54 protein-coding genes and 1 tRNA gene (1 of these 55 running past the window's edge) are annotated in these 57,671 nt (G+C 69.9%); 21 read left to right on the top strand and 34 right to left on the bottom strand.

The window, feature by feature from the left end:
• Together VMD91_13930 and VMD91_13925 are read right to left on the bottom strand one after the other, a co-directional pair.
• On the bottom strand, positions 1-681 hold the beginning of the coding sequence (locus VMD91_13930; protein HTW85163.1) for a glycosyltransferase family 39 protein. The gene continues 948 nt to the left of window position 1, outside the view; the window shows 681 of its 1,629 coding nt (coding positions 1-681); it begins with the start codon at positions 679-681; the stop codon falls past the left edge of the window.
• On the bottom strand, positions 678-1,427 hold the full coding sequence (locus tag VMD91_13925) for an SDR family oxidoreductase (protein ID HTW85162.1): 750 nt from the start codon (positions 1,425-1,427) through the stop codon (positions 678-680). The genes VMD91_13930 and VMD91_13925 overlap by 4 nt, the downstream gene beginning before the upstream one ends.
• A gap of 56 nt (positions 1,428-1,483) precedes the next feature.
• On the opposite strand from VMD91_13925, the gene VMD91_13920 reads away from it, so the two are divergent.
• Positions 1,484-2,143, top strand: coding sequence for a hypothetical protein (locus VMD91_13920; GenBank protein HTW85161.1), 660 nt, complete (start codon positions 1,484-1,486; stop codon positions 2,141-2,143).
• A gap of 3 nt (positions 2,144-2,146) precedes the next feature.
• Here VMD91_13920 and VMD91_13915 read toward each other — a convergent pair whose 3' ends face one another.
• Both VMD91_13915 and VMD91_13910 read right to left on the bottom strand, forming a co-directional pair.
• Positions 2,147-3,295 carry a stalk domain-containing protein gene (locus VMD91_13915; protein ID HTW85160.1) on the bottom strand — a complete coding sequence of 383 codons (1,149 nt, stop codon included), beginning with the start codon at positions 3,293-3,295 and terminating at the stop codon, positions 2,147-2,149.
• A gap of 92 nt (positions 3,296-3,387) precedes the next feature.
• Entirely contained in the window at positions 3,388-6,942 is a 3,555-nt protein-coding gene (locus VMD91_13910; protein ID HTW85159.1) for an efflux RND transporter permease subunit, read from the bottom strand.
• 227 nt (positions 6,943-7,169) lie between these two features.
• On the opposite strand from VMD91_13910, the gene VMD91_13905 reads away from it, so the two are divergent.
• Positions 7,170-8,768: an NHL repeat-containing protein gene (locus VMD91_13905; protein HTW85158.1), complete on the top strand. Its 1,599-nt coding sequence runs from the start codon at positions 7,170-7,172 to the stop codon at positions 8,766-8,768.
• Between the two features lie 15 nt (positions 8,769-8,783).
• Here VMD91_13905 and VMD91_13900 read toward each other — a convergent pair whose 3' ends face one another.
• The 6 genes from VMD91_13900 to VMD91_13875 form a co-directional block, all read right to left on the bottom strand.
• Positions 8,784-10,943 (bottom strand): EAL domain-containing protein, encoded by a 2,160-nt coding sequence (locus VMD91_13900; GenBank protein ID HTW85157.1) that lies wholly within the window; start codon positions 10,941-10,943, stop codon positions 8,784-8,786.
• Positions 10,944-10,945: 2 nt separating this feature from the next.
• Positions 10,946-12,439 (bottom strand): hypothetical protein, encoded by a 1,494-nt coding sequence (locus VMD91_13895; GenBank protein ID HTW85156.1) that lies wholly within the window; start codon positions 12,437-12,439, stop codon positions 10,946-10,948.
• Positions 12,440-12,512: 73 nt separating this feature from the next.
• A complete protein-coding gene (locus VMD91_13890; protein ID HTW85155.1) occupies positions 12,513-13,331 on the bottom strand; it encodes a DUF4382 domain-containing protein in 819 nt (272 codons plus the stop codon).
• 440 nt (positions 13,332-13,771) lie between these two features.
• Positions 13,772-13,858 (bottom strand) — tRNA-Leu (locus VMD91_13885).
• Positions 13,859-13,944: 86 nt separating this feature from the next.
• Positions 13,945-14,412, bottom strand: coding sequence for a TlpA disulfide reductase family protein (locus VMD91_13880; protein ID HTW85154.1), 468 nt, complete (start codon positions 14,410-14,412; stop codon positions 13,945-13,947).
• A gap of 5 nt (positions 14,413-14,417) precedes the next feature.
• Positions 14,418-14,972 (bottom strand): peroxiredoxin, encoded by a 555-nt coding sequence (locus VMD91_13875; GenBank protein HTW85153.1) that lies wholly within the window; start codon positions 14,970-14,972, stop codon positions 14,418-14,420.
• Positions 14,973-15,069: 97 nt separating this feature from the next.
• Here VMD91_13875 and VMD91_13870 point away from each other — a divergent pair, with 97 nt between their 5' ends.
• The 3 genes from VMD91_13870 to VMD91_13860 are packed head-to-tail and all read left to right on the top strand — an operon-like array spanning position 15,070 to position 16,089.
• Positions 15,070-15,480, top strand: coding sequence for a transcriptional repressor (locus VMD91_13870; GenBank protein HTW85152.1), 411 nt, complete (start codon positions 15,070-15,072; stop codon positions 15,478-15,480).
• 18 nt (positions 15,481-15,498) lie between these two features.
• Entirely contained in the window at positions 15,499-15,900 is a 402-nt protein-coding gene (gene msrB, locus VMD91_13865) for a peptide-methionine (R)-S-oxide reductase MsrB (GenBank protein HTW85151.1), read from the top strand.
• Positions 15,901-15,942: 42 nt separating this feature from the next.
• On the top strand, positions 15,943-16,089 hold the full coding sequence (locus VMD91_13860) for a hypothetical protein (GenBank protein ID HTW85150.1): 147 nt from the start codon (positions 15,943-15,945) through the stop codon (positions 16,087-16,089).
• 314 nt (positions 16,090-16,403) lie between these two features.
• On the opposite strand, the gene VMD91_13855 is transcribed toward VMD91_13860, so the two are convergent.
• From VMD91_13855 to VMD91_13840, 4 genes are all read right to left on the bottom strand, one after another.
• Entirely contained in the window at positions 16,404-18,017 is a 1,614-nt protein-coding gene (locus tag VMD91_13855) for a hypothetical protein (protein HTW85149.1), read from the bottom strand.
• 21 nt (positions 18,018-18,038) lie between these two features.
• Positions 18,039-18,953, bottom strand: coding sequence for an oligopeptide ABC transporter permease (opp4C, locus tag VMD91_13850; protein HTW85148.1), 915 nt, complete (start codon positions 18,951-18,953; stop codon positions 18,039-18,041).
• Entirely contained in the window at positions 18,953-19,927 is a 975-nt protein-coding gene (locus VMD91_13845; protein HTW85147.1) for an ABC transporter permease, read from the bottom strand. Before VMD91_13845 ends, opp4C begins: the two co-directional genes overlap by 1 nt.
• A 65-nt stretch (positions 19,928-19,992) precedes the next feature.
• Positions 19,993-20,817, bottom strand: coding sequence for a 3-keto-5-aminohexanoate cleavage protein (locus VMD91_13840; protein ID HTW85146.1), 825 nt, complete (start codon positions 20,815-20,817; stop codon positions 19,993-19,995).
• A gap of 42 nt (positions 20,818-20,859) precedes the next feature.
• Here VMD91_13840 and VMD91_13835 point away from each other — a divergent pair, with 42 nt between their 5' ends.
• Positions 20,860-22,473: a gamma-glutamyltransferase family protein gene (locus VMD91_13835; GenBank protein HTW85145.1), complete on the top strand. Its 1,614-nt coding sequence runs from the start codon at positions 20,860-20,862 to the stop codon at positions 22,471-22,473.
• Here the strand turns inward: VMD91_13835 and VMD91_13830 are convergent.
• The 4 genes from VMD91_13830 to VMD91_13815 are packed head-to-tail and all read right to left on the bottom strand — an operon-like array spanning position 22,470 to position 25,896.
• The gene (locus VMD91_13830; protein ID HTW85144.1) at positions 22,470-24,032 is read right to left on the bottom strand and encodes a hypothetical protein; all 1,563 of its coding nucleotides are present in this window, start codon (positions 24,030-24,032) and stop codon (positions 22,470-22,472) included. The genes VMD91_13835 and VMD91_13830 overlap by 4 nt on opposite strands.
• A complete protein-coding gene (locus VMD91_13825; GenBank protein HTW85143.1) occupies positions 24,029-24,940 on the bottom strand; it encodes a hypothetical protein in 912 nt (303 codons plus the stop codon). The genes VMD91_13830 and VMD91_13825 overlap by 4 nt, the downstream gene beginning before the upstream one ends.
• Positions 24,909-25,481, bottom strand: coding sequence for a manganese efflux pump (locus VMD91_13820; protein ID HTW85142.1), 573 nt, complete (start codon positions 25,479-25,481; stop codon positions 24,909-24,911). The genes VMD91_13825 and VMD91_13820 overlap by 32 nt, the downstream gene beginning before the upstream one ends.
• A 19-nt stretch (positions 25,482-25,500) precedes the next feature.
• A complete protein-coding gene (locus tag VMD91_13815) occupies positions 25,501-25,896 on the bottom strand; it encodes a response regulator (protein HTW85141.1) in 396 nt (131 codons plus the stop codon).
• A 133-nt stretch (positions 25,897-26,029) separates the two neighbouring features.
• Here VMD91_13815 and VMD91_13810 point away from each other — a divergent pair, with 133 nt between their 5' ends.
• Positions 26,030-26,917 carry a proline dehydrogenase family protein gene (locus VMD91_13810; GenBank protein HTW85140.1) on the top strand — a complete coding sequence of 296 codons (888 nt, stop codon included), beginning with the start codon at positions 26,030-26,032 and terminating at the stop codon, positions 26,915-26,917.
• Here VMD91_13810 and VMD91_13805 read toward each other — a convergent pair.
• The gene (locus VMD91_13805) at positions 26,914-27,735 is read right to left on the bottom strand and encodes a peptidylprolyl isomerase (protein ID HTW85139.1); all 822 of its coding nucleotides are present in this window, start codon (positions 27,733-27,735) and stop codon (positions 26,914-26,916) included. The genes VMD91_13810 and VMD91_13805 overlap by 4 nt on opposite strands.
• 81 nt (positions 27,736-27,816) lie before the next feature.
• Here VMD91_13805 and VMD91_13800 point away from each other — a divergent pair, with 81 nt between their 5' ends.
• The 6 genes from VMD91_13800 (at position 27,817) to VMD91_13775 (ending at position 31,786) form a co-directional block, all read left to right on the top strand.
• Complete coding sequence (locus tag VMD91_13800; GenBank protein HTW85138.1) at positions 27,817-28,089, top strand: hypothetical protein; 273 nt, start codon at positions 27,817-27,819, stop codon at positions 28,087-28,089.
• 391 nt (positions 28,090-28,480) lie between these two features.
• On the top strand, positions 28,481-28,819 hold the full coding sequence (locus VMD91_13795) for a hypothetical protein (GenBank protein ID HTW85137.1): 339 nt from the start codon (positions 28,481-28,483) through the stop codon (positions 28,817-28,819).
• 14 nt (positions 28,820-28,833) lie between these two features.
• On the top strand, positions 28,834-29,496 hold the full coding sequence (locus VMD91_13790; protein ID HTW85136.1) for a hypothetical protein: 663 nt from the start codon (positions 28,834-28,836) through the stop codon (positions 29,494-29,496).
• 30 nt (positions 29,497-29,526) lie between these two features.
• Positions 29,527-30,219, top strand: a complete 693-nt coding sequence (locus VMD91_13785) for a hypothetical protein (GenBank protein ID HTW85135.1) — start codon at positions 29,527-29,529, stop codon at positions 30,217-30,219.
• Positions 30,216-31,004, top strand: a complete 789-nt coding sequence (locus VMD91_13780) for a hypothetical protein (GenBank protein HTW85134.1) — start codon at positions 30,216-30,218, stop codon at positions 31,002-31,004. Before VMD91_13785 ends, VMD91_13780 begins: the two co-directional genes overlap by 4 nt.
• Positions 31,004-31,786 carry a ribonuclease E inhibitor RraB gene (locus VMD91_13775; GenBank protein ID HTW85133.1) on the top strand — a complete coding sequence of 261 codons (783 nt, stop codon included), beginning with the start codon at positions 31,004-31,006 and terminating at the stop codon, positions 31,784-31,786. The genes VMD91_13780 and VMD91_13775 overlap by 1 nt, the downstream gene beginning before the upstream one ends.
• Positions 31,787-31,819: 33 nt before the next feature.
• Here VMD91_13775 and rpoD read toward each other — a convergent pair whose 3' ends face one another.
• Entirely contained in the window at positions 31,820-32,998 is a 1,179-nt protein-coding gene (gene rpoD / locus VMD91_13770; protein HTW85132.1) for an RNA polymerase sigma factor RpoD, read from the bottom strand.
• A gap of 50 nt (positions 32,999-33,048) precedes the next feature.
• Entirely contained in the window at positions 33,049-34,815 is a 1,767-nt protein-coding gene (gene dnaG / locus VMD91_13765; protein ID HTW85131.1) for a DNA primase, read from the bottom strand.
• A gap of 67 nt (positions 34,816-34,882) precedes the next feature.
• On the opposite strand from dnaG, the gene VMD91_13760 reads away from it, so the two are divergent.
• Positions 34,883-36,112 (top strand): HD domain-containing protein, encoded by a 1,230-nt coding sequence (locus tag VMD91_13760; GenBank protein HTW85130.1) that lies wholly within the window; start codon positions 34,883-34,885, stop codon positions 36,110-36,112.
• A gap of 124 nt (positions 36,113-36,236) precedes the next feature.
• Here VMD91_13760 and msrA read toward each other — a convergent pair whose 3' ends face one another.
• The gene (gene msrA / locus VMD91_13755; protein HTW85129.1) at positions 36,237-36,908 is read right to left on the bottom strand and encodes a peptide-methionine (S)-S-oxide reductase MsrA; all 672 of its coding nucleotides are present in this window, start codon (positions 36,906-36,908) and stop codon (positions 36,237-36,239) included.
• Between the two features lie 275 nt (positions 36,909-37,183).
• Here msrA and aroF point away from each other — a divergent pair, with 275 nt between their 5' ends.
• From aroF to VMD91_13730, 5 genes are all read left to right on the top strand, one after another.
• Entirely contained in the window at positions 37,184-38,986 is a 1,803-nt protein-coding gene (aroF, locus tag VMD91_13750) for a 3-deoxy-7-phosphoheptulonate synthase (protein ID HTW85128.1), read from the top strand.
• Positions 38,987-39,025: 39 nt separating this feature from the next.
• The gene (locus tag VMD91_13745; protein HTW85127.1) at positions 39,026-39,811 is read left to right on the top strand and encodes a class II aldolase/adducin family protein; all 786 of its coding nucleotides are present in this window, start codon (positions 39,026-39,028) and stop codon (positions 39,809-39,811) included.
• Between the two features lie 113 nt (positions 39,812-39,924).
• Positions 39,925-40,212 (top strand): hypothetical protein, encoded by a 288-nt coding sequence (locus tag VMD91_13740; GenBank protein HTW85126.1) that lies wholly within the window; start codon positions 39,925-39,927, stop codon positions 40,210-40,212.
• Between the two features lie 90 nt (positions 40,213-40,302).
• Positions 40,303-41,271 carry a glutathione S-transferase family protein gene (locus VMD91_13735; protein ID HTW85125.1) on the top strand — a complete coding sequence of 323 codons (969 nt, stop codon included), beginning with the start codon at positions 40,303-40,305 and terminating at the stop codon, positions 41,269-41,271.
• A complete protein-coding gene (locus VMD91_13730) occupies positions 41,268-41,558 on the top strand; it encodes a putative quinol monooxygenase (protein HTW85124.1) in 291 nt (96 codons plus the stop codon). The genes VMD91_13735 and VMD91_13730 overlap by 4 nt, the downstream gene beginning before the upstream one ends.
• 4 nt (positions 41,559-41,562) lie before the next feature.
• Here VMD91_13730 and VMD91_13725 read toward each other — a convergent pair whose 3' ends face one another.
• Genes VMD91_13725 through VMD91_13715 form a run of 3 tightly spaced genes read right to left on the bottom strand, consistent with a single transcriptional unit; the run spans position 41,563 to position 44,991 of the window.
• Entirely contained in the window at positions 41,563-41,931 is a 369-nt protein-coding gene (locus VMD91_13725) for an MmcQ/YjbR family DNA-binding protein (GenBank protein ID HTW85123.1), read from the bottom strand.
• Positions 41,932-41,933: 2 nt separating this feature from the next.
• The gene (gene mdlC, locus VMD91_13720) at positions 41,934-43,514 is read right to left on the bottom strand and encodes a benzoylformate decarboxylase (protein HTW85122.1); all 1,581 of its coding nucleotides are present in this window, start codon (positions 43,512-43,514) and stop codon (positions 41,934-41,936) included.
• Position 43,515: 1 nt separating this feature from the next.
• Complete coding sequence (locus VMD91_13715) at positions 43,516-44,991, bottom strand: benzaldehyde dehydrogenase (GenBank protein HTW85121.1); 1,476 nt, start codon at positions 44,989-44,991, stop codon at positions 43,516-43,518.
• A 91-nt stretch (positions 44,992-45,082) separates the two neighbouring features.
• Between VMD91_13715 and VMD91_13710 the strand changes: the two genes are divergently transcribed.
• Entirely contained in the window at positions 45,083-46,480 is a 1,398-nt protein-coding gene (locus tag VMD91_13710) for a PLP-dependent aminotransferase family protein (GenBank protein HTW85120.1), read from the top strand.
• Here VMD91_13710 and lptC read toward each other — a convergent pair.
• Genes lptC through VMD91_13680 form a run of 6 tightly spaced genes read right to left on the bottom strand, consistent with a single transcriptional unit; the run spans position 46,472 to position 52,724 of the window.
• Complete coding sequence (gene lptC, locus VMD91_13705) at positions 46,472-47,215, bottom strand: LPS export ABC transporter periplasmic protein LptC (protein ID HTW85119.1); 744 nt, start codon at positions 47,213-47,215, stop codon at positions 46,472-46,474. The genes VMD91_13710 and lptC overlap by 9 nt on opposite strands.
• Complete coding sequence (locus tag VMD91_13700; GenBank protein HTW85118.1) at positions 47,212-48,162, bottom strand: NAD(P)-dependent oxidoreductase; 951 nt, start codon at positions 48,160-48,162, stop codon at positions 47,212-47,214. Before VMD91_13700 ends, lptC begins: the two co-directional genes overlap by 4 nt.
• A complete protein-coding gene (locus tag VMD91_13695) occupies positions 48,159-50,051 on the bottom strand; it encodes a TRAP transporter large permease subunit (protein HTW85117.1) in 1,893 nt (630 codons plus the stop codon). Before VMD91_13695 ends, VMD91_13700 begins: the two co-directional genes overlap by 4 nt.
• A gap of 4 nt (positions 50,052-50,055) precedes the next feature.
• On the bottom strand, positions 50,056-51,066 hold the full coding sequence (locus VMD91_13690; protein HTW85116.1) for a TRAP transporter substrate-binding protein: 1,011 nt from the start codon (positions 51,064-51,066) through the stop codon (positions 50,056-50,058).
• A gap of 45 nt (positions 51,067-51,111) precedes the next feature.
• Positions 51,112-52,356: a CoA transferase gene (locus VMD91_13685; GenBank protein HTW85115.1), complete on the bottom strand. Its 1,245-nt coding sequence runs from the start codon at positions 52,354-52,356 to the stop codon at positions 51,112-51,114.
• A 44-nt stretch (positions 52,357-52,400) separates the two neighbouring features.
• Positions 52,401-52,724, bottom strand: coding sequence for a hypothetical protein (locus VMD91_13680; protein HTW85114.1), 324 nt, complete (start codon positions 52,722-52,724; stop codon positions 52,401-52,403).
• 49 nt (positions 52,725-52,773) lie between these two features.
• Here VMD91_13680 and VMD91_13675 point away from each other — a divergent pair, with 49 nt between their 5' ends.
• Positions 52,774-54,519: an amidohydrolase gene (locus VMD91_13675; protein HTW85113.1), complete on the top strand. Its 1,746-nt coding sequence runs from the start codon at positions 52,774-52,776 to the stop codon at positions 54,517-54,519.
• An 11-nt stretch (positions 54,520-54,530) separates the two neighbouring features.
• Here VMD91_13675 and VMD91_13670 read toward each other — a convergent pair whose 3' ends face one another.
• The 3 genes from VMD91_13670 to VMD91_13660 form a co-directional block, all read right to left on the bottom strand.
• The gene (locus tag VMD91_13670) at positions 54,531-54,890 is read right to left on the bottom strand and encodes a hypothetical protein (protein HTW85112.1); all 360 of its coding nucleotides are present in this window, start codon (positions 54,888-54,890) and stop codon (positions 54,531-54,533) included.
• A gap of 2 nt (positions 54,891-54,892) precedes the next feature.
• Positions 54,893-55,177 carry a hypothetical protein gene (locus tag VMD91_13665; GenBank protein HTW85111.1) on the bottom strand — a complete coding sequence of 95 codons (285 nt, stop codon included), beginning with the start codon at positions 55,175-55,177 and terminating at the stop codon, positions 54,893-54,895.
• A gap of 119 nt (positions 55,178-55,296) precedes the next feature.
• On the bottom strand, positions 55,297-57,671 hold a 2,375-nt coding region (locus tag VMD91_13660; GenBank protein ID HTW85110.1), incomplete at its 5' end, for an efflux RND transporter permease subunit.

Here is a 57,671-nt window from a genome sequence, read left to right as displayed (position 1 = left end):
CGAGGGCTGCGGAACGTGGCGCTGCTGGAACGCGAAGGCGAAGGTGACCCAGTGGTGCGTCGCGTTCCAGGCCAGAAACGGCACCAGCAGCACGAACGCGATCCCGAACGAGATGCCCAGGCCCTGCCGCCACAGCGGCCGCCGTGCGGGCGCGAGCGACCACGCGACGATGCCGGCGACCAGCGCCCAGGCGAACATCTTCGAGAGCAGCGCGAACGCGATCGCCAACCCCAGCAGCGCGAAGTCGCGACGCGCGCGCGTCTGGTCGGCGCGCACGGTGAAATACAAGCACGTCGCCCAACCGGCCATCAGCGGACCGTCCGGCGTCGCCATCACCGAAAGCACCGAGCACATCGGCGCCAGCGTCATCGCCAGCGCCGTCACCAGGCCCGCGCGTTCGTCGCCGGCCAGCCGGCGCGCGGTCGCCGCCGCCGCCAGCGTCGCGACGACGCCGCAGACCAGGAACAAGAAGCGGATCCAGAACGGGTTCGCGGTCGACCACACGAACGGCAAGATCAAGTAGGCGACCATCGGCGGATGGTCGGCGTAGCCGAGCGCGAGGTGCTTGCTCCACTCCCAGTAGTAGGCCTCGTCGCCGGTCAGCGGCACCTTGGCCGCCGCGATCGCGCGCAGCACGGTGACCAACGCGACGATGATCCACGTCGCGTACTTGAGCTTCACTCGTGGGCCTCCGTGAGCCCACCGTTGACGCCGATGACCATGCCGTTGAGAAATCCGTTCGCCTCGTCGGTCGCGAAACGCACGGCGGCCGCGACGTCTTCCCACGAGCCCGCATGCCCGGTCGGATTGGTCGCCGCGATCGCTCGCGCCGCCGCGCGATCCGCATGCTTGTCCCGGATATCACCGGGCTCGATGACGTTGACCGTGATGCCGAACGCCGCCTCTTCCAACGCCAGCGTACGTGCAAACGTCACCACCGCGGCCTTCGCCGCGGCGTAGAGCGCCATGTTCTTGGCCGGTTGCGTGACCTGCGAACCATTCATTCCGAAGAAAATCAGTCGCCCGAAGCGCCGCTCGCGCATCCCGGGAAGGACGGCGAACGCCAGCGCGACGGCCGAACCGAGGTTTCCGGCCAGCATTGCCTCGTAGTCGCGGGGCGTCGAGCGCGCGAACGGTTTGACGACGATCGGCCCGACCGCGTGGACGAGCACGTCGATCGGCCCGCGCGCGGCTTCCACCGCGGCGACGACCCGCGCCGCGGTGGCGGGATCGAGGTGATCGGCGGGCAGCGCGAGCACGTTCGGGTCGAACGGCCGCGCCGACGCGAGCGTCGCGTCGGGCGGCGTGCCGCCCGGCCGATGGGTGAACGCGACGCGGTCGCCGGCTTGCGCCGCCGCGACGACGAGTCCGCGTCCCAACCCGCCCGCTCCGCCGGTTACCAAGACGACCCGAGGAGGCCGCTGCACGCCTGCGCCGGAACTCACGCGGTATGACGCACGGGCCGTTGCACGTGGGACGTTCCGTGACTTTCCTCACCGAAGACAGCGTGCACATTCGCGGCACGTACGTCGAAAGTCACGCCGAGAGCGGGTTGACGGCGATCCTCGTGCACGACGCGGACGGCGACCGGCACGGCTGGGATCCGTACCTGCCGCTGTTCCGTACCCGCGGCTGGAACGTGTTGAGCTTCGATCTGCGCGGCCACGGCGAATCGGTGAGACAAGACATGCGCCACGCCCTGCTCAAAGCCGACCCGTTCGACTTGACCTCCTCGCACGTGCATCCCGCCGACGTTCGCGCCGCCGTCGCGTTCGCCGCTCGCCAGCCCAAACACGAAGCCGGGCGGGTCGCGCTGATCGGGGCGGGATTCGGCGCCGATTTGGCCTATGCGGGCGCCGGCCGCGGCTGGGGCGGGGTCACCACGGTCTGCATCTCGCTCGACGAGGCCCGCGCGCGGGCGCTCGGCGGCGCCGGCGCCTTCGCGCCGCGCTCGTGCTACCTGCTCTACGGCGGCGACGACGCGGTCTCGGCGGAGTCAGCCGGCGCGTTCACCAGCGTCGCCGGACCCCCGTCCGAGGTCTTCGTCTATGCGGCGACCTCGAGCGCGGGGCTCGCGCTGTGGGCAGAGCGCCAACCGGAGATCCTCGCGCGCGCGATCGCGTGGGTCGAGAAAACCGCCTGAGTCCTAGTGGACGTGGACCACGTAGCGGACCGGGTCGGCGTGGCCACCGGTGGCCGGATCGATCGCACTGATCTGAATCCCCAGGAGGCTGCCGGGCGGTGCGCCGGAGTCGACCGGTGAGTCGAAGACGCCGTCCGGACCGGCGGTGACGGTGTTCTGGACGTTGTCGTTGCCGGCTTCGTCGCCGTGCGCGGCCAGGAAATCCGCCTCACGCGGGGTGAGCCCGACCTGAATCGTCACGGTCGCGCCGGGAGCCGTCCGGCCCCGGACGCGAAACGCGCCCGGGACGGACTGGTCGGGAGCCGGCGAGACGCCGACGATGGCGATCGGCCGGGGGGCGACTTCGCCCACCGTCCGGTCACCGATCTGGAAGTGCCACGAGCGCTCGAAGCGCGCTCCGGCGCGGTCGACGCCGACGACGCGCACTTCGTGCGAGCCCGACGGCACCGGCGAGGCCGGCGTGTAGGTGATGCCGTGGCCCGAAACGTACGCGGTGCTCGTCACGTCACGCCCGTCGAAGAACACCTTGACGGCGTTCGGATCGACGTTGCCGTCGACGAAGGTCGCCTGCACGGTCGGACGCTCGGCGCGCACCGTCGTGTCTGGGCGCGGCAGCTGATCGGTCAGGCGCACCGGGCTGACGTTGGCGTTCTGGTCGGGGTTGGGACGCACGACTTCGGGCGGCGGTCCGTTGGGACCCGGGCCCGGTCCGGCCATCGCGATCGCGACGACGCGGTTCGAGTTATCCCAATTCACGCGCGCGCCGAGCGCTTGCGAGATAAAGCGCAGCGGCACGTAGGTCGACGCGCCGATGATGAACGGCGCGACGTCGAGCGTCTGCTGCTGACCGTCGACGACGGCGTCGGTCGAACCGACGTGCAACGAGATGGTATGACGGTGATCGCTCGCGTTGATCTGACCGTTCGCGTAGACGACCGTCGCGCCGAGGTTCTCGAACACGCCGCGCAGTGGCACGAAAACGCGGCCGGCGCGTTCGGTCGGCGGCGGGGTCAGTTGGACGGGATTTCCGTTGACCGTGACGCTGACCGGACCGCCGTCGTCTTGCGCGAAGGCCGGCAGCACGAGGCCCGTGGCGAGCACGGCGGCCGTCGCGACCGCAGTCAGCCGCGCAGCTGTGGTGGGAAATGGCATCGGGGAAGGCTCCTCCGTCAGATGATGACGGAAGGGCGTTTACCCGTAGGGCCGGATTCGATGCGCGTGCGCTTCGTCGTTTCTATCTGTTTTTAATCGTTGAACGCACCGGCCGGCACACGCGGAAGCGAGGGGCCGTCGTCTCGCGCCGGACGTTCGTCCGCTTGCGTGTCTTCCGCGTGACGGCCGGAGCGCAGCCATTCCGCCAAGCGATTGGCGGTGACGTAGGTCGCCGGCACGAGGAACAGCGTGAGGAAGAGCGAGGAGAGCAACCCTCCGATCAGCACGACGCCCATCGATTGGCGAAACTCCGCTCCTTCGGTGCGACCGAGCGCCAGCGGCAGCATGCCGAACACCATGGCGGAGGTGGTCATCATGATCGGCCGCAAGCGAGTGCCGCCCGAGGCGACGATCGCTTCCGCGAAGGTCAAGCCGCGTTTGATCAGCGTGTTGGCGTAGTCGACCAGCAGGATGCCGTTCTTCGCCACCAGCCCGAACAGCATCACCATGCCGATCGACGAGAAGATGTTGAACGTCTGGTGGGTGATCGCGAGGGCGAGCAGCGCACCGATGATGGCGACCGGGATCGAGAACATGATCACGAACGGCGTCAAGAACGAACCGTACAAGATCACCATCAAGCAGTAGATCAGCAAGATCGAGGTGATCAGCGCGAACGTCATCGAGTCGGTGAACTCTTTGAAGAACTTGGTGTCGCCCTCGAGGCCGGTCGTCACGCCGGTCGGCAGGAAGCCCGGTACCTTGAGCTGCGCGTCGATCTTGCTGGTCACCGCGCCGAGCGTGGTCTTGTCGTGATCGATGTCACCGTTGACGCGCACGATGACCTGTTTGTCGACGTGCTCGATCTTGGTGGGCGCACGGTCCCAGGTGAAGGTCGCGACGCGGCTGAGCGGGACCATGGTCGTGCCGTCGTTCGAGCGCACCGGGATGCGCTCGATCTCGGCGATCGAGTTGCGATCCTTGATCGGGTACTGCAAGAGGACGTTGACCAGCCCGTTCCAGGTGCGCACTTTGGTGGCCACGACGCCGCCGACGGCCGCGCGCGCCACCGCGGCCGCCGCACCCGGCGAGACGCCCAGGACCGCGGCCCGCGCCGGATCGACGCGAACGGTCAGGTGCGGTGCGTCGAGCTCGGCACCGGTCTGCACGTTGACGGTGCCCGGCAGCGAGCGGATGTAGGCCGCGAGCTTGTCGGCCGCCACGCCGATCTGGTCGGGCGGCCCCGAGAGCGTATACGAGATCGGCAAACCGCTGCCGCCGCCGCCGCGGCCGGAGACCGTCACTTCGGCCCCCGGCGCCAGCGCGGGCAGGATCTGGCGCAGCTTCGCGACCACGACGTCTTGATCGCGGCGCTTGTCCTTGCGCAGCGTGATGTTGAAGTTGCCGGTGAAACCGCCGTCGGTCTCGCCCCAGCCGTCCGGCTTGCTGCCCGCGTAGGTGCGCACGGTGTCGATCTCGCCCGGCTCGTCGGCCAGCACCGCGCGTTCGATCCGCACCAGCGCGCGCTCGGTGATCGCCAGCGGCGTGCCGACGGGATACGTCAGGTCACCGTGGATTTGCCCGGTCTTCGCGTCGGGAACGAACTCGGATTGCACCGAGCTCTGGGTCATCGAGAGCACGAACAGCACGGCCGCGATGCCGACCAAGCCCGCGACGCTCGCGTTCGAGCCGCCCTGGTGGAAGGCGACGTGGATTCCGCCGCTGATCCGGCGGCGACCCGAGCCGACCAGAAACGCGAGAGCAGCGAACGCGAGCGTGAGGAGTCCGCTGACGACCACCAGCGGCATGGCGTGCTGCGCGAGGCCGCCCAGCGTCAACGCGAGCGTGACGAGCGCGGCCAAGCCGGCAACGATCGCAAGCAACACGCGCGAGGAGATCAGCCGGCCGTCGAAGACGCGCCCGACGATCATCCAGCCGCCGACGACGACCAGCGCGATCGCGAGATCGGCCACCGCGAAGACGGCCATCGCGGCCGGACCGGCCGGCAGGCTGAACGCGTTGAGGACCGCGACACCGCTCATCCAGAAGATCAGCCAGCGATGGCGCAGCGCCACCGGCAGCGCGCGCTCCTTGTACCAGGCCGTGAGGCGTTCGAAGCCGGCCTGGAACCAGATCAGGTACGGCGGCGGCGCGCTCGAGCGCTTGAGCACCGACCACTTGGCGGCCAGCACCGGCGTCAGCGTGAACGAGACGAACAGCGAGAACAGCGTCGCGACCGTGACGACGATGCCGAACTCGCGCAGGTACTGGCCGACGAAGCCCGACAGGAACGCCAGCGGCAGGAAGACGACGACGTCGACCAGCGTGATCGCGATCGCCGCGCCGCCGATCTCGGTGCGTCCGCTGATCGCGGCGTCGACCGGCGCCTGACCCAGGTCTCGATGTCGGGTGATGTTCTCGAGCACGACGATCGAGTCGTCGACCAGGATCCCGATGGTGAGCGAGAGCCCCATCAGCGAGATGTTGTCCAGCGTGAGGTTCAGCAGCCGCATCACGATGAAGGTCGCGAACAGCGAGGCGGGGATGGCGACCATCACCACCAGCGCGTTGCGCCAGGCGTGCAGGAAGAGCATCAGCACGATCGCGGTGAGGACGATCCCCTCGATCAGCGACTGGTTGACGCCGTTGAGCGAGGCTTGGGTGTAGTCGGCCGGCGCGAACAGCTCGTGGAACTCGACTTGCGGGTACTTCTTCTCGATCCCGATCATCCCGTCGCGCACGATCTTGGTGCTGCCGACCTCGTCGGAGCTGATGGTGCGGTTGACGTCCATGATCAGCCCGGGATGGCCGTTCATGTGCGAGATCAGGCGCTGCTCCTGGTGCGTGTCGGTGACGGTCGCGACGTCGCCGATCTTGAGCGTGCTGCCCTGGACGAGCAGCCCGGTCGTGATCGGCAGCGGCAGCGCGGCGATGTCGGCGGCCGAGTTGATCTCGGCGTGCACCGAGACCGCGGTCTCGACCGTCGGCGCGTCGACGCGCCCGCCCGGGAGGTTGCTGTTGTTCTGCTGGATCGCGTTGAAGACGTCGGAGAGGGTCGCGCCCGCGCCCATCAGACGCAGCGGGTCGGCGTCGACGTCGAACTCGCGCACCGCGGCGCCTTCGAGGTCGACGCTCTGCACGGTCGGGATGTGACGGATGTCGGACTCGACGCTGTTGTTCAGCAGGTCGGCCAGCGCCGACGCGTTGAGCGTCTTCGAGTCGACGGCGTAGGTCACCACCGGTGCGTCGGCACCGTTCTTCTGCACCACCGGCGGATCGAGGTCGGTCGGCATGTACACGCGCGCCGTGTCGACGCGGCGCTGCACGTCGATGGCCGCGAAATCGAGGTCGGTCCCGAGCTTGAACTGCACGACCACGACCGCGGAGCCTTCCTGGGCCGTCGCGGTCATCTCGTCGAGGTGCTCGATGCCGTCGATCTGGTCTTCGATCGGCTTGACCACCAGCCGCTCCATCTCGGCCGGCGACGCGCCCGGATAGTTGGCGATCACGACGACGACGGGGAAATTCACGTTCGGCTGCGAGTTCTTGCCGAGCGCGAAATACGACGCGATGCCGTACGCCGCGATCGCGATGAACAGCATGGCAACGATGATCGGGCGCTTGATGGAAAATCGCGTCAACCACATACGGAGAGACCGTCCTCTCGTCGGTCGCCCGAAGCTACGCCGGACCCGCGGCCCGAGTTTCGCCCCGACCAACGAAATTCGCCGTTGTAACTACGCATTCCTTAAGAGCTGCCGCATTCGTTCTTTTGCTAGCTTGCTCGGCGGACGGAATCGTGTTACAGACGGGATGACGCGTACAGATACCGGTATCGGTGTCGTGCTGCCGGTATAGAGGAACGGAGGCCACCATGTCCAGCCGGGCGTTGTCGGGCCGAGCGTTTTTCGCGCTCGCCCTTCTGACGTTGCTCGCCGCCTGCGGCGGCGGAGGTGGTGGCGGCGGCGGCAGCGTCAGCCCCAAGCTGCCCGGCACGCTCGCTACCCCGAGCCCCACCCCGACGCCGGAGACGGACGCTGCGACGGTGTCCGTCGGCCCCACGCCGAGCAGCGCCCAGCTTGCCAATCTGGCACTGAACAGCACCGTCGGGGGCTTGGTGCAGTTCCCCCAGACCACGGGCGGAAGTGCGACGCTCACCGTCACCCTCTCGGCGGCGCCGCTGCCGGGAACCCCGACGCTGCAGGCCCTCCACCGCAAGCCGGCGGCAATCGGTGGCCAGAACGTCGCCGGCCTGCTCTACTTCTCGGTCGCGACCTCGGCGACGGTCTCGTTCCCGGGCCCGCCGTCGTTCTCGATCGCGGATCCGGCGGACACGGCCCCGACGCTCTCCTACGTGGCCTTCTACGATCCGACCAACGCGAGCGCCGGCTGGACGACGATCAGCGGGCCGCCGCAGGTCATCTCGAACACGCTGACCTTCGATTCGTCGGCACGGCCCATCACCGTCACCGCGGGCCAGCCGCTGCTCTTCGCGGTCTTCACCGTCAGCGCCGCGCTGCCGACGCCGACGCCCACGCCCACGCCGACCCCCTCTCCCACGCCGCGAGCGGTGTACATCGCGAACCCGAACGCGAGCACGATCGTCCCGGCCGGCACGAACAGCGGCGCGGTCACCGTCTATTCGGTCTTCGAATCTCAACCGTACTTGCCGTTCGTGCCACAAGGCGTGCTGAGCTTCGCGCCGAGCGCGATGCTCCCCGAAGCGGTCGCGTTGGATGCCGCAGGCAACATCTACGTGCTCAACGTCAACGTGCAAGGCGCGAACAGCACGATCTCCGTCTTCGCGCCCTACGCGGGCGGATCGAGCACCGTGACGCCGCAAGCCGTCATCAGCGATGCGAACCTAAACCAGCCCTCGGCACTCGCCGTCGACGCGTCGGGCAAGATCTACGTCGCGAACTTCGGCGGCCACGACGTCCTCGTCTATCCCGCGCATCCGACCGGCAATCTGACCGAGGCGCCGCTGGCCGTCATCGGCGGTGGCAGCACGACCCTGCAAGAACCCACCGGCGTCGCCGTCGACGCGGCCGGCAAGGTCTACGTCTCTGACATCGAGACGAACGCGATCGACGTGTTCGCGGCGAGTCCGTCCGGCAGCGTGACCAGCGCGCCCATCGCGACGCTCGCCGGCTCGAACACCGGGATCACGGCGCCCGGCGGCGTCGCGCTGGACGGACAGGGACGTATCTACGTCACCAACACGCAGAACGCGCAGCGCGTAACGATGTACGCCGCAAACCCGAGCGGCGCGACCAACGTTGCGCCGCTCACCAGCTGGACCTTCGACCTGACCTCGGTCGGCGCGATCGCCGTCGACTCGGCCGGCTACGTCTTCGCGGCAAACTTCTTCGGCGGCATGATCGTCATCTATCCGCCGTATCCGCAAACGTCCGGAGGCGGACTGATCGTCGGCGCGGACGTCCCCGAGCCGGGAGGGATCGCCGTCCGGTAGCGGACGGCGAAGCGGCTAGATCGCGACTCGGGCGGCGGAGACGAGCGGCGTCGCCGCGCGCGGGCGCGGACGGCGCACGTCGCCCTGCTCGCGGGCCAGGAGCGCGACCAGCTCGGTGAGCGGGAGCGGCTTGGAGAAGCAGTAGCCCTGTGCGAAGTCGCACCCGATCGAGCGGACGAAGCGCAGCTCGTCGTCCGCTTCGACGCCCTCGGCGACGACCTGCAGCGCCAGGCCTTGCGCCATCTGCACGATCGAGCGTACCAGCAGCCGGCTGCGCGGGTTGTCGGTGATGCCGCTCAGGAACGAGCGGTCGAGCTTCATCACGCCGATCGGCAGCCGAGCGAGGTACGCCAGCGAGCTGTAGCCGACGCCGAAGTCGTCGATCGCCAGCGTGACGCCGGCCGCGGCCAATCCGTCGAGCAGCGGCACCGCCGACGCGTCGACCGCGATCTGCTCGGTGATCTCGAGCGTGAGCGCTTCGAGCGGAAAGCCGTGCCGGGCCGCGGTGTCGACGATCTCCTCGCCGAAGCCGGGAATACGCAGCGCGCGCGGCGAGGCGTTGACCGCCAGCGCGAAATCGGGGATGGCCGCGCGCAGCGCGCCGGCGTCGCGCATCGCCTCGGCGATCACCCAGCGGTCGATCTCGACGATCAGCCCGGTCTCCTCGGCGACGCCCAGGAAGTGCTCGGGCAAGAGCAGGCCGCGGTGCGGGTGCTGCCAGCGCACCAGCGCCTCGCAGCCGACCAGGCGCGTCGTCTCGGTTTCGACGATCGGCTGGTAATGCACGCGCAGCTCACCGCGCTCGAGGGCGCGCCGCAGCTCGGTCTCGACGGTGAGACGCTCGGCGGCCTCGGATTCCATCGCCGGCTCGAAGTGCGCGTGGACGTTGCCGCCGGCGCGCTTGGCGCGGTACATCGCCATGTCGGCGCGCGAGACGAGCGCGCGCGTGGTGCGCCCGTGCTCGGGGAAGAGCGCGACGCCGATGCTGGCGCCGACGACCATCTCGCGGCCGCCCAGCGCGATCGGCCGGCGCACGAGCCGGATGATGCGCTGCGCGACGATGTCGACGTCGGCGACGCTGGCGATGCGCGGCAACAACGCGATGAACTCATCGCCGCCCGGCCGCGCGACCACGTCGCCCTCGCGCACGGCCTGCGCGATGCGGTCGGCGACGATGCGCAGCACTTCGTCGCCGACGTCATGGCCGAGCGTGTCGTTGATCGCCTTGAAACGGTCGACGTCGACGAACAACAGCGCGAAGCGGCTTTCCTTGCCGTCGCGGCCTTCGCGCACCAGCAGCTCGCCGAGCGACTCTTCCAACGCGAGCCGGTTGGGCAAGCCCGTCAGCCGGTCGCGGTTGGCGGCCTCCCAGGCGCGCTGCTCAGCACGCTTGAGCTCGGTGATGTCGATCGAGACGCCGACGGCGCCGTTGACGTCGCCGTAGCGGTGGTCGATGATCGGTTCGAGATGATGGCGCAGCCAGCGCTCACCGTGCGGCGCTTCGGCGCGCACCGGAACGCCGGTGAACGCCTCGTCGAGGTAGCGCCGCGCGACCAGCAGGTCGACCGGCTCGTCCAACAGGTCCGAGCTGCGCAAGCCCAGCTCGTCGAGCGCGCCGCCGGTGACGGTGCTGAAGCGCGCGTCGCGACCGGCCGTCCACAGCACGGCGTCGACGTTCTGGGTGACCAGCTGCAGGCGCTGCTCGCTCTCCTCGAGCCGGGTAGCGGCGCGCGCGCGCGCCGAGACGTCGCGCAGGTAGACGAGCGTCTCGCGTGCGGCCGGTTTGATGCGCACTTCGACGGTGCGGTCTGCCGCCGAGAACTCGTAGCTGTGCTCGAGGACCTCGCCGGTCTTGCGCGCGATCGCGATGTCGGGGACGAGCTCGGAGGCCAACGGGTCGACCACCTCGTCGAGACGCGAGCCGACCAGCTCGATCGAGGTCGAGCGCAAGAGGCGCTCCGCCTCTTCGTTGACGTGGGTGATGACGAACGACTCGTCGATGATGTAGATGCCGTCGGCGACCGCTTCGAGGACGTTGAAGCGCCGCTCGACCGCGTCCGCCGCGAGTCGCTGCGCCGAGCGTTCGGCGACGCGCGCGCGACGAATCGCCAGCGCGCACACCACCGTGCCGGCCAGCCCGCCCGCGGCCACCAGGGCCAACACCACCACCAGCATCGCTACGCCATTCCGAGCGCGCGCGCCGAGGCGAGGAACTCCGAGCGCGTCTTGACCCCGAAGGCCTGGTAGACGGCGGCGATCTGTCGCTCGATGGTGTAAATGCTGCGGCTGAGCGAACGCGAGAGGTCCCCGACCTCGGCCCCGCCGGCCAGCGCGTGCGCGACCTGCTTCTGCAACGGCGAGAGCGTCGCCGGCATGGCCGGCTCGAGTCCGGCACCGGTCTTCGGCAGCTGCGCGAGCGGGCTGTTCGGATAGTGCGCCGCGTGAGCGGCGGCTTTTTCTCGCCAGCTCGGCTCGCCGGTGACTTCGGCGAGCGCGATGCTCGTCATGGCGGCCTGGAACTGATAGTCGATCGAGACGAAGATCTCGTAGGCGTCGCGGAAAGCCCGCTCCGCGGCCGCAAGATGCCCGAGTACTGCGTCGATTTGGCCTTGCGCGTAGCGGGCGAAGGCTCGAGCGCGACGATCGGCGTGCGAAATCGCGAACGTTGCCTGCACCGAGTCGGTGCCGAGCGCGGCGAAGGTCGCAGCGTAGCGTTGAGCGCGTGCCGCGTTACTCGGAGCAGTGAGCGTCGCCAGGGTCAGCAGCGCGAGGCGCTCTTCGTTGAAGGTCGATTCCCACTGTACGGCGTGGCTGAGCCGGACGGCTTCTGCAAGCTCTTCCAGTGCCCACGGCTCGTTGCGCGCAATCCTCGCTACGAAGGCGCGGTCCAGATGTGCCATGACTTCCCAGGCGGTGGACGGCGCACACTGCCGCGCTTCCTTGAAGGACCATTGCGCCGGCCCGGGACGACCGCACATGAACGAGTCCCAGCCGAAGATGCGCAGCGTTTGGAAGCGCTCGACCCGCACGCCCTCCGACCACTCGATCTGCTCGAAGCGGGCGCGGACGTCCGCCAGCGCAACCGCGTCGGAAGTCTCGAACGCGACCCGTGCGAGCGCGTGGCTGATCGTCGCAAGAACCCCGACGTCCAACGCGTCTTCGGTCTCGAGGTCGATCATAGCGAGCGCCAGCCGGAGGTCGGCGATCTGCGACTTGAGATCGCCGAGACCCGCGTGGTGCCACGCGCGGATCATGAGCGCGCACATTGCCGCCGTCGGATCGGGATGCGTGACCGAAGCGGCGACGTCCAGGTTGTGCGGATCGAACTCTTGCGCGAACCACGCCAGGCGCGAACGTTGGTAAGCCAGTGTGAGCGCACCGTGCGGGTCCGAGTCGACGAACTTTTCCGCCGTGGCAGCATGTGCACGAGCCGAATCGAGATCGCGGACGTTCGTGAACGCACGGCAGAGTGCGATCTCATAGCCGAATTTGCCGGCCGGGGTCGTCACCATATCGGCGACGCCGGTCAGCCACTCGAGCGCCGCCACGTAGCTGCCGCCCCGACCGAGTGCGTCGGCCTTCAGGGCGATCGCGTTGTCACGAACGTGTTCCGGCCACTCCTGACAGCCGTTGAGGATCTCGGCGGCCTCGCCGTACCGTGCAGCGCGCACGGCAAGGAGAGCACGTCGGAGACTGGACGCCGCTGGCTCAACGACGTCCTGATCCGTCGCAGAGGCCATGGGGCTAGTCCGTCAGCGAGCCGATATTGATCGTGTTGCCACCCGGGATCGCCAGTGGCAAGGGCGATGGCGCGGTCGCATCAGCGCCGTCGGCGGAGACGGACTCGCCGCTCGCCGAGACGTAAGCATTCTGGACCACCAGAGTGGCGCTGCCGGCTGAGAGCGCATGCAGCGTGAAGGTGCCGTCGTTCGCCGAGATCGTCGAGTTCAGGACGTTTCCGTTCGCGTCAAGCGCGAGCACCACCGCACTGGAAACCGGCAAGCCGGCGGCGTTGAGGATCGTACCCGAGACGTCCGAGGCATTTGTCGCAGTGACCAGCTGCGGGTCGATGTTCGCGATGGCGCCGTCGAGCGCGACGGATTCAAGCACGTTGAAGTCGGCGGTCAGCGTTATGTTCGCGCTCCCGTCGCTGCCGAACGTGGCCGGCGCATCGATGCCGACGTAACTGGTCGGATCGCTGGTGAGGCTTCCGAACTGGACCGGGTACGTCTGGCCCTGATACACCACGCTCGAGGTCGTCGGATCGACGACCAACTGGAGCGTATCGTAGCTTCCAGCCGGTAGGCTCGCGGCGTATTGCTCGGCCGTGCTCTGCAGGGCAAGCAAATTGACCACCTGCGGCGTCTGGTTCGCGACGATCGGCGTCGCCACGCCGTTGCTCAGCGCGTTGATCCCGACCAGGCCGATATTCACTTGCGCGTCGTTGCCGCCGTCCGCCAGCGGCGCGTCGAGCAGATCGACGATGATGCTGACCAGAAGGCCGCCGACACCGCCGACGGAGTTCTTCGGCATCCGCAAACCACGCTGCGTGGACTTCTTCACCTTGACGAGTTGCGTCTTGGTCTGCAGGTGATGCGTCGAGGACGAGGTGTTCTTGGGGGTGCTGGCCGTGGGGAGCGAGGTCGACGACCCGGCGCACCCGGCGAGGAGTGCGAGCGTCAGGGCGATCGGGAGTGCTTTCATCCTCAAACCCATCTCGGAAACGGTAGCGATCGCGGTCGCTAAGAGCCGCCTTCTCTGGCAACCCGCCGCCGGTTTTCACCGGCGAACGTCCGTATGTTCGCCCCGCACCCCCGACGAGACGGCCGGGCGCTGACCGTCTACGCTGAGTATCCACCAGAGCGTGTTCGCGGTCACCCCCATTTCGGTAAAGTGTTGGTTTAATTGTCTCTCTAGCAGCTCAAGCGAGCCTCTTGTGCGGTCCCGCGGCCGTACATTGCGCGAAAAAGCCCGACTCCGTACCGAGTCGGGCTCTTCGAACGTGGTGCGCGAGACTGGATTTGAACCAGCACGGGATCGCTCCCGCTAACCCCTCAAGCTAGTGCGTCTACCAATTCCGCCACTCGCGCACGGGGTCCCGGGAACGGCAAGCCGCCCCCGACAACCTCGATAGTCTACACGGCCGGGGGCGGTGCCACAAGAGGTACGGTTCCTCTCAGGCGGCCGTCGCGTCTTCCTTTAGCAGCGCGGCGATCTTCTCGTGCAGACGCTCGAACCCGCGGTCGCCCGCTTGGCGATGGACCAGCTTGTGGTCGCGGTCGAACAGGTAGTACGCCGGAACGAACTGGTTCTCGTAGCGCTGCACGATGGCGTGCTCGTTGTCGATCGCGGTGCGCCAGGTGATCCCCATCGGGCCCCGCGCGTCTTCGGTCACGGCGGCGACGTCGAGCTCCTCGGGGCCGCGCGGTTGGTGGACCGAGACGAACTCAAGGCCTTGGGGACCGTACTCGGCCTGCCAGGCGGCGACGTCCGCGGCGACGTTGTGGCAGATGTAGCAGCTCACCGACCAGAAGTGGACGAGGAGCGGCTTGCCGGCCAGCTCCTCGTCACTCGGTGCGCCGCCGTTGATCCAGGTCGAGACGCCGTCGAGCGACGGCATGTCGGATCCGGTCCGGAGCGGCATGGTCGTCAGCCGACCTTGAGCAGCTGCTTACCCGGCGTCCACTCGGCCGGGCACAGCCCGCCCGTCTGGAGCGCCTGGAGGACCCGCAGGGTCTCCTCGACCGAGCGGCCGACGTTGTCGTTGGTCACGACCGCGTAGCGCAGCACGCCCTCGGGATCGACGATGAACAGCCCGCGCTGGGCGGCACCGGTCGCCTCGTCGAGCACGCCGTACGCGCGGCTGACTTCCTTGGTGAAGTCGGCGACCAGGGGATAGGCCGTCCCGGCGATGCCGTTCTTCTCACGCGGCGTGTTCAGCCACGCGAAGTGCGAGTGGACGCTGTCCGTCGAGCAGCCCAGCACCTCGGCGTCGAGGTCCTTGATCTCCTCGTAGCGGTCCGAGAGCGCCGTGATCTCGGTCGGGCACACGAACGTGAAATCGAGCGGATAAAAGAAGAAGATCAACCACTTGCCCTGGTAGTCCGACAAGCTGATTTCCTGACCCAGGTCCTTGGCGCTGGTCGCGCCCTTGGTGGACGGCAGGGTGAACGCGGGCGCCGGCTGACCGACCTTCGCTAGCACAAAAAACCTCCGAAAAACTCTTGTGTTGGGAGCCGAACTCGCCTATAACTGACTGAGAACGGATTTCACTCCCGGAGGCTACCCCATCCCGCACTCGGTGTCAACCGCCGATCCGACAGACTTGGCCCCCAACTATCGGACGTTGTTGGAGGTGGTCGAGGAGGCCGGCCACGGCAACCACCTGACCGCCCAAGAGATCTGGCTGCGGGCCCGCGCCCGCCAGCCCCGGATCGGCTTTGCCACCGTTCACCGTGGCCTCGCCCGCCTGCACGAGCAGGGCGCAGTGATGAAGATCGACGTCCCCGGTGAGGCGTCCGCCGTCTACGAACCCGCCGCGCCGCCGCACGCCCACTTCCGCTGCGCGACCTGCGGCACGATCGCCGATCTCGACTTCGCCGTCCCCGCCGCCACCCGTCGCGCGTTGGCCGAGCGGTACGGGGTGGCCATCGAGGACGAAGCCGTGACCTTCACCGGGCGCTGCTCGACCTGCACCGCGGCGCACCCCTGACGGTGTTCTAGGAGGTGTATGGACCTCCAGAACAAGACCGACGCGCAGTGGCGCGCGGAGCTCTCCCCGGACCGTTTCGCGGTCCTCCGCGAGGGCGCCACGGAGCGAGCCTTCACCGGCGCGCTCTACCACAAGAAGGATGCGGGGACGTACAGCTGCGGCGCCTGCGGCGCCGAGCTCTTCGCCTCCGACGCCAAGTACGACAGCGGCTCGGGCTGGCCGAGCTTCTGGGAGCCGAAGGCCGGCGACCGGGTGACGCTGATCGAGGACACCTCCCACGGCATGCGCCGGACCGAGGTGCGCTGCGCGGCCTGCGACTCGCACCTGGGCCACGTCTTCCCCGACGGCCCGCGCCCGACCGGCGAGCGCTACTGCATCAACTCGCTGGCGCTCGACTTCACCCCGACCCGCGAAGGCTGAACCGTTGCCTGCCGGCCCTCGACCAAGCGGTATGAGGGCCGGATGAGCGACGCCGAGGACCGGGCGCTGCTCGAGCGCATCTCGGGTCGCGACCGGCTCGCGTTCGAAGCCTTCTTCACCGCGCACTGGCAGCCTACGAGGCTCGCGAAGCCGCGGCCGAGCGCGCCGCGCCGACCGCGGCGCCCATGACGGTCGTCTTCCGCGCCCCCGACGGCCGGCCGCCCTTGATCGCCCTGCGCGCACGGCTCACGCTGGAGGTCACGGCGCCGGCGGCCGCGGCGGCACGCGCGCTCCTGCACGCACGCGCATCCGGGGCCCTGCCCGTCACCCTGCGCTCCGGCGTGCCCGCCGCGCGTCTGGACGCTACGCTGAACGCGCTCGCGCGGCTCGGTACGACGCGCCGGCGCGAGGTGAGCGGAATCGACCTGCGGCCGACCGCCGACGCGCAGCTCCGGCAGATCGCCGCGCTGGGGACGCGGCCTGTACGCGCTCCCGCCGGACGCTCACGGCACGGCCGCGATCGCTTCCGGCGCGTCGAGGTTCGGAAACGTCCCGCTCAGCGTCTGCTGATTCCCCTGCGCGTCATACGCATTGATGCTGTACTCGTTCACCACGTAGATGAGCCCGTTCGCCGCGTCGTACGCGATCGAGATGGGATTGTAGAGGTTCGGGAAGCCGCCGCTGAGCGGCTGCTGATCGCCCTGCGCGTCGTACGCCGTCACCGTGTTGACGAACTGGCCGATGTTGCGCTGGTAGCCCTCGTTGCTCACGTACAGGAGGCGGTTTCCGGTATCGTACGTGATGCCGGTCGGCGCCGCGGTGAGATTCGGGAAGCCGCCGCTGGTCGATTGCGGGTTGCCGTTCTGATCGAACGCGAGGATCGCGCTATCTTGCGAGACGTACAGTAGGCCGTTGTCGGGATCGTACCCGATCGCCTCGGGGAACGAGAGCCCCGGAAACGTCCCGCTGAGCGTTTGTTGACTTCCTTGCTCGTTGTATGCGCGCACCGTGCCGGCGAGGTCGTCGACGACGTAGAGCAGGCCGTTACCGCTGTCGTACGCGATCCCTTGCGGGACGCTCAGGCCCGGGAAACCGCCGCTCAGCGGCTGCAACGCGCCGCCCGCCGCGCTGTACGCGTTCACGCTGGGTTGCACGGTCGACACGTAGACGAGCTGGTCGACCGGATCGTAGGCGATCCCTTCGGCCTCGCCGCAGCCGTTGCAGAAAAACTGCAGCGCCTGCTGATCCCCTTGCTGGTCGTAGGTGTAGACGGAGCTCCCCACGAGCTGGACGAGGTAGAGCGTCTTCGCCGGTGGGACGCTGACCACCACCGTTGCGCTCACGGCGTTCGCGCCGCTGGTCGCGGCGGGGGTGACCGTTGCGGTCAAGGTGACCGGCGCGCTCTGCCCGTTCGAGGCCAGCTCCACCAGGTTCGGCGACGCCGTTGCCGGCCCGCTCACGCCGACCTGCGCGCTGCCGCTGGTGACGCTCACCGCCGGCGCCCCGGCGCCCAGGATGACGTTGCCGTCGGCATCGACGCCGAAGACCGACAGGTTCGCGGCCGTCGCGCCGAACGCCAGTTGGTATCCGGCCTGGGCCGATCCCGTCAGCGCCGCGCTGCCCGAGAGGAACGCGACGCCGGCCGGAACGCCGCCGAGCGTTACCGCAACCGCGTTCGCCTGCCCCGCGAGCACGGTGAACGGCACGCTCTGCGCAGCCGAAAGCACGTTCCCGGTCGCATTCGCACCGTCGTACGTCGTCAGCGTGAGCGCGTAGCTTCCCGCACCGACGCTCAGCGTGAGGGTACAGACGGTGCTCGCGAGCGACGAGGTGCAGCCGGTCGAGCTCGGCGTGAGCCCGACCGTCTGCGGGTAGCCGCCGACGGGTGTCGTGCTGCCCTGCGGTGTGACGTCGACCGTCGCGCTCTGCGTCGCCGGCGAGACATATGCCGGCCGCCGCCCGACCTGGTTCGGCGCGCTCGCGTGCGGGATCGTGATGCGCAGCGCTACCCGCGTCTTCGACGCGGCGTCACGATGCGTCCCAGGGACGCTCTGCCCGGCACCGCATCCCGCCAGCGCCGTGACGGCGACCAGGACGATGAGGCGTGCCTGGGACATCGCGATCCCTCCGTCTAGCGGCTACCGCGTATTGGGGTCGAGCGCGTCGCGCAATCCATCACCAACATAGTTGATCGCCAGCGTCGTGATCAAGATGCACAACCCCGGAAAGATCGCGGCCCAGGGCGCCTGCGTGATGTTGCTCTGCGAGTTGGCCAGCATGTTGCCCCACGACGCCGTCGGCGGCTGGATGCCGAAGCCCAGGAACGATAGGGTCGACTCGAGGATGATGACGTTCGCGACGTCGAGCGTCGCCTGCACGATGATCGGCGCGACGGCATTGGGCAGCAGGTGGCGGAAGATGATCCGGCCGTCGCGGTTGCCGACCGCGCGCGCCGCCTCGGCGAACTCGCGCTCGCGCAGCGAGAGGAACGAGGCGCGCACCAGACGCGCGACCGAGGGCCACGAGAGGCCCCCGATGATCAGCACGATGACCAAGAAGCTCAGCGCGGCCTTGGTCGAGGTTGCTTCGACGATCGCGGTGATGACCAGCAGCAGCGGCAAGAGCGGGATCGAGAGCACGACGTCGGTGACGCGCATCAGCACGAAGTCGATCCACCCGCCGTAGTAGCCGGCGACGGCGCCGAGCACGGTACCGATCACGATCTCCATGATGACCGCGAACAAGGCCACGGTCAGCGAGATCTGCGCGCCGAACATCAAGCGCGAGAGCAAGTCGCGCCCGACCTCGTCGGTGCCCAAGATGTGCCCGGCGACGCCGGGGGCGAGCGGATAACCCTGCCAGTGGACCTGGTCGATGTAGTTGGGGTCCTGCGGGGCCAGCAGCTTGGCGAAGATCGCGATCAGCGCGAGCAACGCGAGGACGACGATTCCCGCCAGCGCGACCTTGTGGCGGCGGAAGCGCCGCCAGACAGTGTTCTTCGAGGGAACGAAATCGTCGGCGGTGGCGGCCGCGAGCGGCAGCGTCGTCGCCATCAGGTGTACTTCACGCGCGGGTCGAGCCAGGCGTAACACACGTCGGCCAACAGGTTGCAGAACACGACGAAGAACGAGACCATCATCAGGTAGCCCATCAGCAGCGCGAAATCGAATTGCTGCAGGGCGTTGAGGAACAGCCGGCCCATCCCGGGCCAGGCGAAGATCGTCTCGGTGACGACGGCGCCCGCGACCAGGCCCGGCAGCGTGAGCGCGATGACCGTGACCAGCGGGATCAGCGCGTTCTTGAGGCCGTGCTTGAAGATGACGCCCAACCGCGAGACGCCCTTGGCGGCGGCGGTCCGCATGTAGTCGGTGCGGATCACCTCGAGCATCGAGCTGCGCATGAAGCGGCTGTACTGCGCCAGGAACGCCAGCGAGAGGACGATCGTCGGAAGCACCAGGTGGCGCAAGCGATCACCGAGCACGAACTGATCGTAGTCGCTCAAGCCCGCCGACGGCAGCTGGATCTTGTAGCCGAAGCCGACCGGAACGCCGTAGACGGCGAACAGCAGCTGCAGCATGACGGCGAACCAGAAGACCGGCATCGACTGGCCGAAGAAGGCGAACGTCGTGATCAGGTAATCGACCCAGGAATACTGCTTGACGGCGCTGAGGATGCCGAACACGACGCCCAGCCCGACCGAGATGACGAGCGAAGCGCCCATCAGCTCGAGCGTCGCCGGAACGCGCTCGAGGATCGCCTGCGTGACGGTCTCCGAGTTCGACATCGACCAGCCGAAGTCGCCGTGCACCACTTGCCACAACCACTTGAGGTACTGAACGTACGCGGGCTGATCGAGCCCGAGGTTGTGCTTGAGCCGAGCGATGTCGGCTTCCGTCAAATGCGGATTTTGCAGGTACGGCGTGAGCGGACCACCGGGCGCGGCCTGGAGGATCGAGAAGATCACGATGGAGACGAGCAAGAGCAGAGGAATGCTCTGCAACGTCCGCCGGACGACGTAGGTGAACAGAAACGGGCCCTCCCGGGGGAACGAACCGACCTCTGTTCCGGCCGTCCGGAAGCGACTCCTGGGGTTTATGCGGCGGTTGCGGTCCTGATGCCGAGCAAGCGGCGGGCTTCGTCGGGCGTGGCAACGGGGCGACCGAGCTCCGCGGCGATGCGCACCACGCGCGCCACCAGCTCTTCGTTGCGCGCCAGCCGGCCGCGGCTGTAGTAGAGGTTGTCCTCCAGCCCGACGCGGACGTGCCCGCCCATCGCGACGGCGACGGTCGCCAGCGGCAGCTGCATGCGCCCGATTCCCGCCACCGACCACGTACAGCCGGACGGCAGCGCTTGCACGCAAGCAACGAGATTTTCGACGCTTGCGTCGAGCGCGCCGGGGACGCCCAGCACGAAGTCGACGTGCGCCGGCAAACGGATCGCGCCTTCGGCGGCGAGCCGTTTTGCGTTCGCGAGGTGCCCGAGATCGAAGATCTCGAGCTCGGGGACGACGCCGTACTCGGCGATCTTCGCCGCGATGTCGCGCATGATCGGGAACGTGTTCTCGAAGACGTCGTCGCCGAAGTTGACGCTGCCGCAGGTCAGGGTCGCCATCTCGGGCCGCAGCTGCAGCGGCGCGGCGCGCTCGGCCGGCGTCATCCCGATCGCGCCGCCGGTCGAGAACTGCACGATCAGGTCGCTCGCGGCGCGCACCGCCTGCGCGGCGGCGCGGAAGCGCCCCACGTCATGCGTGTTCGACCCGTCGTCGTTGCGGCAGTGCACGTGCACGATGCTCGCGCCGGCGGCACGGATCGCGCGCGCGGTCTCGCCCAGCTGCGCCGGCGTGACCGGCAGATAGGGCGTCTGATCGGGCATGACCTCGGCGCCGATCGGCGCGACGGTGATGATCAACGGGTCCACCCGCGCAGGCTTCCACGTCACACCCGCGCGAACCCGGCGCGCATGCCGACCGACACGTCTGTGACCGCCTGGCCCTCACGCGCGGTCGCGCGCTCGACCCGTGCCATGGTCGCCACCCCGCACGCGCAGGCCACCGACGCCGGGCTCGAGATGCTGCGGCGCGGCGGCAACGCCGTCGACGCCGCGATCGCCGCCAACGCGGTGCTGGCCGTCGCCTACCCCGCCAGCTGCGGTCTGGGCGGCGACGCCTTCTGGATCGTGCACGATCCGCGCACCGGCACGGTCTCGTACAACGGCAGCGGTCGCACGCCGCGCACGGCGTCGCTCGACGCGCTGCCCGGCGGCGCGCTGCCCGAGCGCGGCGCGCTCGCGGTCTCGGTTCCCGGCGGCGTGCGTTCGTGGGAGGACGTCGGGCGCGCGCACGGGACGCTCGGCTTGGACGAGCTGCTGGCGCCGGCCGAACGCTTCGCGCGCGACGGGTGGGCGGTCACCGACGTCGTCGCCAACTACGTCGCGCTCAACGCGGCGATGCTCCGCGCCGACGCCGCCGCGGCGGCGATCTTCCTGCCCGGTGGACGCCTCCCGCGTGCCGGCGACGTGCTGCGCAATCCCGACCTCGCCGCGACGATCGCGGCGATCCGCGCCGGCGGCGCGGACGCGTTCTACACCGGCGCGATCGGCGAACGGATCGTCGCGACGCTGCGTGCCGGCGGCAGCCGCATGACGCTCGACGACCTGGCCGCGCACCGCACCGAGCCGACGACGCCGCTGCGCATCGCCTGGCGCGGTGGCGAGCTGTTGGCGCACCCGCCGAACTCGCAAGGCGCGCTGCTGCTCTTGGCCGCCGGCGCCCTGGCGAACGACGCGCAAGCGGAACAGCCGCTGTGGCACCATCTCGCGGTCGAGACGATGAAGCGCGCGATCGCGATCCGCGATACGACCTTCTGCGATCCCGCCTTCGGCGACTCCGGCGTCGCCGCTTTGCTCGCGCCGGAACGGATGGCCGCGCTGCGCGCCGAGATCGATCCCGACCACGCCTCGCTGCACGCCCCCAGCGCCGATCGCGGGGGGACGATCTTTCTGTGCGTCGTCGACGAAGACGGCATGGCCGTCTCGCTGATCCAGAGCCTCTACATGAACTTCGGCTCGGGACTGGTCGTCGCCGGCACCGGCGTCGTGCTGCAGAACCGCGGCGCGTACTTCACCACCGTCCCCGGGACGCCGAACGTCTACGCGGGTGGGAAGCGTCCACTCAGCACGCTCTCGCCGCCGATGTTCTTGCGCGACGGCAAGCCGGAGCTGGTGTTCGGGACGATGGGCGGCGACGGCCAACCGCAGATCCAGCTGCAGTTCTTGCACCAGTACGCCGACCGCGGCCTGGACGTGCAGCGTGCACTCGACTTCCCGCGCTGGATCTACGGCCGTCACACGCTGACGGAACGTCCCGACCTCAAGCCGGGCGAGCTGGTGATCGTCGAGTCGCGCATGCCCGACGACGTCGTCGCGGGCTTGGAGCGCCGCGGCCACAAGGTCGCGCCGCTCGGGCCCTACGAGAACGCGATGGGCCACGCGCACGCGATCGCGGTCGACCACGAGCGCGGCACCTTGGCCGGCGGCGCCGACCCGCGCGCCGACTCGCTCGCGCTGGGGCTCTAAGGCCCGTACAGCTCGCGGGCGCGCGCGACCAAGGCGGGGTCCACGCCGAGCAGCGCGGCCAGCGCAAGCGCGTCGGAGGCCGCGCGCGACTCGTGCGCGGCGACGACGCGGTAATCCATCGCGGCGTTGATCGCATCGAGCGCGGCATCGAGGTCGCGCGCGTCGATCGACGTCAGCAGCTCGTCCCGCACGCCGGCGATGCGCAGGTGCGCGACCCCGGCGGCTTCGGCGATCGCGTCGAAGTGCGTCGCGCAGAGCGCGAACGCGCCGCGCGCGCGCACCGCCTCGAGAAAGGCGATCAGCAGCGCTTTGCCCTCGCGCGGCCCGGTCGTGCGCGCGAACTCGTCGATCAGCACCAGCGCGCGCGGACCGGCCACGCCGAGCACCTCGCGCGCGCGCACGACCTCCGCGGCGTACGAGGAGAGCAGCCGCGCGCGCTCGGCCGGCCCGTCGCCGCCGACCCACGCGATCTGCGCGAACAGCGGCAGGCGCAGGCTGCGCGCGGGCGGCGGCGCGCCCAGCGCGACGCAGGCGGCGAGGAATCCGGTGGTGGCCAGCGCCGCGCTCTTGCCGCCCATGTTCGGTCCGGTCAGCACCGCGACGTTCGCCAGCGCGAGCGAGAGCGGCGTGTAGCGGCGGCCGCGAGCCGCCAGCGCCTCCGCCAACGGCGCGAAGGTGGCCTGGTCGAACGCAACGTCCGCGCCGAACTCCGGGACGCAGCCGCTCCAGCGCTGCGCGAACGCGACCCGCGCCAAGAAACGGTCGAGCGCGCCGAGCGCGCGCGTCGCCGCGGCGATCGGCTCGGCGTGAGCAGCGACGCGTTCGGCCAACGCGCGCCGCGCGCGCTCTTCTTCTTCGCTCAGCGCGGTCAACGCGGCATCGCGCTCGGGGGCGATCAGCGCGAGCGAGACGAGCCGATAGGTCGGCGTCTCGCGCACGACGTGCACGCCGGCCGGCAGCGGACCCGCGTACGCGTCGCGCAGAACGACGAACTCTTCGCCGACCGCGTCGACGCCGCAGATCGCACGCACCTCGGCGGCGAGCGCTGCTTGCCGCCGTTCGAGGTCGGCTTGCGCGATCGCATACGCTTGGCGCGCGGCACGCAGGCCGGCGCCGAACGCATCGGCCAGGTAGAAGCCCGCTTGGGCGCGGCCCGGGGCCAGCACCGCACGGAGCGCGTCGAGCCGCGGCGGCCGCCCCTCGGGTGCACCGCCGGCGCCGTCCCATGCGCGCGCGAACGCGTCGAGCGCGTCGACCAAGCGGCCCAACTCGTAGAAGTCGACGTCGCCGAGCGGGTCGCCGACGCGCGCGCGCGCCACGATCGGCGTCGGCTCGGGAACCGCGCGCAGCGCGGCGCGCACGCGCGCGACGCCGTGCGGGTCGAGCGACGCCGCCGCCGCCACGACGCGCACGATCTCGGCGCGGGCCGCGTCCTCGTCGCCGGGCCCGTACGGCGCGACCTGCTCGTCGTGGCGGCGACCGAACGCGCCGACCGGCGCCAGCGCCGCGCGCAGCCAATCGAGGCCGATACGTTCGGCGGTCGCGGCGTCGACGATCACGCGACCAGGTCCGCCACGACGTCGAACGTCGGCAGTCCGGTCGCCCGCGCGACGGCCTCGACCAGCGCGCGCGGCGCGAGCGTCGTCTCGCGGCCGACCGGTGAGGTCGTGCAAGCGACCACGCGCAGCGGCCGCTCACAGCGGAGATCGACCACCGCGCGCACGCGCGCCAGCAGCGCGCCGCGAATCGCGATGCGGGTCGGATCCTCGACGACGACCGTCGCCCCGGCCGCGTCGGCCAATAGGGCTTCGGCGTCGCGCGCGTCGAGCGCGCCGGCCAGCAGCACGACCCGCGCGCGTTCGTTGACGGGATCGCGGCCGGGGATCGTCAGGCGCGCGACGACGTCGGCGGCCGCCGCGGCGACGCGCGCGACGGTCGTGCCGCTGGCCGCCCCGGTCGCGACAATGACCGCGTCGTCACCGCCGGCCAGCGCGGCGACCCGGTCGATCGCACCGTCGACGAGCACCGGCCCCGCACCGAGCGCGCACAGCCGGTCGATGGTGGCGCGCATCGCCCCGGCGGTCGGCGGGCCGGCGATCTCGCACACCGTCGGCAGCACCGCGCGGGCGAACACCGTCGCGCCCAACGCGCCGGACGCGCCCGTCTCGAGGATCTCGAGCGCCGGCGTTCGCGGCACGACCCCGGCCGCCAGCGCGACCAGCGTCCCCGCCGCCAGCCGCACGCGCGGCTTCGCCTCGCCGTCGAGCGCGTCGGCCGGCTCGCCGTCGCGTCCGATCGACGTCAGCGCGACCGGCACGCCGCGGCGGTACGCGATCGCGCGCAGCGCGTTGCAGGTCGTCGTCTTGCCGGCGTTCTTCGCCGTCCCGACCACGACGACGCTGCGCGCCGCGCTCGTCGCCAGCGCGTAGAGCGACTCAGCCGCCGACGTGAAAGTACTTGAGGACACCGAACGCCAGGCCCGTCAGGATCAGGACGACGCCCGACCCGAGCGCGGCCTTCTCCTCGCCGATCGCGCCGATGCGGCGCCCCAGCAGCAGCCCCAGCGTGGTCGAGACGAGCGAGGCGACGGCGATGCAGACGATGCTGACCACCAGCGGCACGCCGATGAAGAGGATCGAGAAACCGATCCCCAGCGAGTCCAAGCTGATCGAGAGGGCGCCCAGGACGAGTCCCCAGCCGCGCGAGAGGTCGAAGCCATCGCCCGGTTCCGTTTGCGCTCGTGCCTCGTGGATCATGTAACAGCCCACGCCGACCAGCGCCGCGAAGCCCAAGTACGCGGCCCCCTCCCCGAGCAGGTGCCCGGCCACCCGGCCGATGCCGACGCCGATCAGCGTCATCGACACCTCGGCGGTCGCGAACGCCAGCCCGATGCGGACCTTGAGCGCGCCGCCGGTGCCGCGCATCCCGACCCCGACCGAGACCGCGAAGACGTCGAGCCCGAGCGAGAACGCGACCACGACGATCTTCGCGAGCGCCGCGAGCGTCACCGGCGCGCGAACCGCGGCGTTACGCGCCGAGGACGGACTGGAGCGGGTCGGTCAAGAGCTGATGAACGGTCGTTCGCAGCTGCGAGAGTGTGAAGGGTTTGTTCAGAAACGCGTTCGCGCCGGCCGACTTGGCTCGCGCGTCCATCGCGTAGTTGCTGTGGCCGCTGATCATGACGATCGGCATGCGCGCGGTCGCGGCGTTCTGGCGCACTTGCGTGATCAGCTCGATCCCCGAGATACCCGGCAGCATGAAGTCGCTGATCAGGATGTCGTACGGCTCCTCGCGCTGGATGTGCACCAGCGCGCTCTCGGCATCGTTGCAGAGCGTAATGTCGTACGGCCCCTTCGAGAGGATCGTCTTGATCAGGGTGCAGATTTCCGGGTCGTCGTCTGCGACCAGGACGCGCCACGCCATGATCCCTCGTTCCCGCCGCGCGGGTCCCTCGCCTATCCGCCAAATGCAAAAGTCCTGATAAGCAATAGTCCGGTTCAGCCCTCCCCGCTCGTACCCGAGGGGGGCGCCGCCGCCTGCCCGAAGGGCGCCGCTCGTGGCAGTCCTCGACGTTATCCAAACCCCGGCGTTTCAGCGGCGATTCTTCTTCTTGGCCAAACGCTTCATCGCCGGCGAGAGCGCCGAGGACGCCTTGTCGGCGGTGCGGACGCTGAACGAGCACGGGATGAGCGCGACGCTCGACTTCCTGGGCGAAGATGTCGTGTCCCTGCCCGAAGCCGAGCGCACGCGCGACGCGTACCTGCAACTGCTCGCGGCGGTGCGTGGATCGGGCGTCGACACCAACGTCTCGGTGAAGCTGAGCGCGATCGGCCTGTTGGTCGGCGAAGAGATCGCGCTCGCGAACCTGCGCGCGATCAGCGACGCCGCGGCCGCCACGCCCGATCCGTTCGTGCGCGTGGACATGGAGGGCAGCGCCGTCACCGACGCGACCCTGCGCATCGTCGACCAGGCGTTCGGCGAAGGACGCGCCGTCGGTCCGGTGCTCCAGGCCTACCTGCGGCGCACGCCCGACGACGTCGAGCGCGCGATCGCGGCCGGAATGCGCGTGCGGCTGTGCAAGGGCGCCTACGCGGAGCCGGCCGCGATCGCCTACAAGGACATGCCGACGATTCGCCGCGCGTACTTGCGCGAAGCGGAGTCGCTGCTCGAGCACGGCATGTATCCCGGCATCGCGACGCACGACGAACGCCTGATCACCGCGGTCCAGCGGTTCGCCCGCGAGCGCGGCATCGGCCCCGACCGCTTCGAGTTCCAGATGCTCTACGGCGTGCGGCCCGACGTACAGCGGCGCATCGTCGCCGACGGCTGGCGGCTGCGCGTGTACGTGCCGTACGGAACGCACTGGGCCGGCTACTTCTACCGCCGCATCACCGAACGCCCCGAGAACGCCTTCTTCGCCCTGCGCTCGATGCTCTCTCGTTAGTCGTCGGAGAGGCGCTCGACGCGGGTCATGCGATCGCTCTCGGTCAGGCGGCCGAGCGTCGCGAAACCGCTTTCGACCGCGCCGAAGACGGTGAAGTCGCGATCGAGGTGCGGCTGCGGTGAGAGCGTGATGTAGAACTGCGTGCCGGCCGAGTCGCGAATCGGCCCGGGATGCGGCCCGTCGGTGTAGTTCAGCCCCATCGAGATGACGCCCGCGCGTTGCGGCAACGGGTTCTCTTCGGCGGGGATCGTGTAGCCGGCGTCGCCGTCGCCGGTGTCGGTCGGATCACCGGTTTGCACCACGAAGTCCGGCACGATGCGGAAGAACCGCAAGCCGTCGTAGTAACCGCGATCGACGAGATGCAAGAAGTTGGCGACGGTCAACGGCGCCCACTCGGGATACAGCCGCACGACGATCGTCCCTTCGGTCGTGCCGATGCGCACGCGCGGGTGCGGTCCCGGCATCGGCCCGTCCATCAGCGCGCTGGTCGACGGACGCAGCGGCACATCGAGCCGCGCGTCGGCGGCGGTCGGGGCGCGCGGCGGGCCCAGTCCGGCCGGCCGCGGCAGTGCCGGCTCGGTATCGACGGGCGCGGGCGTGGGCGTCACGACGCCGTCCGGAATGGCGGTGAGGTGCTCGGTGCGGGGCTTGCCCTCGAGCACCCGCACGGTCTCGGTCGCCTGCTCGGCGACCCGCCACGACGGGTCGCGCACGAGCGGCGTCACCCATGCCAGCCCGTCGCGGTCGTGACGGCGCGCCTCGAGGTCCAGGAACTGGATGCGGACCAGCTCGTCGGGGTCCCGCAGCCCCGTCCGCACGGTGGCCGGGGCGGTGGTTATCGCGTACGCCCGCCGGAGCGTCCAAGCCTCAGCCCAGCGGACCGTGCGATTCTGCTCGGCATGGAACGCATGCTGGATCGCATCGGCGATCCAGATGCCGTCCGGCCCCTCCCGCCAGCCCGACAGGGCAATCGCAGCCCGGGACCGGACGACGGGGTCCGGGTCGGATCGCAGCAGCGCGAGCAGCGGAACCCGCAACGCGACGCTGCCCGGACGATCGGCGACCTTGGCCCGCCAGGCGGCATCGGCCGCCGCAACCCGGACTGCTCCGGCTGGATCATGGAGCGAGCGAGCGATGGGCTCCAACGGAACATTCACCGCTCCGCAAAGTAAACCGTATCCGTACACGGCGAGCGCTCGAACGGGAACGACTCGCGCGGCGGTCGCGTTAAATAGAGGCCCGGCCGCTCGCGCGCTTCGGGTCCTCCCGAGCGCGAGCGCTGCCCGTCCCGCAACATCGGGATCTCCGGATGCCAATGCAGCGGTCAGAACGTCAGAGAACGTCCGGGTGCTTTCGAGCTCCACCAGCCGCCGGTACCCCGGCTCCTCCCCTGCGGGGGCAGCGGAAACCGGCATGAGGGAGGCGCTCGCCGCAACAACGACCGCAGCGGCGAGGACCAATCTCCGAACCTTCATTTAGGCCCCCAAGCAACCGACAACAAGAGAAGGTTCGCTTACGTTACTGAGATAGGTCGATTATCATCCACGAGGTTCACCCCCACTGATGTCCAGCACCCCCGAACGGAAGCCCGGTAGCGGCATGTCTGTCCGCGAAGCCGGCCAAAAAGGCGGCGAGACCGTCAAGAAAAAGTACGGTCCCGAGTTCTACGAGATGATCGGGCGCAAAGGTGGCCAAGCCACCAAGAAGGCGCACGGTCATGCGTTCTACGAGGCGATCGGCAAGAAGGGCGGCAAGAAGGGCGGCGAGGCAACTCGCGACCGCTACGGCCCGGAGTTCTACGAGACCATCGGCCAGAAGGGCGGGCAAAAGGTCAAAGCTCTGATCGAACAGGGCAAGAAGGCCGCCGCCGAAGCCGCGGAAGCGGAGAAGAAGGCTTCCTGATCTCCATCCCGGGTGTGCGCCGGACGGCCGTCATCGCGACGGCCTTCCTGCTTTTGGTTGCCATCTGGGAAACGGCGCGGGCCCAGCCCGCGTCCGACATCCTCGCGATCGGGACGCCGGTCGTCTTCGTTTCCGACGGGACCCTAGGTCCCGGCGCTCGCGAAGGCACGGTCGTTCCGGTTCACCTGCGCGACGCGCTCATGTTGGGCACGATGGTCGTCGCCGCCGCGGGAACGAAGGCCGAGCTCATCCTCGGCAGCCTCGAGTCGCCGGACCACAAGCAGCACCGCATCGTGGCGCTGCGCAACTTCAACACCGTCGCCGGGCTCCTGCCCGTCACGGCGGACAGCGTGCCCTTTCCCACCGTCCCCGGCACGGTCCTCAACGCCGTCACCCGGGCGCAAGTCGTGCGTGTCGGCGAACGGCTCTCGATCCGCACGCCGTTCCCGTTCCGGCTCTCGAACGACCTGCCGACTTCGGCCTACACGCCGACGCCGGCCCGCACCGCTCCGCCGTTCAACGCGGGCGGTGGACGCCGCCGCGGCCCGAGCCCGCACCCGACGCCGACGGCCAGCCCCACCGCCGCACCGAGCTCGTCACCGAGCGAGACGCCCAGCGCAGCGCCGACCGCCGCAGCGCCAACCGCCGCCGCGTCGAGCGCGCCCCCCGGCACATGATCCGCCGCTGACGGCCGCGAAGCGCGCGTCATGATCGCACGCCGCTGGTCCGCTCTGTTCGCTGCCGTGCTGCTGTGCAGCCCGCTGTCGGCGACCGCCCAAACGATGCCGATGGCGCCCGCCACGCCGGCGCCCGCGCCCAACGCCGCCGAAGCGGCGTTCTTGGCGCAGATGATGCGGGTGCTGCCGAGCCGGTACGCCACCATCGCCGACGCGCAGCGCGCCGGCTACGTCCGCTACACGAATGAGGACGGCACCGGCGCGATCAGCTACGTGAACGTCGCCGATTGGGTCTCACCCGACGTCGCGCACCCCGCGCAGCTCTGGTACGACGTCAACGGCCGGCTGATCGGCGCCGACTACAGCACGCTGCAAAGTCTCTCGCCCAACGGGCCGCCGACGCTGCTCGGGATCGCGCCGGCACGCTTCTTCAAGATCCCGGCACACGTGCACTACGTCCTGTGCACGGGCGCACACTGCACCTATGGCAAAGCCGTGCGCGTCAGCACGTACGCGACCGTCGGCGATCCGGACCATCCGAACGCGGCCGGTCTGGTCAAGCTCGGCCTCGCTCCCGACGCCGCCAGCGTGCGCACCGTTTTCCTCTACCCGGCGATCGAAGACGTCTCGATCTGGGTCGTGCCCAACCCGCTCGGCCAGTTCGCCGACAAGAACCCCAGCGTCGTGCCGAGCGCACACGCCGGGAAAGGCGAGGACATGTGAAGCAAACCGCCGGCGCGCTCGGTTTCGCCCTCGCCGTGCTGCTGGTCGCGCCGAGCGGCTCGTTCGCCGCGAACGACGCGACGCCGCCGCCGACGATCGGCGGCACGCACAGCAAGGGCTTCTGCGACACGGTACGCGGCAACGTCGCGCCGGCCGTGCACGGGCTGATGAACGACGACGCGCTGCTGGGCGCCGGTCATCGTGCGCTGGCCAAGATGTCGCACGACGCCGTGACCTCGACGCCCCAAGCGCTCGACCTGGACCGCGTCTACTTGGGCAAAGTCGTGCTGTCGCTGGCGCACAACGTGGGCGTGATCGACAAGCTGCTCAACGATCCCAGCCGCTTCCCCAAAGCGCCCGCCACCGACGACGACAAAGAGGCCGCGCTGCTGCAGTCGCAGCTGCGCGCCGCTCGCGACCGCCAGAACGACGCGCTGAACCTGGTCGACGGGCTGCTCGAGACCGAGCAGATGGGCCAGATGCGCAGCGACCTTCCCTCGCAGATCCAGAGCGCGACCGGCCCTTCGAACGCGACGCCGTTGCCGGCCTCGCCGACCGATCCGCCCAACTTCCTCGATACCGCCGGCCTACCGGATTACAGCCCGATCTCCAGCTTCGATCCGCGCAAGCTCGCGACGTCGAACACGCTTGGGAACACGCCGTACGACCACATCCTGCGCGCGCTCGACGTCGACCAGGGACGCATCGCCGCAGCGGAGCAGGCGCTCACGCCGACTGTCGTCGCGGCAGCATACGGCTGCGGCGCCGGAGCAACACCGAAGTAGTGCAACTCCCCGTCGGTCCACCGATCCCGGTCGGCACGACCTTCATCGTGCCCCTCGACACTGCCAAGATCATCGGAATCGTCAAGGCGTCGAGCAGTCACGAGCGCATCTTTTGCACGACGCTCTCGCCGCCGTGGACGCAAGAGGGATGGGAGCTGGCCGGCGAGGCGCTCTGGATCGTCGACGACTACGCGTTGCGCGACGGCTCCTGGCCGATCGTATCGACGTCCGCGGACATCGTCCGCGAGCCGCCGCCGCGCTTTGCCACCACCGCGAAGGACGGCTCCCCGCTGTTCGTCGTCTTCGATCCCGTCAGCTTGACGGCGATTGAAAAAGCACCTGTTGACGGAGCGGACGACCAACGGGAATGGTCGACCGCACCGCGTTACATCCCTGCGGACGTTCGCACGTTCGAGGCGGCGCTCGCGAAAACGTTCGGCTTGCCGCCGCCCATCGACCCGAAGATCGATCAGGAAGAGACGAGCCGCCGTCTCCTGGGCGTCATACGCTCCCACGTCGCCGACGTCACGCAGCCGCGGCCGTTCGACCACGCGCTTTTGTTTCGCGACAAGAAGCGCGCTCGGGCCGCGCTTGCCGCGCTCGAAGCCGACGGGCTGACCGCGACGCTCGATGCGCCGCTCTTCCGCAGCGCGCTGTTGACGATCGTGCAGCAGAGCGTCCCGTCCTTTCCGGCGATCGCGCCGCAGGTCGCGCGGTGGCAGGCCTTTGCGCGCGAGCACGGCGGCGAGTACGACGGTTTCGGCTGCCCGACCGACGCTTGAAAACGAAGCGGCCGCGCGGTGCGCGGCCGACCGTTACTCGTTGGACCAGTAGTCTTTGAGGGCTTTGCCGCGGCTGGGGTGGCGCAGCTTGCGCAGCGCCTTGGCTTCGATCTGGCGGATGCGTTCGCGGGTGACGCCGAACTCCTGACCGACTTCCTCGAGCGTGCGCTGGTGGCCGTCTTCGAGCCCGAAGCGCAGCACCAGCACCTTGCGCTCGCGCTCGGTGAGGTTCTTGAGGACGTCCTGCATCTTCTCTTTGAGCAGCATGACGCTGGCGGCCTCGGCCGGCGCGACCGCTTCCTGGTCTTCGATGAAGTCGCCCAGGTGCGAGTCTTCTTCTTCGCCGATCGGGGTCTCGAGCGAGATCGGCTCCTGCGAGATCTTGATGACTTCGCGGACCTTCTCGGGCGTGAGCCCCATCTCGTTGGCGATCTCTTCCACCGTCGGATCGCGGCCCAGCTCTTGCAGCAGCTGCCGGCTGATCTTGATGAGACGGTTGATCGTCTCGACCATGTGCACGGGGATGCGAATCGTGCGCGCTTGATCGGCCAGCGCGCGCGTGATCGCTTGGCGAATCCACCACGTCGCGTAGGTCGAGAACTTGTAGCCCTTGCGGTAGTCGAACTTCTCCACCGCGCGGATCAAACCGAGATTGCCTTCCTGGATCAAGTCCAGGAAGAGCATGCCGCGGCCGACGTACTTCTTCGCGATCGAGACGACCAGGCGCAGGTTGGCCTCGGTCAGCTTGCGCTTCGCCTCTTCGCCGTCGAGCACGATGCGATTGTCGGCCGTGCCGTTCTTGAGGACTTCGTTCTCGCCGGCCTCGATCGCCATCGCCAAACGCCGCTCGTCGTCCATCGAAAGGAGCGGGACGCGCCCGATCTCCTTGAGATACATGCGAACGGGGTCGTCGAGGGCGAGACCAGCGGCAACCGCGACCTCTTCGGGCTCGTCGCGATCGGCCGGCTTGTCTTCCTTCGCCTGCTCTTCGACGATCTCGATGCCGAGCGACGCGATCTCCTCGAGCAGGTCGTCCATGCGCTCGGGAGCGACGTCCTCGACGTTGTCGAAGACGGCGTTGATCTCTTCGTACGTCAGCGAGCCGCGCTTCTTCCCCGCGGTGAGGAGCTTTTTGATCTGCTCTTCGAGGGACGGCGCCGGCGCGTCGGCGGCTGCGGCTGTTTTCTTGGTGCGGGCCATGCTGGTGTTCACCCCCTTTCTACGATCCGGGTCGACTTGAATTCAGTCTCCGTCGGGTGGGGTCATCCTTTCAGTTCTGCGGCGAGCGCCGCGTGTTCGGCGCGGAGGTCGGTCGGCACCGGCTCGCCCGCCTCGAAATGGCGATCGATCCGGGCACCGACCTCTCGGTAGCGGCGTTCGGCGTCGTCACGCGCAAAGCGCGCGACGACGCGGTCCAATTTCGCGCGCCGCTCCTCGGTATCGGCAAATTGTACGATCCCGGAGACCGACGCCAGCGTCACCGCCGCGTCTTCATCACCTGCCAACAGTGCGTGCACGTCCGATGGTTGCGTGAGCGAGCGAGCGTGCCCACACAGGGTCTCCCAAATCCTGCGGAGATGCGGCTGATCGAAGCGTTCGGCCGGGATCCGCTCGGCGTACTCGGCCAGCAGGGTCGGCTCGTCGAGCACGATGCACAGCACCTCGCGCTCGAAGGTCGGCCGCTCCATCATGTCCGGCGTGATGTGGCGCGAGGCACGCGCCCCGTCGGAGCGGGGAACGAAATGGGCCGGGTTGATCATCAGGCGGGCGCGCCGCAGATCGTCCGGCGCGAGCCCCAGCCGGCCGGCCAAATAGACGCGCTGGCGGTCCCACTCGGCCTGCGGGGTGAGGCGGCGGATCGTCTCCTCCGCCCAGCGGGCCATCGTTCCGCGGTCCATCGACGTCCCGCGGCGGTCGATCTCGGCGTCGAGCTTGATCTGCGTCGCCGTCAGCGGCGCGGCCAGCAGCGCCGCGAACGCCGGGGCGCCGTTGCGGCGCACGAACTCGTCGGGATCCTTGGCGTCGGGCAACCGCAGCGCCAGCGGCGTGACGCCTTCGGCGGCCAACACGTCGATCGACTTGAGCAGCGCCTCCGTACCGGCGGCGTCGGCGTCGAAGCATAGGATCGCGCGCGCGGCGACGCGGCGCAGCTCGCGCGCCTGCTCGGGGGTGAACGCGGTGCCGAGTACCGCGACCGCGTTGGCGAAGCCGGCCTGGTGCAGCGCGATGCAGTCGAGATAGCCCTCGACCACGATCGCCGCGTCGTCTTTCGCGGCGGCGCGCCGCGCCACGTTGAGCGCGAACAGATGGCGTCCCTTGGTGTAGACCGGCGTCGTCGCCGTGTTGAGGTATTTCGGTTCCTGATCGCCCAGCGCGCGGCCGCCGAAGGCGATCGTCTCGCCGGTGGTCGCCAGCGTCGGGATCATCAGGCGGCCACGGTAGAAATCGTACCAGCCGCCGCGCTGGCTGGGCTTGAGCAGCCCGCCCTTCGCCGCCAGCGCGAGGTCGACGCCGTTCGCGCGCAGCTCGTCGACCAGCCCGTCCCACCGGTCGGGCGCGAACCCGAGCGAGAACGCCTCGATGGTGGCCGCGCTGATCCCGCGCCCCTCGCAGTAGGCGCGGGCCGGCGCGCCTTCGCGCGGGTCGAGCAGCATGCGGTGGAACCACGCGCGCGCGACCTCGTTGGCGTGGTAGATCGCCTCTTTTTCGCTGCGAACGCGCGCCGCGCGCGGGTCCTCGTCCTGCAGCTCGACGCCGACGCGCTTGCCGAGCACGCGCAGCGCGTCGAGGAAGCCGACGTTCTCGTGCTTCTGCACGAACGTCAGCGCGTCGCCGGCCACGCCGCAGCCGAAGCACTTGAAGAAACCGCGGTCGGGATGGACGTGGAACGAGGGCGTCTTCTCGCCGTGGAACGGGCACAGTCCGACCAGATCGTTGCCGCGCTTGCGCAGGGCGACGTACGCCCCGATCACCTCGCCGATGTCGGTGCGCGCCAGGATCTCCCGCTTGACTCCGTCGTCGACACGCACGTCGGCGTTTGGATTCGCCCCCCGCGGTCGGAGGTCCCGGCCCAGCCGGCGGTGCAGTCGATCCCTCGTGGCGCGGCCCAAGCGCATCTACGATCCGGTCCACGGCTTCATCGACCTCGACGCGGGCGAGGTGGCTCTGCTCGACACGCCGACCGTGCAACGCTTGCGCCGACTGCGTCAGTTGGGGTTGGCCTATCTCGCGTTCCCGTCGGCCGAGCATTCGCGCTTCTCGCACGCGCTCGGCGCGCTGGCGACCGGGACGCGCGCGTTCGACGCGCTCTGCGCGCACTCGCCCGAGGCCTTCGACTCCGCCCGCGAGATCGCCGAACAGCGGCGCCTGTTGCGCGCCGCCCTGCTGCTGCACGACGTCGGACACGGGCCGTTCTCGCACGCCTGCGAAGCGGTGCTCGGCGTGCGGCACGAGCTGCGCACGCAAGCGATCCTGCAGCGCGGGGAGATCGCCGACGCGCTGACGGCGCTCGACGTCGACCCGAGCGCGGTGCTGGGCTTGATCGTCGGCGACCCGGCGACGAACGCCGTGCTGCGCGAGCTGGTCAGCGGACCCAACCTCGACGCCGACCGCATGGACTACCTGTTGCGCGACGCGTACTTCACCGGCGTCTCGGGCGGGACGTACGACGCCGCGCAGCTGCTGGCGTCGCTGCGCATCCTGGAGATCGAGGGCAGCCGCGAGCTGGGCGTCGACGGTCGCGGCGTCGTCGCGCTGGAGTCGTTCGTGCTGGCGCGCTACATGATGTTCGCCAGCGTCTACTTCCACCACACGACGCGCGCGTTCGAGCGCGTGCTCAACGACGTGCTGCGCGAGCTGTGGCCCAACCCGCGCGCGCTCGACGCGATCGACGAGTTCTTGGCCTGGGACGACTTCCGCGTGCTCGACGCGCTGCGCGACGCGCCCGGCGAGAGCGCGCGGGCGCTGCGCGAGCGCGAGACCTTCTACGGCTTGGCGGCCGAGTTCAACGCCGAGCGCGACCTGCACGCCTTCGAAGAGTGCGAGCGCGCCCTCCGGGACCGCTGGGGTGCGGACGTGTGGGCCGACTCGCAGGAGCAGCTCCTCCACCGGCTGCCGCTGGGGACGGCCGGGGTCGCGCCGACGGTCCGGGTCCGGCTGACCGGCCGGGTGGTCGACGCCCGCACCGCCTCGGACCTGATCGCCAAGCTGTCCGGCAAGGCCTACTGGCGCAAGCTGTTCGTCCACGCCCCGCCCGAACAGGTCGATCGGGCGCGGGCCATTTGCGCGGAGATCATCGCCGGCGGCCGCCACCCGCGCCTGTTCTGACCCGCGGGCGCGGCGCTAGTGCCCGCCGCCGGCGGTTTTTCAAACCTGCGCCGCCCACCGTTTTGTCCACCGCGTCCACAGCCGCGTCCCGGCCGGTGCCCGGGCGTGGCGGCGCGCGGCCGGACTAGCGGATGGCGGCTTGCTGCGGCTTGGTCAGCTGCGGGTAGGCCGCGCGCAGGTGCGCCAGCTTGGGTAGGTCGTTGACGACGATGTACGGGTCGTCGGGGTGGCGCACCGCGTAGTGCAGATGGTAGGCTTCGGCCGGATAGAAGCCGTGCAGCGGCTCGAGCGTGGTGACGACCGGTGCCGGGAAGACGTGCTGCGCGGTCAGCTGCGCGATCGCCGCCTGGGCCTGCGCGCGCTGCGCGTCGTTGGCGTAGAAGACCGTCGAGCGGTACTGGGTCCCCTCGTCGGGGCCTTGGCGGTCGAGCTCGGTCGGGTCGTGCGCGACCCGGAAGTAGACCTGCAGCAGCTGCTGGTACGAGACGACGCGCGGGTCGTAGACGACCTCGACCGACTCCGCGTGGTGGGTCGTGCCGGTGCTGACGATCTCGTAGTGCGCGGTGGCGGCGCTGCCGCCGGCGAATCCCGGGGTCGCCCGCACGACGCCGCGGACGTTGTCGAAGACCAGCTCCATCCCCCAGAAGCAGCCGCCCGCGAAGACCGCCCGCTCGGTGCCGGCCGGCGGGGGCGCGTCGGCGGCGGCCGGCGTGAGGAAGGCGCGCCCGCCCAGGGCGAGCAGCGCGGCCAGTGCCGCGCCGAGGACCCAGCGATGGGACCAGTGCATCGAGATCATGGCTCCTCCCACGACCGGCGCCGAGCCGGTTCGGCTGCAATCGTACCAGCCGGGACGCCGTCGGTCGGTAAGCCGGCTTTCATCCCGGCCCCATTGACGCGTTCCCGTGCCCGTGATAGGAAACGGAGTACATGACCGCCCGGACCTTCGGCTACTGGTACTTTTACGCTCGGCAAGCGCCGCGGCGCGGAGAGCCTGTGTAGCCCGAGTCCCGACGGACCCGCACTAACAGAGCCCCTCGCCGACGCGAGGGGCTCTTTTTTCCGGAGATCACGATGGACGCCCAGACGCTGCCCGATCCGACCGGCACCCCGAACCTGACGATGAGCGCGGCCTTCGAAGGGATCGAGGGCTCGTACTCGCACGCGGTGCTCGAAAGCTACGCCGGCCGGCGCGGCGTCACGTTCACCCCGCAGGGGCAGCCGACGTACCGCGGCGTCGCCCACGCCGTGCTCTCCGGCCGCGCCGACGTCGGTCTGCTGCCGGTCGACAACGCGATCGCCGGGACGATCCGCGAAGGCTACGACGTCCTGGCCGAATACGAGCTGGACCTGCTCGCCGAGATCACCTGGCGGATGGATCACAAGCTGCTCGGGGTGCCCGGCGCGACGCTGGACGGCCTGCGCGAGATCGACTCGCATCCGGTGGTGCTGGCCGAGTGCGGCCGCTTTCTCGCCACCCTGCCCGACGTGCGCCGGATCCCGGTGCCCGACACGGGCCTGGCCGCGCGCGACGTCGCCGCGGCCGCCGATCCGGCCCGCGGCGCGATCGCCTCGGCCGCCGCCGCGCAGCGCTTCGGGTTGATCGAGCTGGCGGGCACGATCGCCGACCACCCCGACAACTTCACCCGCTTCATCCTGTTCCGTGCCCGCAACGCACGTGGGCCGGCAGCCGACTTCGAACCGGCCGAACACTTCACCAATCGCAAGACCTCGATCGTGTTCGGCGTCGCCGACGAGCCGGGCGCGCTGGGTCGCGTGCTCTCGGTGCTGGGCGATCACGGGCTGAACTGCTCGAAGCTCGACTCCAAGTCGCGGCTGGGCGCGACGCACCAATACTCGTTCTACGCCGACGTCGACGGCGACGCGCGCGAACCGCGCTTCGACGCCGCGCTGCGCGCGCTGCGTGGCGTGACCTCGGTGCTGCACGTCATCGGCAGCTACGACGCGGCGACGGCCCCGCCGCGCGTGCGCGTCGCACCGGCCGTCGTCGTCGACACGACGCCGCCGGTCGCGCCGGCGCCGCCGGCCAAGTCCTCGACACCGAAGGTGATGCGCCGCGATCTCAACGGCCGCTCGCGCGTCGTGGTCGGCGACGTCATCGTCGGCGACGGACACTTCGTGGTCGTCGGCGGCCCGTGCAGCGTCGAATCGCGCGAACAGGTGCTGGCGACGGCCGAGGCCGTCGCCGCCGCCGGGGCGGTGATGCTGCGCGGCGGCGCGTTCAAGCCGCGCACCTCGCCGTACGCGTTCCAAGGGCTGGGCTTCGAAGGCGTCGCGCTGCTGGCGGAGGCGGGCCGTTCGGTCGGCCTGCCGATCGTCAGCGAGGTGATGAGCATCGACCAGGTCGAGCGGATGGCGCAGTCGGTCGATCTGCTGCAAGTCGGTGCGCGCAACATGCAGAACTTCGACCTGTTGCGCGCGGTCGGCCGCACCGAGCGCCCGGTGCTCCTCAAGCGCGGGATGGCGGCGACGATCGACGAGCTGCTCTCGGCCGCCGAGTACATCCTCGCCGAAGGCAACCCCAACGTCATCCTGTGCGAGCGCGGCATCCGCACCTTCGAGACGGCGACCCGCAACACGCTCGACCTCTCGGCGGTGCCGGTGCTGCGCGAGCGCACCCACCTGCCGGTCATGATCGACCCCTCGCACGGCGTCGGCGTGCGGCGCTGGATCGGGCCGCTGTGCCGCGCGGCGAAGGCCGTCGGCGCGCACGGGCTGCTGGTCGAGGTCCACCCGAACCCCAGCGAGGCGCGCAGCGATGCCGACCAAGCGCTGACCTTCGGCGACTTCGCCCGCGTCATGCGCGAGCTGGACGCCATCCCGCTCCTTCAGGACGGCTTGGTGGGGGCCGGTTAGGCATCCGGCGAAGCGGATTTTCACACAAGGAGGATCGCGATGACCGCTCTCGTCACGCCCGTCCCAGCCGCCACCGGCGCCGCGCCCGCGCGCTGGAGCCCCGAGGAGTGGGCGATCCGCGTCGACCTCGCCGCCGCGTACCGCCTGGTCGCGCACTTCGGTTGGGACGACCTGATCTTCACCCACATCTCGGCGCGGCTGCCGGGTGCCGAGCACCGCTTCCTCATCAACCCGTACGGGATGCTCTTCTCGGAGATCACGGCGTCGAGTCTGGTCAAGGTCGACCTCGACGGACAAGTCGTCGAGCACACCGACTTCCCGGTCAATCCGGCCGGCTTCACCATCCATAGCGCCATCCACGCCGCGCGTGAGGATGCGCAGTGCGTGCTGCACCTGCACACCGTCGCCGGGGTCGCGGTGTCGTGTCAGGAGAGCGGCCTGCTGCCGATCAACCAGACCGCGATGATCCTCAACGGACAGATCGCGACGCACGAGTACGAAGGCATCGCGCTCGACCACGACGAGCGCCCGCGCCTCGTCGCCGACCTCGGCACCAAGAACGCGATGCTGCTGCACAACCACGGCACGCTGACGGTCGGACCGTCGATCCCCGAAGCCTTCCTCACGATGTACTTCTTCGAGCGCGCTTGTGCGACGCAGATCGCCGTCCTCGCCGGCGGCGGAGCGCTGCACTGGCCCACCGACGCGGTGCAACAGGTCGTGCGGCGCCAGGCCGGCAGCGGCGGCACGGCACCCGTGGCGCGACTGGCCTGGGGCGGAATGCGCCGTCTCCTCGACCGCACCGACCCCAGTTACGCCACCTGAGCGAACGCTCGCATTTTCATCGGATACTCAGGAGACGCGCACGCGAGTGCGCGTTTCGCTTTCAGCGCGGCGCGATTCTCACTACTCCGGCCGCGCGGAAGGAGCACTCATCCATGAAAGCACCCTTCGTCCGCACCGCCGCCGCGCTCGCGTTGATCGCGCTCCCGACGGCCGCCTTCGCCCAACCGCTGGGCTTCAAGGGCCCGCATCAAGTCGACGGCCGCATCTCCTGGGCGCAGCCGTACCACTTCGGCTTCTTCGACGGCGTGCAGGTCGTCGAGCACGACGGCACCGTCATCAACCCGACCGGCGCGACGCTCACCCGCGGCATGGCCGTCCGCGTGCTCGGCTTCTGGCGTCCCGACGGCCGCTTCGAAGCCAACGAAATCGACCTTCGTTAGCGACGGCGACGCGTTCGGGGGGAACCGTCCCGTGCGGCGCGGTAGGGGTCGCATCCGCGACCTCGTCGCGCCGCAAGGGGGGACTCGCCGATGACCGTCACGCCGCAGTTTCCGCACGAGCAAGCCGATGACGGACGCTTCGTCCGTCAAGACGACGCCTTCCGCGGCTGGGTGAGCGCCGACGGCGCCACCGGTTATCCGGCAGTCGCCGGCCGCTATCACCTCTACGTCTCGCTGGCCTGCCCGTGGGCGCATCGCACCATCATCGTGCGCAAGCTCAAGCGGCTCGAGGATGCGATCGGAATGACCGTCGTCGACCCGATCCGCGATGAGATGGGCTGGGCGTTTCGACCGGTTCCCGGCGCCTCGCCGGCCGACCCGATCAACCACTTCCACTATCTCGCCGAAGCGTATCAGGCGACGGATCCGCACTACCGGGGCCGCGTGACGGTGCCGGTGCTCTGGGACACGGTCACCCGGCGCATCGTCAGCAACTCGGACGACGACATCATGCGGATGCTCGAGACCGAGTTCGACGCGCTCGGCGACGCGTCGCTCGACCTCTACCCGGTGCCGCTGCGCGGCGAGATCGACGCGCTCAACGCGGCCATCTACTCGACCGTCAACGACGGCGTCTACCAAGCCGGCTTCGCGACCTCACAGCTCGCCTACGAGACGGCTGCCTACCGCGTCTTCGAGACGCTCGACGCGCTCGACGCGCGCCTGGCCGACCGCCGCTATCTGTTCGGGCCCAGACCGCTCGAGACCGATTGGCGGCTGTTCGTGACGCTGATCCGCTTCGATCCGGTGTACGTCGGCCACTTCAAGTGCAACCTGCGGCGGATCGCCGACTATCCCAATCTCTCGGGATACCTGCGCGACCTCTACCAGGTCGACGGCGTCGCCGCGACCGTCAACTTCGATCACATCAAGCGGCACTACTACGTGACGCACGACGAGATCAACCCGACCGGGATCGTCCCGATCGGTCCGCTGCAGGATTTGCGTGCGCCGCACGGGCGCGAAAAGTTGGCCGCCGGCCAAGAAGGGAACGGATGATCGCACTCCACGTGCGCTACGGTTTCAAGCCGGAGGACGTCGACGAGGCGATTCGCTGCTTCACCGCGATTCAAACCGCGACGCGGCGCGAGGCCGGCTGCCTGGCCTACAGCGCGTTTCGCGCCGACGACGATCCGACGTCGTTCTGGCTGCACGAGGAGTGGGAGAGTCCCGCTCACCTGCAAGCGCATTTCGAGACCGAGCACTTCCAGCGCTACTCGGTCGGCGGGCTGCAGAAGATCGCGGTGGTCCGCGAGATCACGCGCGGCGCGCCGGCCGCGCTCTGAGGGGCTACGCCGAGGGCCGGCGGTCGAGCTCGGCGACGCGCCGTTTGGGCGCGACGAGCCGGAAGCTCTCCTCGATCCAATCGCGCAGTAAGGCGATCGGCAACTCCTCGACGTGCGGCACGGTGACCCAGCCGGCGTTGCCCAAGCCATAGGTCGTCGGCGACGCGCCCGGCGCGGCCAGCGCGGCGGCGTGCGCGTCGCCGCGCAGCTTGATCACCAACCGCACGCGGTCATCGTCCGGCGTCGGCAGCCAGACGAAGATCTTCTTGTCGACCTTGGCGACCAATTCGCCCCATGGGCTGTCTTCGTACGCGCCCGGAAACCCGAGTGCGAACGTCTTCAGCCGCGCGCAAACGCCCGCCGTCGCGGCCATCGTCAGTAGAGCTTCGCCGCCTCGTCCTCGATGACGACGTCGATGAGGACGGGACCGTCGGAGCGAAAGCCGTCGCGCAGCACCTGGTGCAGGTCGGCGCGTCGCTCGACCCGCACGCCGGCGACGCCGTAGCCGCGCGCCAGCGCGAGGTAGTCGACGCCCGCGACCGCCATGCTGGGCGTGTGCTCGAAGCCGAGCAGCTCGGAGAACGAGCGCATCGCACCGTACCCGCCGTTGTTGACGATGACGAACGTGATCGGCAGGTGCAGCTGAGCGGCGTTCCACAGCCCTTGGATGCCGTAGTGCGACGAGCCATCGCCGATCAGCGCGACGACGCGCGTGCCCGGCGCGCCGAGCGCGGCACCGATCGCCGCCGGCAAGCCGTACCCCAGGCTCCCGCTGCCCGAGGTGAAGAAACGGCCCGGCTGCAGCGGCAGCGTGTCGTGCAACGTCGTGTGCACCGAGGGTGCTTCCTCGACCAGAATCGCTTCGCGCGGCATCGTCTGCGCGAGCGTGTCCAAGAGCGCGGCGATCGAAACGCCGCTGCCCGGTGCGACCAGCGGTCGCGGACGCGGCGCGGGTAACGGGCGCCCGTTGGTGGGGATGCGCTCGAGCAGTCGCGCCATCGCGGGTCGCAGGGTGGTCAGGATGCTGGTTCCGATCGCGGCCGAGGCGGCCTCGTCGGGATCGTCGGTCAGCTGGTAGAGCGTCGTGGCCGCGTCCAGGAACGCGCCTTCGGTGTGGACGTGGAAGTTGAACACCGGTGCGCCGAGCACGACCACGACGTCGTTCGGCGCGAGCATCTCGCGCACGCGCGAGCGCGTGCGCGCCAGCGCGCCGGCGAACAGCGGATGATCCTCGGGAAAGCTGCAGCGGCTCGCCAGCGCGCTGGCCCACACCGGCGCCGTCAACCGTTCGGCCAAGCGAATGACGCTCTCGACCGCGCCGTCGCGATCGACGCCGGCGCCGACGACGATCGCCGGTGCGCGCGCGCCGCCCAGCGCGAGCGCGACCTCGTCGAGCAGCGCCGGACTGCCGGTCTGGTCGTCGATCACCCGGCGCGGGTGGAACGGTGCCGCTTCGGCATCCCAGTCGTCTTCGGGGATCGAGACGAAGGTCGGTCCGAACGGGCGCGTCGTGGCGATGGCGTGCGCGCGCGCGATCGCGCGCGGCACGTCGGCGGCACGCGCCGGCTCGACGCTGAACTTGACGTAGGGCTGCGGAAACGTGGCGGCGTCCTTGGCGTACAAGAACGGATCGCCGGGCAACATCGCGCGCGTCTGCTGGCCCGCGATGACGACCAGCGGCGCGTGGTTGCGCGCGGCGGTGTACAGCGTGCCGAGCGCGTTGCCCAGTCCGCCGGCCGAGTGCAGACTGACCAGCGCGGCACGTCCGGTCACTTGCGCGTACGCGTCCGCCATCGCGACCGCGCTGCCTTCGTGCAGCGCGGTCACGTAGCGGAAGTCGTCGGGCCACTCGCGCAGGAAGCGCAGCTCGGTCGAGCCCGGATTGCCGAAGACCGTCGTCATCCCGAGCGTGCGCAGCAGCGCCTCGGTCGCCTCGCGAACGGTCGCGGTCGTCACGTCAGAACGGATACTGGTGCCCTCGCTGGCGGATCGTCAGCCACCGCCAGGTGGTGAACTCCTCGAGATTGGAGAGGCTGCCGAAGCGGCCGCCGTTGCCCGACGCACCGAAGCCGCCGAACGGGATGCGCGGATCGTCGTTGACGGTCTGGTCGTTGACGTGCGCGAGCCCGGTGCGCAAACGCGCGGCGATCGCGCCGGCGCGCGCGACGTTCGCCGAGTAGATTCCCGAGGAGAGCCCGTACTCGGTGCGGTTGGCGAGCGCGATCGCCTCTTCGTCGGTCGCGAAGGTCGTGATCGGCGCGACCGGCCCGAAGATCTCTTCGCTGAAGGCGGGCATGTCGGGCGTCACGCCGGTCAGCACCGTCGGCCGGTAGAAGCGGCCCTCGTGGGTCGCGCCGGTCACCACGCGCGCGCCGGCCTGCACCGTGCGATCGACGATGTCGACCACGCGCGCCAACTGTTCGTCGTTGATCAGCGGTCCCAGCGCGACCTCGCCGGCGGACGGGTCGCCGACCGGCAAGCGCGCGGCGCGCTCGACCAGCTTGGAGACGTACGCGCCGGCGATCCTCTCGTGCACGAGATGGCGGCTGGACGCCATGCAGATTTGCCCCTGGTGGAAGAACGAACCGAACGCGCCGGCCGAGCTGGCCAGGTCGAGGTCGGCGTCGTCGAGGACGATGAACGGCGAGTTGCCGCCCAGCTCCAGCGCGACGCGCTTGAGCGAACGCCCCGCGGCGGCACCGACGAGACGTCCGACCGCGGTCGAGCCGGTGAACGAGATCATCGAGACGTTCGGGTCTTCGGTCAACGCGGCGCCGGGTTCGGCATCGCCCGGCACGACGTGGAACACGCCGGCGGGCAGGCCGGCCTGTTCGAGGACTTCGGCGATCACGAAGCCGCCGATGACGGCGGTCTGCAGGTCGGGTTTGAGGACCACCGTGTTGCCGAGCGCCAGGGCCGGCGCGACCGAGCGCATGGCCAGGATCAGCGGCATGTTCCAGGGCGTGATGACGCCGACGACGCCGATCGGCACGCGCACGGCGATGCTCTCGACCTCGGCCGTCCGCTCGATGATCCGGCGCGCTTCGTGCTCGACCAGGTTCGCCGACTCGCGCAGCTCGCCGGCCGCGATCTGGACCTCGAACCCGGCCTTGGCGGGGATGCCGCCGGTCTCGCGGACGTTCCAGGGGGAGATCTCGCCGGCCGCCGCTTCGAGCAGGTCGGCCGCGCGGTGTAGGATCGCGGCGCGCTCCGCGGGCGCGGTGGCGGCCCAGGAGGGGAAGGCGTCGGCGGCGCGCTTGCTCGCCGCGGCCACGTCGGCCACCGAGGCGACGCCGATCCGCCCGATCACCGCGCCGGTCGACTTGTCGAGGACGTCGGCGGTCCCGCCGGTCGTGCTACGCCAGCCGTCGCTGTAGAACCGGCCGTCCCAACGGTCCGGCCGAAGCAGGCCGGGAGCGCTCGTCTCGATCATGGTATGACCTCCGCCTCCCATGGTGCCGGGCGAGCGGCCCGTGCGGCCAGAGCCAGGGAATACGGAATTGGACCAAAACTCTGGTCCAATCGTGGACATCTCCGCCCTGACCGGTTGGGAGTTGGGTCCGGGGCGCCTTCCCCAGCGCCTGGCGGCCGCGCTCGAGCGCGCCCTGGTCGCCGGCGTGCTCGGCGACGGACCGCTCCCGGCGGAGCGCCGGCTGGCCGCCGCGCTGGGCATCAGCCGCGGGACGGTGACGGCCGCCTACGCCGAGCTCAAGGACCGCAAGCTGGTCGCCAGCCGGCCCGGCGGCTACACCGAACCCGACCACGTCGCGCTGGCGGCGCCGGTACGCGCTGCGCGCTTGGCCGCGCGCTGGACGGTCGAGGAGACGATCCTGCGGGAGTACGCGACCCGCGATCCGGCCGGGCTCGACCTCTCGTTCGCGTTCCTGGGGACCCCCGAGGGCGCCCAGCCGCTGATCGACGCGGCCTTCGCCCGCGCGTTGACGCACCGGCCCAACCCGACCGGCTACGTGGCGGCGGGTCTGGCGGGCCTGCGCGAGCGCATCGCCGACTGGTACACGCACACGCTGCTGCTGCGCACCAGCGCCGACCAGATCGTCATCACGCAAGGCGCGTATCAGGCCATCTATCTGGCCGCGATGCTGGCGCTCTCGCCCGGCGACACGGTCGTCGCCGAAGTGCCGATGTATCCCGGCGCGCTCGACATCTTCCGCATGCACGGCGCGGTGATCCGCGACGTCGGGATGTTCGACGAGCCGAAGACGCTCGACGCGCTCGAGCGCGCCGGCACCGACGTCGCGCTCGTCTACGCGACCAGCGCGTACCGTAACCCGATCGGCACGACGATCGACGCGCGCTCGGCGGCGCGCTTGGCGCGCTGGTCGGCGCGCGCCGACGTGACCGTCGTCGACGATCGTGCGCTGGGGCTGTGCGGTTTCGGCGAGTGGCCGCGCCCGCTCGCCTCGTTCGCGCCCGACGCGCCGATCCTGACCCTGGGCTCGCTCGACAAGACGACGGGTGCCGGCACCCGGATCGGCTGGATGCGCGTGCCGCGCGCCACCGCGCCGAAGCTGGCGCGGCTCAAGGCGATCGCCGATCTGACCTCGCCGCCCTTGATGCAGCAGGTCGCCATCGAGCTGCACGACGACTTGGCCGCGATCGCGGCGCTGCGCAGCGCCGAGCTCAAACGCCGCTACGAACGGCTGGCGGCGCGCCTGCGCACGCGCTTTCCGCGCTGGCGCTGGGAGACGCCGGCCGGCGGCGCCTCGATCTGGGTCGACGTCGCGACCGACGCCGACGTGCTGCAACGCGCCGCCGGCCGCGCCGGCGTCACGCTCGTCACCGGATCGGCGTTCTTGCCCGGCGGCGAGCACGGCCGCCACGTGCGGATCGCGTTCGCGCGGCCGGAGACGCTGCTCGATGCGGCCGTCGACCGCCTCGCGAGCGTGGTGCGCTCAGGGTGAGTGCGACGGCGAGGGTGACGGCAGCGGGGTGAGCGGCGTCGGCACCGGCGCGCGCTGCGGCGGCGTGATCCCGGGCAGCGGCGCGAGCATCGGGCCGGGGTGGGGCGGCGCGGTCGCCGGCGCGCCCGAGCCCCGCGGTGCGGGCGCGCTCGAGGCCGGCGCGGTGATGACCAGCGGCGAGCCCGACTCATCGGTCTGCCCGCTGCGCAAGTTGACGTTGACGCGGTCGCCGACCAGCGTCGAGCCGTGCTGCGAGAGCGCGACCGCGCCGTCGAGATAGAGCTTGTGGTGCTTGCGATCGAGGATCATCGTGTCGGCGCTGGCCGTGCGATCGACGCTGGCGTAGTGCGCGTTGCCGGCCGCGCGATAGGCGTCGAGCTTCCCGTTGACGTCGAGCTCGTCGCAGGTCAGCGTCGAGGGCTCTTTGGCGGAGCCCGCGATCGTGCCGCCGCTGGTGCCGTTGTCGTGTACGCGCACGTGTCCGGTCAAGACCGCGGTGCCGTCTTTGGTGTTGCCGACCGCGTTGTCGGCGTAGGCCACCAGCCCCGGCTGCGTCAGCTTGACCGGCCCCGACGCGGTAAACGCGCCGCTGTCGGGATTCCAGTGCGCTTGCGGTGTCTCGACGGTGTAGTAACGGCTGCCGACCGCGGCTTTGGGCGCCGGCGCGCGCGACGGCGAGGGCGCCGGCGAGGCGGCCACCAGCGCGAGCACACCCGCCAGCGCGAGCTGCTTCACAAGCTCACCGGCAGCGGCGGCGGCTCGCCGCGCAGGAACGCGATCAGGTTGTCGGCGCCGACGAGGGCCATGCGGGTGCGGGTCTCCACGGTTGCGCTGCCGACGTGCGGCACGACGACGACGTCGTCGCGCGCCAGCAGCGGATGCTCCGGCGGCAACGGTTCGGGGTCGGTGACGTCGAGTGCTGCTCCGCGCAGCCGGCCGCTCTCGAGCGCCCGCAGCAACGCCGCGGTATCGCAGATCGCGCCGCGCGCGACGTTGACGAACACCGCGCCGGGCTTCATCTTCGCGAACGCCGCGTCGTCGAACAGCCCGCGCGTCTGCGGGCCCAGCGGCACCAGCACGACCAGTACGTCCGCCTCGGCCAGCAGCTCGTCGAACTCGCGGTAGGTCGCGCCGGTGACGGCGTCGTCCTCGCGCCGGTGACGGTTGTGGTAGGCGATGCGCATCCCGCTGAGCTGCGCGCGCCGCGCGACCTCGAGGCCGATCGCGCCGAAGCCCAGAATGCCCAGCGTCGCGCCGGCCAGATCGCGGCTGTAGGGCGGAACCTCCCGCATCCAGCGGCCCGAACGCACCCATGCGGCGTTATGCGCCAGCTCGCGCTGGCCCATGATGACCAGCCCGAAGGTCAAGTCGGCGACGGCGGAGTTGAGCGAGCCGCGCGTGTTCGTCAACGCGATGCCGCGCGCTTTGAGGACGTCGCGCGCGATGTTGTCGACGCCGACGGAGACGGTCGCGACGATGCGCAGCCGCGGCGCCGCCGCCAGCAGCGCCGCGTCGACCGGGGTCGCCGAGCTGACCAAGATCCCGGTCGCGCGTGCGAGCGCGGCGTCCCACTGCTCGCGCGGCTGCGCGCTCACGTCGAGCACCTCGGCGTGCGCGCGCAACCGGTCGACGACCGTGGTGGGAACGGCCGTCAGCACGACGACCAGCGGAGCGTCGCTCACGGCGTCTTGGGCAAGAAGCCGAGCGAGATCCAGGGCACGAAGGCCACGATCAGCAGGCCCACGATCAGGGCGACGAAGTACGGGAAGAGCGGCCGCACCGTGTGCTCCGCCTCCGCCTTGCCGATCGCGCAGGCGCCGAAGAATCCGATCCCGACCGGCGGCGAGAACAGCCCGATGCCGCCCGCCAGCACGGCGACGATCGCGTAGTGGATCTCGTTGATCCCGGCCGCCTTCGCGACCGGGAACAGCAGCGGGGCGAACAGCACGACGGACGGGATGCCCTCGAGCACGGAGCCGATGATGATCCAGAACACGACCGAGGCCAGCATGATGCCGATCTTGCCGCCCGGCGCGTGCGCCAACAGATCGGCCAGCTGCTGCGCGAAGCCCGACTGCGTGAGCGCCCAGCCCATCGCCGTCGCGGTGGCGATGATGAGCAGGATCGCGCCGGCCAGCGCGACCGTGTCGATGAGGATCGGATAGAAGCGCCGCCAGTCGAACTCGCGGTAGATCACGACCCCGACGACGATCGTGTAGATCACGCCGACGACGCTGACCTCGGTCGCGGTCGCGATGCCGGCCACCACGAAGTAGCGGATCAAGAGCGGCAGCACCAGCCCCGGCAGCGCGACCAGGAACGCCTTCGCGATGGTACGGAGCGAGGCGGCCTTCGAGAGCGTCGCGTTCTCGCGCTTGGCGTCCCACAGCGCGACGATCACCAGCAGGACCGCGCACACGAACGCCGGCAAGAGGCCGGCGGTGAACAGCGCGGCGATCGAGATGCCGGTCACCGAGCCGATGATGATCAGCACCAGGCTGGGCGGAATCGTATCGGCCATCGCGCCTGAGGCCGCCAGCAGCGCGGTCATCGAGGTGCGCTTCTGGCCGCGCCGCTCCATGTCCGGAAACAGCACCGGGGCGACCGCGGCCATGTCGGCGATCTTCGAGCCGCTGATGCCGGAGACGAGGTACATCGCCGCGACCAGCACGATCGAGAGGCCGCCGCGCAAGTGGCCGACGACGCTGGCCAGCGCCTCGACCAGCCGCCGCGCGATGCCGGCGCAATCCATCAAGAGTCCCAGGAAGATGAACAGCGGGATCGCCAGCAGGACCAGGTTCGAGATGCCTTCGTCCATGCGGCCGACGACGGTGTTCAGCGGCACGGTCGTCACGATCGCCAGATAGCTGAGCGTGGCGACTCCGAACGCGAACGCGATCGGAACGCCGATCGTGATGAACGCTCCGACCATCACGACGAAGAAAATGACCAGGTTGAAGTTGCCCAAGCCGGCGAACGCGCCGCGCCCGATCCACGTCAGCACGCTGATCACGACCGCGGCGGCGACGACGCCGGCGACGACGCCCGGACTCCCCTCGGACAGACGCAGCAGCGCCAGCACCAGGATCAGCGCCAAGCCGACGATGATCGCGAGCACGACGTACGATTGCGGGATGCTCAGCGCGGGCGTGAGATCGATCTCCTCCTGTTTGAAGAACGTCACGCTGGCCGGCATCAGCTCGATGACGAACAGCGCGGTGACCACCGACGAGATCGTCTCGAGCACGTCACGCACGTGCGGCGACGCGCGCCGCAAGACCACCGAGAGCCGGATGTGCTCGCCGCGCCGGTACGCGATCACCGCGCCGAGCATCGCCAGCCACAGGAACAAGATGGTCGCGAGCTCGTCGCTCCAGACGAGCGGGCGCACCATGACGTAGCGGGTGAAGACCCCGGCCGCCAGGATGATCACTTCGATCACGACCAGGGCCGCCGCGATCGGCTCGACGACGGCGCCGATGGCGCGATCGATCGCGGCGGCCCAGGCTCGCCGGAAGACGAACCGTGGGACGCCGACCTCGGCCTCGATGATGCTCTCGGCTATGGCCATGCGATCACGCCAGCTTGTTGGCGTATTTCTCGAGCGCCGCCCACGCCTTGTCGCCGAACTCCGCTTTCCAGCGCTTGTAGTAATTGGCGGCGCTCAGCTTGGCTTTGAAGCTCTGCTTGTCGACGGCGTTGAAGACCATCCCCTTGGCCTTGAGGTTGGCGGCCGCGGTTTCGCTGAGCTTCTGCGTGTCCGCCCGCGCTTGGATCGTCGAGGTCGCGAGCTCCGCTTGCACGATGTCCTGCAGGTTCTTGGGCATCTTGTTCCAGACGTCCTGATTGACCAGCGTCCAGTACCCCGACCAGATGTGCTCGGAGAGGGCGACGTACTTTTGGACCTCGTAGAACTTCTGCTGCTCGATCAGGACCAGCGGATTCTCCTGCGCGTCCACGACGTGCGTCTGCAGCGAGGTGTAGAGCTCGCTGAGCGCGATCGGGGTCGGCGAGGCGCCGAGTGACTCGAACGTGTCGATCCGAATCTTGCCCGGCGAGACGCGTATCTTCAGTCCCTGCAGATCGGCGGCGGTGCGCACCACCCGGCTCGAGGTGGTGATGTCGCGGAACCCGTTCTCCCAGATCTTGTCGAACACCACGATGTTCGCGGCCCGGATCGCGTCGCGGATCACCGCACCGAGGTCGCCGTCCATCGCGCGGAAGACCGTCTCGCGGTTCGGGAACGCGTAGGCGAGGTTCTCGATCGAGGCCAGCGGCACGACCGAGTTGAGGAAGGCGCCCGGCAACGCAAGCATCTCGATCGCGCCGCTGCGCAGCGAGGCAAGCATCGACGGATCGCTGCCGAGCACGCTGACCGGGAACCCCTTGATCTGCACTTGCCCGCCGGTCCGTTTGGCGATCCGGGCGAAGGCCTCGTTCGAGCGCAGGTTGGTGGGATGATCGGCGGGCAGATCGTTGCCGTACTTCCAACTGAACTGGTCGGCTGCGCGTGCCGGCACGATGATGCCGATCGAGGCGAGCGTCGCCAAGGAACTTCCGACGAATTGCTGGCGGGTCACGGGCATAAAACTTCCTCCTCGGAAAACGGCACGCGACGATGGCCCTTTCCCTTACGTCCTCGACGTTGCGCGATCCCGGTAGCGCGGGTCGTCGATCGCGCCGCGCGCGGCCAGCTCGTCGAGCTCCGCCTCCGAGAGGCCGAGCTCACGGCCCAGCACCTCGACCGTGTCGGCGCCGACCACGCTCGGCGCGGGCGTCGGCTCGACCGTGCCGGCGCGCGCGAAGCGCGGGAAGGCGTTGGCCATCGTGACCGTGCCGAGGTCCGGGTCGGCGACCTCGATCAACGACCCGCGCGCGGCGATCTGGGGATTGGCGAAGACGGAGTCGATGGTTTCGAGCGGTCCGACCGCGCAGCCGGCGGCCGTGAACCGCGCGATCGCCTCGTCGCGCGCGTGCGCCGCGCAGAACCCGGCCAAGAGCGCGTCGAGCTCCTCACCGTGCGCGACCCGGTCGAGATTGGTGCGAAAGCGTGCATCGGCGACCAGCTCGTCGCCGCCGATGGTGCGCAGCACGCGCTCCGCGACCTCCTGCGTGCTGCCGGAGAGCGCGACCCACGCGCCGTCGGCACAGCGATACGCCCCGCGCGGCGCGGTGTCTTCCATCCGGTTGCCCAAGCGCGCGTGCAGCGTTCCGTTGGCGGCGTACTCGATCAGCTGCGACTCGACCAGCTTCATGATCGCCTCGTAGATCGCGAAGTCGATGATCTCGCCGGCGCCGGTCTTCAGCCGCCGCACGTAGGCGGCGCAGACGGCCGCGGTCGCGGCTTGGCCCGCCATGACGTCGGCCAGCGGCACCGGCGGCAAGAGCGGCGGCCGATCCTCCCAGCCGGTCACCGACGCGAGGCCGGTCATCGCCTCGGCCAGCGTCCCGAACCCCGCGCGATCGCGATACGGACCGTCTTGGCCGAACGCCGTCATGCGCAGGACGATCAGGTGCGGCGCCAGCTCGAGCAGCCGCTCCGGACCGAGGTTCCAGCGTTCGAGGGTGCCGGGGCGAAAGTTCTCGAGCAGGACGTCGAAGCTCGGCAGCCAGCGCAGCAAGAGCCGTTGCGCCTGCGCGTCGTGCAGGTCGAGCGCGACGCTGCGCTTGTTGCGCCCGAGCGACTTCCAATACAAGCCCACGCCGTCGCGCTGCGCGCCGTAGCGCCGCGAATGGTCGCCGCTGCCCGGCCGTTCGAGCTTGATCACCTCCGCGCCGAAGTCGGCCAGCATCGCGCCGGTCGTCGGGGCCGCGATCATCGTCGCGCAATCGAGGACGCGCACGCCGCTGAGCGGGCCGCTGCCGTTCGCCGCCATGCGGTCACTCTCGCCGTCCCCGCCGGCGATCCCCTGCGCGCGGGCTACTGCTGCGGCGGGCGGACCGTCTGCGGGACGAGCCCCGGTCCGGGGACGATGTGCGGCTCGAACCGGAGCGGTCCGCGAGCCTGGTTGGGAACGGCCAGCGGGTAGAAAGCCGGTGGGACGGGGTAGCCGGGGGAGCCCCACTGCGGCCGCGGGGGCCCTTCGTCGGGCGTGACCTGGCGCTGGACGGTGAACGCCGCCAACGAGCGTGGGACGCTGAACGTCACCAGGCCGCTCGAAGCGACCGGGTTGACGTGGGCGGCGTCTTGCGCGCCCGCCGGGCTCGCCGGCACGAGCAGCGCGAGCACGAGCAGCGACCGCATCGGTATCCTCGGCATGAGCTACCGACAGTCTACCCCGAAAGGCGGCCCTATGCGACGTTCCACGCTGCTCGCCGGTCTCGCCGCCACCGCCGCCGGGGTCTCTCGGCCGACCGGCTCTGTCGCGGCGGCGGGGGACGCCGACCTCATCGTCACCGCGCGCACCATCCACACCGTCGATCCGGAGCTCCCGCGCGCGACCGCGTTCGCGGTGCGCGGCGAACGGATCGTGTACGTCGGCGACGCCGACGGCGCGCGCGCCTGGCAGGGCAGGCGGACGCGCACGCTCGACCTGGGTGACGCCACGGTGCTCCCGGGCCTGATCGATGCGCACTTGCACTTCCTGGCCGTCGGGGCCGTACTGCAAGAGATCGACCTGCACCACGTCGCCACCTACGAGGAGGTCGTGCGGCGCACCGTCGCGTTCGCCGCGACCTCGCCCGACCGCTGGATCCTCGGTGCGGGTTGGGACCAGAATCTGTGGCCGGGACAAGCCTTTCCGACCCATGAGCTGCTCAGCGCGGCGTTGCCGGATCGGCCCGTCGTGCTGGTGCGCGTCGACGGTCACGCGCTGTTGGCGAATGCGGCGGCGATGCGTCTGGCCGGCGTCGATGCACGCACGCCCGATCCGCCGGGCGGCCGCGTCCTGCGCGACGCGAGCGGCGCGCCGACCGGCGTGTTCGTCGACAACGCCAAGGACCTGATCCAACACGTCGTGCCGCCGCCGACGCCCGCGCAGCTGCAACGCGCCGCGCGCGCCGCGCAAGCCGAGTGCCACCGCTGGGGGTTGACCTCGATCGGCGAGCCCGGCGTCGACCAGCACGGCTTCGACGCTTACGACGCGCTGCGCAGCGAGAATGCGCTGACGATGCGCATCCACGCGATGATCGCCGGCAGCGACGACGCGCTGCTGCAACGGCGCCTGGCGGCCGGCCCGCAGCACCTGACCGCCGACGGACGCTTCGCCGTGCGCGCGATCAAGCTCTACGCCGACGGCGCGCTCGGCTCGCGCGGCGCGGCGTTGCTGGCGCCGTACAGCGACGACCCGACCAATCGCGGGCTGATCCTCACCCCGCCCGAACGGATCGACCAGGTCGCGCACGCGGCGTTGCGCGCCGGCTTTCAGGTGTGCACGCACGCGATCGGCGACCGCGCCAACCGCAACGTGCTCGACGCCTACGCCGCGGCGCTGCGCGACGTCCCGACCCACGACCACCGCTTCCGGATCGAGCACGCGCAGGTGCTGGCGCCCGAGGACATCCCGCGCTTCGCGCAGCTGGGCATCCTGCCGTCGATGCAGACGACGCATCAGATCAGCGACATGGGCTGGGCGCAGGAACGCCTGGGCCCCGATCGCGTGCGCGGCGCGTACGCCTGGCGTTCGCTGCTCGCCACGGGCGTGATCATCGCCAACGGCACCGACGCGCCGGTCGAGGTCGTCGACACGCGCCGCACCTTCCACGCCGCGATCGCGCGCCAGGACGAGGCGAATCAGCCCCCCGGCGGCTGGTATCCGGCGCAGCGCATGACCCGCCCCGAAGCACTGGCGTCGATGACGATCTGGGCGGCGCACGCCGCCTTCCTCGAACACGAGATCGGCTCGCTCTCGGTCGGCAAATACGCCGACTTCACGGTGCTCGACCGCGACTGGATGCGCGTCCCGCCCGAGGAGATCATGGCCAGCCGCATCCTGGCGACGTACTCGTCGGGCCGCCAAGTCTACGACGCCGCCACCGCCCCGCAAACCACTGGCTTCGCCCCCCGCCCCGGTCGCCGCGGCGGCTGCGGCTGCGGCTGAACGCGACCCGATCAGCGCGGAGCCGAAGGCCGCCCGAGGATGGCGCCCACGATCGCGTCGCGCCGTGCGAGTGTGTAGCCCGGCCTCCCCGCGCTGCGTGACCCACGTCGCGAAAGCGGCACGATCGAAGTCGCCGGCGCGCGCAGCCGCGACGGCGCGGATGCGGATGTGCGTAGAGGCCTTCCGGTTGTCGCGTGAAGTCGAGCGACGCGAGTGCGTCGCGGATCACGTCCGAGCGAGCACCGATAGAACGTTGCCGCGCTGCCGCCGCACAGGACGACGTTTTCGCCGGCGTCGAGCAGCGCCGTCGACACGGCGAAGGCGACGTCCACGAGCGTCGCATCGAGCGCGAAGCGCGGGCGGTCGGCCACCCTCAAACCGCCTTCCCGGCGCGCCGAGGACGTTGGCGAGTCGCGCTGACCGCATCGACGAGCTCGGTGTCGGCTTGGCCCATCCGGGCGAGCAGATCGTGCAAGGTCGCGTAGTGCTGGTACCGTTTGTTCAGCTCGTAGACGCGCGTGCGGCCCATCAGCCGTGAGGCGAGGATCCCGTCGCGCTCGAAGTCGGCCGCGACGCGTTGCACGGAGAGGAGCGGCTCGCCCAAGAGCTTCGCAGCCTGCACCGGATAGGTCTGTTCGAGCAGGCCGATGAGGCGCAAGAACCGCTCGCGGGTTCGCGATCCAAAGAGGTACTTCGGCGTCCGACCAGCGCCGCGCATACACGAACTATATCAGATACGCCTTAACGTGACTACGGTTCTGATATATATTTATGAGGCTACGAGCGCGCGATTCGGGTGGGGGCGTCGAACAGCGTCGGCTCTTCTTCGGCCCGGGTACGGCGGCCGTCGCCGTCGCCCGGCGGCAGCGGCGCGCGGCGCGGTGCGACCGCGACGTAGACGACCGGGACCAGCAGCAGCGTGAGCAGCAGCGAGCTGATCAGACCGCCGATCACGACGGTGCCGAGTGAGCGCGCCGCTTGCGAGCCCGGGTCGAGCGCGAGCGCGAGCGGGATCATGCCCGCCACCATCGCGACGGTCGTCATCATGATCGGCCGGAACCGCTCGCGCGCCGCCTCGCGCATGGCGCGCACGCGGTCGAGCCCTTCGCGCATGCGATGGTTGGCGAAGTCGACCAGCAGGATGCCGTTCTTCGTCACCAGGCCGATCAGCAGGACCGTCCCGATCAGCGAGAACAGGTTGAGCGTCTGGTGGGTGAGCGCCAGCGAGCCGAGCGCGCCGACCGCGGCGACCGGGACGGCGAACATGATGATGAACGGCGTGCGGTAGCTGTTGTAGAGTGCGACCATCAACAGGTAGACCAGCAAGATCGAGAGCAGCAGCGCGATGCTCATGCCGGTCACCGTGTTGCTGACCGAGGCCTCGTTGCCGCCGGAAGCGGCCGCGACCGTCACCGTCTTGGGCAGGTTCAACTTGGCCAGCCGCTTGGCGAAGTCACGCTGGACGTTGGAGAGGATCGCGCCCGGCGCGAGGTTGGCGCCGACGTAGACGACGTTCTGGCGATTGATGCGCATGATCATCGGCGGCGCCGGCGCCTGCACCAGGTGCGCGATGTCGCCGACGTGGATGATGTCACCGTTGCTGGCCCGCACCGGGATCGCCTCGATCGCGCCCAGCGAGTCCTGCGCGGTGATCGGATAGGTGACCAGCACGTCCTTGAGGCCATCGGGGCCGGTGAACTGGGTCGCGAGGTCGCCGCCGAACGCCGCCTCGATCGCCGTGGAGGCGGTGCCGACGCTGGCGTCGAGCGCGCGCGCGCGATCGCGGTTGAACTGCACCTCGACCTGCGGCGCGTCGCCGGGGTCGGAGGTCGTCACGTCGATCGCGCCCGACGTCGCCTTGAGCGCGGCATAGACTTGCTTCGCGGCGGCTTCGGGCTCGCCGTTGACGGCCGAGACGACCTCGTCGATCGGCTGACTGTTGCCGCCTGACGTGTCGGTGGCGGGGACCGCGACGGCGTCGGCGCCCGGCGCCAGCCGCCGCGCGTGCTGCTGCACGTCGGTGACCCAGTAGGCGGTGGGGTGCGCACGATTGTCCTTGAGGAAGATGTGGATCTGCGCGACCGCGCCGTTGTCGATGTAGCCGCTCAGCTGGCCCATGTAGGCGCCGGCCATCGACGCCTCGGCTTGCATGTCGGGAATCGAGTCGACGTACTTCTCGACCTGCAGCATTCCGGCGCGCGTCGTCTGCAGCGGCGTCCCGGCCGGCCAGTTGAGGGTGAGGTACAGCTCGCCGCGATCGACGGGCGGAATGTACTCGAAGCCCACGATGCCCAGCGGGATCAGCACCAGCGCGAGCACCAGCGAGAGGCCCGAGGCGAGCACCACCAGGCGGCCGTTGCGCAGTCCCCAGCGCAGCGCGCGGTCGACGTACCACGAGCGCGCGCGCTCGAAGCGGTCGGTGAAGGCTTCGATGATCCCCCACGGGCGCCAGCGCGAGAGCAGCGCCCAGCGGCCGGCCAGCGTCGGCGTGACGGTGAACGACACGAACAGCGAGGTCAGCGTCGCGACGGTCACGACCAGGCCGAACTCGCGCAAGAACAGCCCGACGGCGCCCGGCAGGAACGAGATCGGCAGGAAGACGACGACGTCGACCAGCGTGATGACGATCGCGGCGACGCCGATCTCGCTGCGTCCGGTGACCGCCGCGACCGCCGGCGCCTCGCCGTTCTCGAAGTGCCGCTCGACGTTCTCGAGCACGACGATCGAGTCGTCGACCAGGATGCCGATGATCAGCGTCATCGCCAGCAGCGAGACGGTGTCGAGCGTGAAGTGGGCCAGCTTCATCGCCGCCAGCGTGACCAGCAGCGAGGACGGGATCGCGATCATCACGACGATCGCGTTGCGCCACGATCCCAAGAAGAACAGCATCACGATCCCGGTGAGGATGATCCCCTCGATCAGCGTGTGCTCGACGCCGACGACTTGCTGCTCGGTGTAGGTCGCCTGCACGTGCGCGACTTGGAAGTCGACGCCGGGAAACTGCGCTTTCAGCGAGGGGATCGCTTTGAGCACCTCGTCGGCGACGGTCACCTCACTGGCTTGCGTCGCCTTCTGCACCAGCAGCGTCACGCCGGGGCGCCCGTTCTGCGAGGAGAACACGCGCTGCACCGCGGTGCCGTCCACGACGGTCG

This window comes from Candidatus Sulfotelmatobacter sp. (genome assembly GCA_035504415.1).
Lineage (GTDB): Bacteria > Vulcanimicrobiota > Vulcanimicrobiia > Vulcanimicrobiales > Vulcanimicrobiaceae > Vulcanimicrobium.
Note: the sequence above shows the minus strand (reverse complement) of the source record. Positions and strands in the feature narration are given on the sequence as shown.

What these genes read in the sequence shown, in the direction of transcription:
- VMD91_13695 (HTW85117.1), bottom strand. Translation starts at nt 50,051, where the DNA reads ATGGCCATAGCCGAGAGCATCATCGAGGCCGAGGTCGGCGTCCCACGG.
- VMD91_13730 (HTW85124.1), top strand. Translation starts at nt 41,268, where the DNA reads ATGATCGCACTCCACGTGCGCTACGGTTTCAAGCCGGAGGACGTCGAC.
- VMD91_13800 (HTW85138.1), top strand. Translation starts at nt 27,817, where the DNA reads ATGGAACGCATGCTGGATCGCATCGGCGATCCAGATGCCGTCCGGCCC.
- VMD91_13795 (HTW85137.1), top strand. Translation starts at nt 28,481, where the DNA reads ATGTCCAGCACCCCCGAACGGAAGCCCGGTAGCGGCATGTCTGTCCGC.
- VMD91_13815 (HTW85141.1), bottom strand. Translation starts at nt 25,896, where the DNA reads ATGGCGTGGCGCGTCCTGGTCGCAGACGACGACCCGGAAATCTGCACC.
- opp4C (HTW85148.1), bottom strand. Translation starts at nt 18,953, where the DNA reads ATGGCGACGACGCTGCCGCTCGCGGCCGCCACCGCCGACGATTTCGTT.
- VMD91_13915 (HTW85160.1), bottom strand. Translation starts at nt 3,295, where the DNA reads ATGCCATTTCCCACCACAGCTGCGCGGCTGACTGCGGTCGCGACGGCC.
- aroF (HTW85128.1), top strand. Translation starts at nt 37,184, where the DNA reads ATGGACGCCCAGACGCTGCCCGATCCGACCGGCACCCCGAACCTGACG.
- VMD91_13740 (HTW85126.1), top strand. Translation starts at nt 39,925, where the DNA reads ATGAAAGCACCCTTCGTCCGCACCGCCGCCGCGCTCGCGTTGATCGCG.
- VMD91_13685 (HTW85115.1), bottom strand. Translation starts at nt 52,356, where the DNA reads ATGGCGGCGAACGGCAGCGGCCCGCTCAGCGGCGTGCGCGTCCTCGAT.
- VMD91_13855 (HTW85149.1), bottom strand. Translation starts at nt 18,017, where the DNA reads ATGTCCCAGGCACGCCTCATCGTCCTGGTCGCCGTCACGGCGCTGGCG.
- VMD91_13715 (HTW85121.1), bottom strand. Translation starts at nt 44,991, where the DNA reads ATGATCGAGACGAGCGCTCCCGGCCTGCTTCGGCCGGACCGTTGGGAC.
- VMD91_13860 (HTW85150.1), top strand. Translation starts at nt 15,943, where the DNA reads ATGAGCGACGCCGAGGACCGGGCGCTGCTCGAGCGCATCTCGGGTCGC.
- VMD91_13905 (HTW85158.1), top strand. Translation starts at nt 7,170, where the DNA reads ATGTCCAGCCGGGCGTTGTCGGGCCGAGCGTTTTTCGCGCTCGCCCTT.
- msrB (HTW85151.1), top strand. Translation starts at nt 15,499, where the DNA reads ATGGACCTCCAGAACAAGACCGACGCGCAGTGGCGCGCGGAGCTCTCC.
- VMD91_13785 (HTW85135.1), top strand. Translation starts at nt 29,527, where the DNA reads ATGATCGCACGCCGCTGGTCCGCTCTGTTCGCTGCCGTGCTGCTGTGC.
- VMD91_13910 (HTW85159.1), bottom strand. Translation starts at nt 6,942, where the DNA reads ATGTGGTTGACGCGATTTTCCATCAAGCGCCCGATCATCGTTGCCATG.
- VMD91_13880 (HTW85154.1), bottom strand. Translation starts at nt 14,412, where the DNA reads ATGCCGCTCCGGACCGGATCCGACATGCCGTCGCTCGACGGCGTCTCG.
- VMD91_13725 (HTW85123.1), bottom strand. Translation starts at nt 41,931, where the DNA reads ATGGCCGCGACGGCGGGCGTTTGCGCGCGGCTGAAGACGTTCGCACTC.
- VMD91_13690 (HTW85116.1), bottom strand. Translation starts at nt 51,066, where the DNA reads ATGCCCGTGACCCGCCAGCAATTCGTCGGAAGTTCCTTGGCGACGCTC.
- VMD91_13745 (HTW85127.1), top strand. Translation starts at nt 39,026, where the DNA reads ATGACCGCTCTCGTCACGCCCGTCCCAGCCGCCACCGGCGCCGCGCCC.
- VMD91_13900 (HTW85157.1), bottom strand. Translation starts at nt 10,943, where the DNA reads ATGCTGGTGGTGGTGTTGGCCCTGGTGGCCGCGGGCGGGCTGGCCGGC.
- VMD91_13675 (HTW85113.1), top strand. Translation starts at nt 52,774, where the DNA reads ATGCGACGTTCCACGCTGCTCGCCGGTCTCGCCGCCACCGCCGCCGGG.
- VMD91_13835 (HTW85145.1), top strand. Translation starts at nt 20,860, where the DNA reads ATGCCGACCGACACGTCTGTGACCGCCTGGCCCTCACGCGCGGTCGCG.
- msrA (HTW85129.1), bottom strand. Translation starts at nt 36,908, where the DNA reads ATGATCTCGATGCACTGGTCCCATCGCTGGGTCCTCGGCGCGGCACTG.
- VMD91_13680 (HTW85114.1), bottom strand. Translation starts at nt 52,724, where the DNA reads ATGCGGTCGCTGCTCGTGCTCGCGCTGCTCGTGCCGGCGAGCCCGGCG.
- VMD91_13735 (HTW85125.1), top strand. Translation starts at nt 40,303, where the DNA reads ATGACCGTCACGCCGCAGTTTCCGCACGAGCAAGCCGATGACGGACGC.